Source organism: Rubrivivax rivuli (genome assembly GCF_004016505.1).
In the GTDB taxonomy this organism is placed as follows: Bacteria; Pseudomonadota; Gammaproteobacteria; order Burkholderiales; family Burkholderiaceae_C; genus Rubrivivax; species Rubrivivax rivuli.
The window spans coordinates 566,895-621,793 of record NZ_SACR01000003.1; the positions used below are offsets into that span (position 1 = coordinate 566,895).

A 54,899-nucleotide genomic window follows, 5' to 3' on the forward strand; every position below is an offset into this window, starting at 1 on the left:
GCGCGAGTACGGCAAGGCGCTGCGCGAGGTGATGCTGCTGGCCGACCGCGTGAACGAGTACGTCGACCAGCACAAGCCCTGGGAACTGGCGAAGAAGGAAGGCATGGACGCCGCGCTGCACGACGTGTGCAGCGTCTGCATCGAGGCCTTCCGCATCCTCACGCTCTACCTCAAGCCCGTGCTGCCGGCCCTGGCCGCGAAGGTGGAAGCCTTCCTGCGCATCGAACCGCTGCTGTGGGCCGACGCCCAGCGCTCGCTGGGCGCGCACACCATCGGCGAGTACCAGCACCTGATGCAGCGCGTCGAACCGAAGCAGCTGGAGGCGCTGCTGGAGCCGCCCGCGCCGGCCGTGGCCGCCGCGCCCCTGCCCGGCGGCGAAGCCATCGCCGACGAGATCGCCATCGGCGACTTCACCAAGGTCGACCTGCGCATCGCGAAGATCGTCAAGGCCGAGGCGGTGGAAGGCAGCACCAAGCTGCTGCGCCTGACGCTGGACGTGGGCGAAGGAAAGACGCGCAACGTCTTCAGCGGCATCGCCGCGAACTACACGCCCGAGCAGCTGACGGGCAAGCTCACGGTGATGGTGGCCAACCTCGCGCCGCGCAAGATGAAGTTCGGCGTGAGCGAAGGCATGGTGCTGGCCGCCAGCCATGCCGACGAAAAGGCTCAGCCGGGCGTCTTCGTGCTGGAGCCCTTCCCTGGCGCACAGCCGGGCATGCGGGTGCGCTGATCGGCTGACGGGCACAGACCGGCGCGGCGTCAGCGGGGCAGCAGCTTCACGGGTTGACAATCACCCGGTGTTGCCCGCCCAGCTCCACCCCTTCCGACCGCGCCTGCTCGACGCGCTGAAGGGCTACAACCGCCAGCGCTTCGCCATCGACGCCGGCGCGGGCCTCACGGTGGGCATCGTCGCGCTGCCCCTGGCCCTGGCTTTCGGCATCGCCAGCGGTGTGAAGCCTGAGCAAGGCCTGATCACGGCCATCGTCGCCGGCTTCCTCATCAGCGCCCTGGGCGGCAGCCAGGTGCAGATCGGCGGGCCGGCCGGCGCCTTCATCGTCATCGTCTACGGGATCATCGAGCGCTACGGCTTCACCAACCTGCTCATCAGCACCGCGCTGGCCGGCGTGCTGATGTTCGTGCTGGGGTGGTTCAAGCTGGGCGCGCTGATCCGCTACATCCCGGTGAGCATCGTCATCGGCTTCACCAACGGCATTGCGGTGCTGATCGCGCTGTCGCAGCTGCGCGACCTGCTGGGCCTGGACATCGAGAAGATGCCCGGCGAGTTCTTCGCGCAGCTCGGCACGCTGCACGCACACATCGGCAGCCTGAACCCCCATGCGCTGGCCATCGGGCTGGCCTGCGTGGCGGGGCTGGCGCTGTGGCCGCGGCTCTTCAAGCCCGGCCAGCTGCTGCCGGCCAGCGCCCTGGGCTACCGGCCGCTGCGCATCGCCGGGCGCATGCCGGCGCCCATCGTCGCGCTGGTCACGCTCACGGCGCTGGTGTGGTGGCTGAAGCTGCCGTTGGAGACCATCGGCTCGCGTTTCGGCGAGTTGCCTCGCGGTCTGCCGCAGTTCGAGCTGCCGCCCATCAGCTGGGCCAGTGCGCAGCAGTTGGTCATTCCCACCATCACCATCGCGCTGCTGGGCGCCATCGAGAGCCTGCTCTGCGCCCGCGTGGCCGACAGCATGGCCGACGCCAAGAACCCCTTCAAGCGCCACGACCCCAACCAGGAGCTGATGGCCCAGGGCGTGGCCAACGTGGTGGTGCCCTTCTTCGGCGGCATCCCGGCCACGGGCACCATCGCGCGCACCGTCACCAACGTGCGTGCCGGGGCCACCAGCCCCATCGCCGGCATCGTGCATGCGCTGACGCTGCTGCTCATCCTGCTGGTGGCTGCGCCGCTGGCCAGCCTGGTGCCGCTGGCGGCGCTGGCCGGCATCCTGCTCTTCGTGGCGTGGAACATGTTCGAAGGCCATCAGTTCCTGCGCCTGCGCCAGTTCTCGGGCGGCTACCGGCTGCTGATGGTGGGCACCTTCGTGCTGACCATCGTGTTCGACCTCACCGTGGCCGTGCAGGTGGGCCTGGTGCTGAGCTGCGTGTTCTTCATCTGGCGCATGGGCACGCTGTTCAGCGTGAAGCCGCACCTGCCGGCCGGTGGCAGCACGCTGCCCGAAGGCGTGCAGGCCTTCGAGCTCTACGGCTCGCTCTTCTTCGGTGCCGTGGCCAAGATCGAGGCCCTGCCCGAGCAACTGCCCCCCGGCACGCGCGTGGTGGTGCTGGACATGCAGCGCCTGGTGCTGATGGACAGCACCGGCCTCGACGCCATGGAGCAGATGCACCGCACGCTGCAACGCCAGGGCACGGCGCTGGTGCTGGCCAATGTGAACGAGCAGCCCCTCAGCCTGATCCGGCGCGCCGGCTTCGAGGCCGCGATCGGTGCCGACCACATCGTGCCCAGCGTCGCCGCGGCGCTCGGCCCCTCGCAAGCGCCCTGAGCCGGCGCCAGCCGCGCTACCAGTCGATCTGCCAGCGCCCGCCGCAGCGTTTGCAGCAAACCACCATGTAGCTGCCGTCGGCGGTCTCGGCGCGCGCGCCCGTAGGCTCGCGGCTCGACTCCACGGCCCAGCGGCCATAGGCCTGGCACTGGCCGCACACCGCCTGGTTGGCGATGAACTCGGCCCGCGTCAGCAGGAAGAGGTAGCGCCGCAGCGCCCACAGGCCGATGGCGCAGGCCACCAGCACGCAGACCGCCATCAGCGCCTTGGCACCGCCCGGCGCGGAGAAGGCCTCCATCGCGCCGAACAGTGTCACCACGCACAGCAGCAGCAGCACCAGGTGTGAATGTCCGATCAGCAGTTCCCGCTCGTACCACTTGCGGAAACCTCGGCGCTGGATGGATGCAGGGATGGCCATGCGCATGCCCCTCGATGTGTAGGGGCCATGCTAGCGCGAACGCCGCGCCCATGAAAAAGGCCGCGCCCTGGGGGGGCGCGGCCGGTTTCAGGCCGAAGCCTGCAGCTTGGGGCGCGGGATCAGGCGCGCGTGGTGTTCAGGTTCGGGTAGCGCACATGCTCCACCAGTTCCTGGATCTCTTGCTTCGGCGCCGGGGTGATCAGGCTCACCAGGATGATCACGGCGAAGCCCAGCGGCACGCCGAAGACACCGGCCGAGATCGGCAGGATGCCGAACCAGGTGTAGTCTGCCACCGGGCCCGTCACGCCGAACAGGCCGCGCATCCACACCTGGGTGGTGGCCATGTAGTAGAACGTGATGGACACGCCAGCGATCATGCCCAGCACCGCGCCCCACTTGCTGGCGCGCTTCCAGAAGATGCCGAGCACCAGCGCCGGGAAGAAGCCCGCCGCAGCCAGCGAGAAGGCCGCAGACACCAGGAACAGGATGTCGGCGATCTTCAGCGATGCCACGTAGGCCGCGGCCAGGGCCACCACCAGCAGCAGCGCCTTGGAGATCATCACGCGGCGCGCGGTGGGCGCGTTCGGGTCGATCATCTTGTAGTACAGGTCGTGGCTCAGCGCGTTGGCGATGGTCAGCAGCAGGCCGTCGGCGGTGGACAGCGCAGCGGCCAGGCCGCCGGCAGCCACCAGGCCCGAGATGACATACGGCAGGCCGGCGATCTCAGGCGTGGCCAGCACGATGATGTCGCCACCGATGCGCATCTCACCCAGCTGGAAGATGCCGTCCTTGTTCACGTCCGACACGGCCAGCAGCGTCGGGTCGACCTTGGCCCAAGACCCCACCCAGGCGGGCAGTTGGTCGAAGGGCGTGCCCACCATCACGTTGAAGACCTCGTACTTCACCAGCACGGCCAGGGCCGGGGCCGTGAAGTACAGCAGGAAGATGAAGAACAGCGACCAGGTCACCGACTGACGGGCTTCCTTCACCGACGGGGTGGTGTAGTAGCGCATCAGGATGTGCGGCAGCGCGGCCGTACCCACCATCAGGCAGAACACCAGGGCCAGGAAGTTGCGACGGCTGTCGTTGAAGGCCTTCTGCGCCTTCTCGTCACCGTTCGGGTTGCCGGCGTAGGCCTGCGCGTGGCGCGGCATGCCGGCCAGGTCGCGGGCGCGGCCGTCGGCAGCCGTCTTTGCGGCGGTCCAGGCCTTCTTGGCGGCTTCGGCGTCCTTCGGCAGGGCGGCCAGGGCCTTCTCGGCAGCGGCGATGGCGTCAGGCGCGGCATTGGCAGCCTTCAGCTCGGCCACCTTGGCTTGCGCTGCGGCGGTGTCGGCGGCCAGGGCACCCGGCACGTCCTTCAGCTTGGCAGCCAGCGTGTCCGACTGGGCCTTGAAGAAGGCGATGACTTCCTTCTCCTTCGGGTCGGCGATCAGCTTCTCTTCCTTGGCGGTGACCTTCTCCAGCTGCGCGCCGTAGATGGCTTGCGGGATGGGCACGCCGGTCTGCTTCACGCTCAGCCACACCACCGGGATCAGGTAGGCCACGATCAGGATGATGTACTGGGCCACCTGCGTCCACGTCACGGCGCGCATGCCGCCCATGAACGAGCACACCAGGATGCCAGCCAGGCCCACGAAGATGCCGACCTCGAAGGCCAGGCCCGACAGGCGCGCGGTGATCAGGCCCACGCCGTAGATCTGTGCCACGACGTAGACGAAGGACACCAGGATGGCGATCAGGATGCCGACGAAGCGGGCCGCGTTGCCTTCATAGCGTGCGCCCAGGAAGTCGGGGATCGTGAACTGGCCGAACTTGCGCAGGTAAGGCGCCAGGAACAGCGCCACCAGGCAGTAGCCGCCGGTCCAGCCCATGATGAAGGCCAGGCCGCCGTAGCCGGTGAGGTACAGCGTACCGGCCATGCCGATGAAGGAAGCGGCCGACATCCAGTCAGCGCCCGTGGCCATGCCGTTGTAGATGGCGGGCACGCGGCGGCCGGCCACGTAGTACTCGGCCGCGTCGTTGGTGCGGCTCATGATGCCGATACCGGCATACAGGCCCACCGTGGCCAGCAGGAAGACGATGCCGATGGCACCGCGGGACAAGCCCATCTGCTCGGCGATGGCCAGCACGATCACGAAGGCGATGAAGCCCCCGGTGTACCAGCCATAGATCTTGTTGAGGCCCTTCTTGAAGGCCTCGTTGGCCTCCTTGTTGGAGACCCCGGCATCGGGTTCAAAGCTCAAGCCTGCCATGTCATTCCTCCTCGGCGACGCCGTGCTCGATGTCGAGCTTGTTCATGTAGTGGGCGTAGTAGGCAATGATGGCGACGTAGATCACCAAGGCCCCTTGTGCCCCCATCCAGAAGCTGAAGGGCCAGCCGGCCATGGTGAAGCTCAGGTCGCGGGCGAAGTACGCCACGACATAAGTCACCACGAACCAGATGGCCAACAGGATCGATGTGATCCTGAGGTTTTTCCGCCAGTAAGCCTGGTGGTTCTCACTCACCTTCATCGTTGTCACCTCTCGGTTGTTTTCTGCGGTTGCACGTGCGCCCGGAATGGGCTTCTTCAGGAAACCTGGCCGACGAGCAAGCCCGTCTCGCGTTCAAGCTGCGCCGCCACCTTGGGCTCGAAACCCTTGAGGTGGCGGATGATCTTCTTGGCCTCTTCAGGCTGTTGGCGATCGACATGCACCCGCGCCAGCTGGTACCAGCCGTAGGGCGACATGGGTTGCAGTTCGGTGTTCTTCTTCAGCGCCGCCACGGCTTCGTCATAACGCTGCTGGCGGATGAGCACCAGGCCCAGGCCGTACCAGGCGCGGTCGAGCTTGGGGCTGAGTTGGGTGGCGCGGCGGAAGGCGGCCTCGGCTTCGTCGAAGCGACCGATGTCTTCCAGCATGTAGCCGTGGTTGAACCAGGTGTGCGCGTTGTCGGGGCTCAGGCCCAGCAGGCGGTGCGAGTCGACCAGGGCCGCCTCTTTTTCGCCACGCTGCATCAGCAGGTGGGCACGGCTGGAAAGCACATAGGTGTCATCGGGCCAGCGGGCGGCCATCTCGTTGAAGACCTGCAGCGCCTGGGCCTCGCGGCCGAGCACCAGCATGGCCATCGCCCGCCACTTGGAGAGGTAGAAATCGATCTGCTTCACTGACAGCCCACCATCTTGTTGTTGACGCAGAAACTGATCTTCTCGAAGGTCACGATCACCCAGATCACCGCCAGCAGGAAGAAGGCGACGAAGCCGACCTGGTGGTCGCCCACCTGGCGCGGCGCGATGAAGCGGGCCGCCGCCACGAAGGGACGCGTCAGGATCTTCAGCAGCTGGTAGAAGAAGTTGGTGTCGCGCTTGTCACCGGCCAGCACGGCGAGCAGCCCCTGACCCAGAAGCGCCATCAGGGCGATCTCGCAAACCAGCTTCGCGGCGGAAAGGAAAAGCAGCACAGAAATCCCGATTTCCAGGTGACAGGCGACTCTTGGCGGATGCGCTTACTGATTTCTGACGAAACAGGCCTGACTGCGGGCAAGCACCGCCCGGGCTTACCCTAGGCAGCACCGGCCTAAAATGCGGCGCTCAGCCTCTGAGGAGGCCCCGTTCCCCGACTGCCTGCCCCGCGAGCCCGCCATGCCCCTGTTCTGGAAGCCTTACAAGTCCGAAGTGACGAACTTCATCGAAGAGCTCAAGGCCAAGAAGCCCAGCCTCGAGGCCGAGCAGCGCGCCGGCCGCGCCCTGCTCTGGGACCGCGACCTGAACCGGCAGGAACAGGCCGAGTGGCAAGACGCCAAGGTGCCCCAGCAGCCCTACGTCTACCAGACCAAGGCGTGAGCGTGCTGCCGCGGCCGGCCGAGGCCGGCCCCGAGGCCGCGCACGAACTCCCTCCCGCGCCGGCGGGCGCAGATGCCGCGCCCAGCCCCCAGGTCGTCGACCAGGTGGCCGTGGCCCGCCTGTACGGCGAGCCGCTGTTCCGCATGCCGCAGGACCTGTACATCCCACCGGATGCGCTGGAGGTCTTTCTGGAGGCCTTCGAAGGCCCGCTGGACCTGCTGCTGTACCTGATCCGCAAGCAGAACTTCAACATCCTCGACATCCCGCTGGCCAGCGTGACGCGCCAGTACCTCGATTACGTCGACCAGATCCGCCGCCACAACCTGGAACTCGCCAGCGAGTACCTCCTGATGGCGGCCATGCTCATCGAGATCAAGAGCCGCATGCTCCTGCCGCCGAAGAAGACGGCCGATGGCGCGGAACCCGAAGACCCCCGCGCCGAACTGGTGCGGCGCCTGGTGGAGTACGAACAGATCAAGCTCGGCGCTGCGCAACTCGACGCCCTGCCCCAGCTGGGCCGAGATTTCCTGCGCGCCCAGGTGCACATCGAGCAGAGCCTGGCGCCGCGCTGGCCCGAGGTGAACGCCGACGATCTGCGCCAGGCCTGGCGCGAGATCCTGCAGCGCGCCAAGCTCAACCAGCACCACACCATCAGCCGCGAGCAGCTCAGCGTGCGCGAGCACATGAGCATCGTGCTGCGGCGGCTGCAGGGCCGGCGTTTCGTCGAGTTCGAAGAGCTCTTCGACACCACGCGCGGCGTGCCGGTGCTGGTGGTGACCTTCATCGCGATGCTGGAGCTCTCGAAGGAACGCCTGCTGGAAGTGACGCAGGCCGAGGCCTTCGCGCCCATCTACGTGCGCCTGGCCTACACGCCCACCTGAGGGGCGTGGCCATGCACCCGCGCGGCATCCACCTGCAGTACAGCTTCGAGGCGCGCGGCCAGGGCGGCGCCGAGATCGAGAACCCGCTCTTCGACCTGCTTTCGGCCGTGCAGGCGGCCGGCTCCATCAGCCACGCGGCGCAACAGCTGCAACAGAGCTACCGCCACGTGTGGGGCTCGCTCAAGCGCTGGGAAGGCGTGCTGGGCAACGAACTGGTGGTCTGGGCCAAGGGCCAGCCCGCGCGGCTGACGCCCTTCGCCGAACGCCTGCTCTGGGCCGAACGCCAGGCCCGTGCGCGCATGACGCCGCACGTGGAAGCGCTGCGCGCCGAGTTGAGCCGCGTGTTCGCGCTGGCCGACGACCCCACGCTGCAGCTGCTGGAGGTGTTCGCCAGCCACGATCTGGCGCTGCCGCAATTGCAGCAGCTGGCCGAACAGGCCCACGGCGTGCACATCGGCCTGCGTTTTGCCGGCAGCCAGGAAGCCCTGCGCTGCCTGATGGACGGGCGCTGCACGGTGGCCGGCTTCCACGTGCCGCGCGGCGTGGCCGCGGGCTCCGGTTTTGCCAAGGCGCTGCGGCCCTTGCTGCGGCCGGGCGAGCACAAGCTGATCGGCAGCCACAGCCGCCGCCAGGGGCTGATGCTGCGCGCGCCGCTGGGCCTGCAAGCGCAGCGCGAGGGCTGGGACGGTGCGGCGTTGCTGCGCGCACTGGCCGGCGGGCGCTGGCGTCTCGTGAACCGGCAACCGGGCTCGGGCACGCGCCTGCTGCTCGACGAACTGCTCGTCGCGCAGGGCCTGGGCCCCGCGCAGATCGACGGTTATGCCCATCGCATCGAAGACACCCACGTGGCCGTGGCCGCGGCCGTGGCGGCGGGCGCAGCCGACATCGGCCTGGGCGTGGAAGCGGCGGCGCGGACGAGCGGCCTGCACTTCGTGCCGCTGGTGGACGAGGACTACTACCTCGTGTGCCTGAAGGCCCGTCTGGACACGCCGGCCATGCTGTCGCTGCGCGCCGCATTGGCCAGCCCGGCCTGGGCGCAGGCGCTGGCCACGCTGCCCGGCTACGCGCCGCAGCAGGCCGGGCAGGTGCTCTCGCTCACGCGCGCGCTGCCCTGGTGGCGCTACGCGCGCCCGGCGGGCTGAACACCTCGCCACAAGGCGAAGCACACCGTCACATCCCGGCCGGAACCGCCGCCGCACAGTGGCGCTCCATCGACAAAGCCAGTGCATGCCCGCGCTGGCACAGGACCGAGGAGCCGCCCCATGAACCTGCCTGCCAACATCCTCATCCCCACGCGCCAGCCGCGCCGCTTCAGCCCCGTGCTGCTGCTGCTGGGCGGCGTGGCCCTGGCCGGCGGCGGTGTGGCGGCTGGCCTGGTGCTGGGCCTGCAGAAGGCCGGGCCGCAGGCCGCCACCACCGCCGAGACCGTGGCCGTTGCGCCCTCGGTGTCATCAACAGCCCCGCAGCCGGCTGGCAAGGCGCAGGTGGCCGAGGCCCGCAGCAAGCCGCCCCTCAAGCCGGGCACCGCCACGCCCACGACAGCGGCCGAGGCCTCGCCACTGGCCACACGCCCGGCCAGCATCTGCCGCAATTGCGGCACCGTGGAAGGCGTGCGCGCCGTGCAGCGTGAAGGCGAAGGCAGCGGCCTGGGGGCCGTGGCCGGTGGCGTGGTGGGGGCCGTGGTCGGCAACCAGATGGGCGGTGGCAACGGCAAGAAGGCGATGACCGTCATCGGCGCCATCGGCGGCGGCGTGGCCGGACACGAGATCGAGAAGCGCAGCAAGGCCAGCACCGTCTACCAGGTGCGCGTGCGCATGGACGACGGCAGCCTGCGCAGCTTCACCAGCGCCACCGCGCCCACGCCCGGCGCCGAGGTGCGTGTGGAAGGCGAGAGCTACCGCGTGGTGCAGCGCCAGGCCGACGACGCGCCGCGCACGGTGCAGACCAAGGGCTGATCAAGCCCGAACCCCGATCAAGGCCTGGCGCGGAACCGGCTTCGCCGGGCCGCAGCCAGAGCCCCCTCGGGGGGTGGCGAACGCAGTGAGCCTGGGGGCTCGTTCAGTGGGCCTGGTCCCAGTTGGGGCCTACGCCCACCTCGGCCAGCAGAGGCACCTTCAGCTGCGCCACGCCGGCCATCAGGCGGGGGATCGCCTCCCGGGCCCAGGCCAGTTCGGCCTCGGGCACTTCCAGCACCAGTTCGTCGTGCACCTGCATCACCATGCGCGTGGCCCGGCCCTCGGCATCCAGCGCCTGCTGCACGGCGATCATCGCCAGCTTGATGAGGTCGGCCGCCGTGCCCTGCATGGGCGCGTTGATGGCCTGGCGCTCGGCGCCGGCCTTGCGCGGGCCGTTGCCGCTGTTGATCTCGGGCAGCCACAGGCGGCGGCCGAACACCGTCTCCACATAGCCCTTCGTCTTGGCCGAGATGCGCGTTTCGTCCATGTAGCGCTTCACGCCGGCGAAGCGCGCGAAGTAGCGGTCGATGTAGTCCTTGGCCGCCTTCTGCTCGATGCCCAGGTTGCTGGCCAGGCCGAAGGCGCCCATGCCGTAGATGAGACCGAAGTTGATGACCTTGGCATAACGCCGCTGCTCTGAACTGACCTCGGCCACCGGCACGCCGAAGACCTCGGCCGCGGTGGCGCGGTGCACGTCCAGGCCTTCCGCGAAGGCGCGCAGCAGGGCCGGGTCTTCGGAGATGTGGGCCATGATGCGCAGCTCGATCTGGCTGTAGTCGGCGCTCATCAGCACGTGGCCCGGCGGGGCGATGAAGGCCTCGCGCACACGCCGGCCCTCGGGCGTGCGGATGGGGATGTTCTGCAGGTTGGGGTCGTTGCTGGAGAGGCGCCCCGTCACCGCCACCGCCTGCGCGTAGTTCGTATGCACACGGCCGGTGGCCGGGTTCACCATCAGCGGCAGCTTGTCGGTGTAGGTGCCCTTGAGCTTGGCGAGACTCCGGTGTTCGAGGATCTTCGCCGGCAGCGGGTAATCGGCTGCCAGCTCCTGCAGCACCTCTTCGTCGGTGCTGGGTGCGCCGGTGGCGGTCTTCTTCTTCACCGGGAGGCCCAGCTTGGTGAAGAGGATTTCGCCGATCTGCTTGGGGCTGCCCATGTTGAAGGGCTGTCCGGCGATGTTGTAGGCCTCCTGCTCCAGCGCCAGCAGGCGTTCGCCCAGGGCGTGGCTCTGCGCGGCCAGCACGGTGGGGGCGATCAGCACGCCGTGGCGTTCGATGCGCTCCAGCACCACGCTCACGGGCAGCTCGATCTGCTCGTACACGAAACGCAGGCCGGCGTCTTTCTCCACTTCGGGCCACAGCGTCTGGTGCACGTGCAGCGTCATCTCGCTGTCTTCGCCCGAGTAGGTGGTGGCGCGCGCCACGTCCACCTGCGCGAAGGGAATCTGGTTCACGCCCTTGCCGCACACCTCCTCGTAGCTCAGGCCCTTGCGGCCGAGGTGGCGCTCGGCCAGGCTTTCCAGGCCGTGGGGCTTGTGGGCTTCGAGCACGTAGCTCTGCAGCATGGTGTCGTGCCGGTAGCCGGCCACCGTGATGCCGTGGTTGGCGAAGACGTGCAGGTCGTACTTGATGTTCTGGCCCACCTTGGGGCGCGTGGCGTCTTCCAGCCAGGGCCGCAAGCGCGCAAGCACCTCTTCCAGCGGCAGTTGCTCCGGCGCATCGGCATAGCTGTGCGCCAGCGGGATGTAGGCGGCGCGGCCGGGCTCGGTGGCGAAGCTCAGCCCGACGATGCGGGCGCGCATGCCGTCCAGGCTGTCGGTCTCCGTGTCCAGCGCCACCAGCGGCGCGGCCTGGATCTGTGCCAGCCAGGCTTCGAATTGCGGCCAGGTGCTGACGGTCTCGTACTCGCGTGCGAGGGTAATGGCTAGAGCGGCCGCCGTCGTTTCGGTGGCTTCCGTCGAGGGCGCACCGTCAGCGGCGCCCGCGCCGGCCTTGGCCTCCAACTCGCGCAGCCATGTGCGGAAGCCGTAGCGCTTGTAGAAGCCCAACAGCCCAGCCTCGTCGGCCGGCCGCAAGGCCAGCGCGTCCAGGCCGGGCCAGCCCTCGACGTGCGGCGCCAGCTCGCAATCGGTGACCACGGTGATGAGCTTGCGGCCCATGGGCAGCCAGTCCAGCGCCTTGCGCAGGTTCTCGCCAGCCACGCCCTTGATGCTGTCGGCCGCGGCCACCACGCCATCCAGGCTGCCGTAGTCGGCAATCCACTTCGCGGCCGTCTTGGGGCCCACCTTCTCGACGCCGGGCACGTTGTCCACCGTGTCGCCAATGAGCGTGAGGTAGTCGATGATGCGTTCCGGCGGCACGCCGAACTTGGCCTTCACGCCTTCGATGTCCAGCCGCTCGGGCGGCTTGGCCATGGTGTTCATCAGCGTCACCTTGTCGGTGACCAGCTGCGCCAGGTCTTTGTCGCCCGTGCTGATCAACACCTGGTGGCCGCTTTGCGCCGCCACGCGGGCCAGCGTGCCGATGGCGTCGTCGGCCTCGATACCGGGCACCTCCAGCACGGGCCAGCCGAGCAGGCGCACCACCTCGTGGATGGGCTCGATCTGCTCGCGCAGCGCATCGGGCATGGGTGCGCGCTGGGCCTTGTACTCGGGGTACCAGGCGTCACGAAAGGTGGGGCCCTTGGCGTCGAAGACGCACACCGCATGCTCGGCCGGGAAACGGTCGCGCAGCCAGTTCATCATCGCCACGAAGCCGTGGATGGCGCCCGTGGGAAAGCCCTCCGGCGACCGCAGGTCGGGCATGGCGTGGAAGGCACGGTAGAGGTAGCTCGAACCGTCCACCAGCAGCATCAGCTTGTCACTCATGCCGGCATTGTGGCGCGGCGGTTGGGGCCAGCCCCGGCCCGTAGAATCAATAGCATGCACCCCCGCACCACGCTGGCGGCCCTGGCCTGGGCCCTGTTGACGACCCTGGCCCCGGCACGCCTGCTTGCGCAGCCCGCCGAGGTCCCCCCGCCGCCGCGCCTGACCGACACGCCGACCCGCCCTGCGCCTGCAGCCGCAGCGCCGGCGGCCCCCACCGCCGCCGCCAGCGCCGCGGCCGACAAGCGCAGCGCCCCCCGCGCCACGCCGCCCAGCAACGTGCGCGTGATCGAAGACGACGACGTGCGCATCGAAGAGGTGCGCGGCCCGCGCGGCGACCTGCAGCGCATCACCGTCTACAGCAAGACCACCGGGCTGAAGGCTTACGAAGTGATCGTCGGCCCGGCCGGCCGCGACGCGCTGAACGCCCGCGGCGGAGCCACCGGCCAGCGCGGCTGGTCCATCCTCGATTTCTAGCCGGCGCGGCCGCTGGCCCGCCCCCTCCTTCCAAACCCCTTCTTCCTGTCCCGCCGCGTATGGCCGTCTACACCGAAGTCGGCTTTGCCGAAGCCGATGCCCTGTGCCAGCAGCTGGGCCTGGGCCCGCTGACCGAGTTGCGCGGCATCCAGTCGGGCATCGAGAACACCAACTACTACGCCACCACGGTCAAGGGCCAGTGGGTGCTGACGCTGTTCGAGCGGCTGGACGACACCCAGTTGCCCTACTACCTGAAGCTGATGCAGCACCTGGCCGAGCGCGGCATCCCGGTGCCGGCGCCGCAGCCCGCGCCCGATGGCCGCCTGGTGCACCGCGTCGGCGGCAAGCCCGCCAGCGTGGTGACGCGCCTGCCCGGCAGCCACCGCCTGCGGCCCGAGGCACCGCACTGCGCCCAGGTGGGCGCGATGCTCGCGCGCATGCACCTGGCCGGGGCCAGCTTCCAGATGCAGCAGCCGCACCTGCGCGGCCTGGCCTGGTGGGTCGAGACCGTGCCCGTGGTGCTGCCGCACCTGCAGCCCGCGCAGGCCAAGCTCATCACCGAAGAGCTGGCCTACCAGCAGGCGCTGGCGGCATCGCCGGCCGGCCTGGCCTTGCCCACCGGGCCCATCCACGCCGATCTCTTCCGCGACAACGTGATGTTCGACGACACCGCCGGGCCTGACGCCCTGTGCGGCTTCTTCGACTTCTACTTCGCCGGCACCGACACCTGGCTCTTCGACATCGCCGTCTGCCTGAACGACTGGTGCAGCGACCTGCACAGCGGCGAGCTCGACGAGCCCCGCGCCACCGCCTTCATGCGGGCCTACGAGGCCGAGCGCGAACTGACGCACGGCGAAGTGCGCGCCCTGCCCGCGCTGCTGCGCGCCGCGGCGCTGCGTTTCTGGATCAGCCGCCTGTGGGATTGGCACCTGCCGCGCGCCGCCGCGATGCTGAGCCCCAAGGACCCGAGCTTCTTCGAGCGTGTGCTGCAGCACCGCATCCAGCGCCCCTGGCACCCGCCGCGCTGACACCCCCTCACGCCGCCCCCCTGCCCCATGCCCCTGCTGCTGAAACCCGTTGAAGCCTCGCGCGGCCCGCGCTGGATCGGCGACGCCTTCCGCCTGTTCGGCCGCAAGCCGCTGGCCTTCACGGCGCTGTTCGCCGTGTTCCTGTTCGCCGCGATGGTGGTGTCGCTGGTGCCGCTGCTGGGCGGCGTGGTGCAGATGATGGCGCTGCCGCTGCTGTCGCTGGGTTTCATGGTGGCCGGGCAATCGGCGCTGCTCGACGGCCCCGTGCACCCACGCCAGTTCATCGAACCGCTGCGCGGCGACCCGGCCCGCCGCCGCGCGCTGCTGACGCTGTGCGTGGCCTACGGCGTGCTGGCGCTGTGCATCCTGATGCTGGCCGATGCCGTGTCAGGCAGCGCCTGGGGCCGCCTGCAGGCGCTGATGGCCAAGGGCGAAGCGGCGCAGCCGCAGATCGACGCGCTGCTGGCCGAGCCCGGCGTCAGCACCGCGGTGATGCTGACCCTGGGGCTGGGCACCCTGCTCTCGGTGCCCTTCTGGCACGCGCCGGCGCTGGTGCACTGGGGCGGCCAGGGCGTGCAGCAGGCGCTGTTCAGCAGCACGGTGGCGGTGTGGCGCTGCAAGGGCGCCTTCATCGCCTACATCGCGGGCTGGCTGGGCGTGCTCTTCCTCTTCGGCCTGATCGCGGCGCTGGTGTTCGCGGTGCTGGGCGTGCCGCAGATGGCCGGGGTGCTGGGCGTGCCCGGCGGGCTGGTGTTCTCGGCGGTGTTCTACCTGTCGGTGCTGTTCACCTTCAACGACAGCTTCGGCGGCGCGCCCGCGCGCCCCGCTGACGAGCCGCCACCGCCGGCCGGCTGACCTGCTTGCAGGCATGAAAAAAGGGCCCCCGCGGGGGCCCTTGTTCATGGCGCGAGGAGGCGCGTGTTCAGCCGAAGCCGACCATGCCGCCGTCGTTCTTGGTGATCACGATGGTGGCCGAGCGCGGGCGCTTGCCGGCGCCGTAGCCCTCGTTCGAGGGCCACTGGCTGGTGTACTTCGTCGGGTCGGCCAGGTCGGCGGCCGCCGTGCCATCGCCGGGGTGCTGGATGCACATGAAGAGGGTCTTGCCATCGGGCGTTTCGCACAGGCCGGTGACCTCGCAGTCGGCGGGGCCGACATAGAAGCGCTTCATGGTCTGGGCGGTCTGCTTCTTGCCCATGCGCGTGGTGACGGTGTTGCCGCCGCCGTAGTTCAGCGTCATTTCGGCGCCATCGCCCACGACGCCCGGCACCGCGGCCAGCACCATGCAGTTGGTGACGTCGGTGTAGGCGCCGTCATCGGTCTGGATCCAGCACAGGCCGTTGCTCTTCGTGAAGGCCAGGCCATCGGGGCTGGAGAGGTCGTTGTCATCGGTCAGGCCCGACAGGTTCACCAGGCGCGGGTCGGCGCTGGCTTCGCTGGCGAAGAGATACACGTCCCAGGTGAAGGTGGTGGCTTCGGGCGCTGCGTCCTTGAAGCGCACGATGTGGCCGTTGACGTTGCCGCTCTGCGTGCCGGTGCCGTTGACCACGTCGACGTAGGCGCGCGGGTTGGCCGCATCCACCTTGGTCTGCGTGCCGGTGGGCACGACGCGGCGCGACGAGTTGTTCGTCATCGTCACGTAGATCTCGCCCGTGGTCGGGTGCACGTCCACCCACTCCGGGCGGTCCATCTTCGTGGCACCCACGGCGTCGGCCGCGATGCGGGTGTGGATGTAGATCTCGGCCTGGTTGCTGAAGCCGAAGCTGGCACCGGCGATGGCCGCGTTGCTCACGTTCAGTTCCAGCCACTGGCCGCTGCCGTCGGTGTTGAACCTGGCCACGTAGAGCTTGCCGGCGTCGAGGTACTTGTCACCCACGGCCATGCGGTCGGTGCGGTTGGCGTCGGCGGCGTCCCACAGCGCGGTGCTGACCCACTTGTAGACGTACTCGTTCTGCGAATCGCAGCCCATGTACACGGCCAGAGGCTTGCCCACCACGGGCTTGCCGAAGGCGGCGTTCTCGTGCGCGAAGCGGCCCAGGCCGGTGCGCTTCTTCAGCGTGGAGGTGGGGCTGTAGGGGTCGATCTCGACCATGAAGCCCTGGCAGAACCACTCGTGGCGGTAGTCGTCGCTGCCGTCGGTGCTGGTGCCCACGACGCTGGTGTTCCAGCGCGCGTACTTGTCGTCGGTGCCCGAGGTCTCCCAGCCGTAGCGGCTGGCGGCGGCGGCCGTGGCCGTCACGTTGCGGCCGTAGCGGGCGAAGGAGGCGTTGACCTTGGCGCTGCGCAGCGCCTGGTCGCCGGCGGCGCGGAAGTAGTAGCCGCTCCAGTTCTCTTCCGTGGTCAGCAGCGTGCCCCAGGGGGTCTTGCCGTTGCCGCAGTTGTTCATCGTGCCGCGGGTCTGCGTGCCGGTGGGCGAGAACTTGGTGACGAAGAGCGCGTTGCCGCGGGCCGGGCCCGAGAGTTCGAAGACCGAGGTGCCGGTGATGCGGCGGTTGAAGCTGCTGTTCTGCACGTAGGCGAACTCGCCGTTCGTGCCCTTGGCCACTTCGACGATGCTCACGCCGTGGCAGGCCACCTCGATGTCGGTCTCGCTGGCCGGGCGCGGGCGGGCGCTGGGGCCGTTGGCGTGCAGCACCACGGGGGTGATGTACTCGTGGTTGATGCCCAGCAGCGCGCGGCTGCTGCTGTTGTCGTCACGTGCGCCGGCAGCGTTCAGTCCGAAGTACTGGATGCCGTCGTGGCAGTCGCCGCTGCGCTGGTCGTAGTTGGTGTCGGTGCCGTCGTTCTTGTAGGCCGGCACGCCGGCTGCCATCGGGTCGCCGCAGGCGAAGAGGGTGCGCGCCGTGTAGCCCGCGGGCACGGTGCTCTTGTCGGCGGTGGTGCGGGCCACGGCCGAGAAGCCCAGGGCCTGGGGCGCCGGTGCCGGCGCCACCGGCGAGAGCTGGACATCGTCATCGCCACCGCCGCAGGCGGTCAGCGCGACGGGCGCGAAGATGGCACCGAGGGCGCCGGCCATGCCGCCGCGCAGCAGGCCGCGGCGCTGCAGGCCTTGGTCGAGCACTTCGGTGAAGTGCGCGTTGGCGCTGGGGTTGTTGTCGAGGTCGTCGGGTTCAACGAAGGAGGTCGGGATGTCAACGCGGGAGTTCATGCAGGCCTCGTGCAGAGAGTGAAAGATGTCACTCCCGCTACGCTAGGTCTGCACGATGAAGGTGACGTGACAGTTCCATGTGAGCTTGAAGACAGCCCGCCTCAGGCCTGATTGGCGGCCGTGACAGCACGGCGGCGAGACAGCAGACCCAGCAAGGCCAGCAGCACCAGCGCGGGCAGCAGCGGGTCGGCGCGGCCGGGTTGCAGCGCGGTGGCGCAGCCGCCCCCGGCCGGCGCAACTGGCGCGATGGGCGATGGGGCCGGCGCGGGCGCGGCCACGGGTGGCGCTGGGGCCGGGGCCGGGGCCGGGGCAGGCGGCGGCGTGACAGGCGACGGGGCCGGCGGTGCCGTACCTGCCAAGGCTTGAACGGCCACGCGCAGCGGCACCGGGTGGGTGCCGTCGTTGCGCCACTGCAGTTGTGCGACGGCCTGCCCTTGTGCGGGCGCGCGCGCACTCAAGCGCACGGTGCAGCGTGCAGCCGGCGCCAGCACCAAAGCCGCAGCGCAGCTGCTGCCGCTCAAGGAGAAGAGCGCGGCGCCCGGGCCGGTGAGCGCCGGCATGCCCAGCGTGAGCGCGGCTGTACCGGCATTCACGAGCGAGAACTCGCGCACGGTCGTGGTGTCGGCCGCCGCTTCGAGCTGCAGGCTGCCCTGGGGCACGTCGGCCACCAGCACACCCAGGCCGGCCGGAGGGGCCGCCACCACCTGGCCCGACAGCCCCACCCACTGCGGCGTCACGCTGCCCTCGCCTTCCCACACGACGGCGCCGCGCCGCGGGCCCGGCTCGCCGGTGGCCAGGGCCACGAAGGCGGTGCAGGTGGCGCCGGGCGCCAGTGCAGCGGGGCAATCGTGGCGCAGGCTCAGGCCTTCGGCCACCGCCAGCCGCGGGGCCACCGTGACGGCGCCGCTGCCGAGGTTGGTGTAGGCCACGCGGCTCCCGAACCCCGCAGCGCCCTGGGCCATGGTGCCAAACTCGACCGTGCGCGGCCACACCACGGCACTGGCGCCCTCCAGCACGTTCACGCGGGCCAGGTAGGCCGACAGATCGCTGCGGTCGGTGTCGCTGAGCACGGTTCGCAGGTAGCCCATCGCGGCGGCCTTGTTGATGGCCTCGTTGATGACCGCCGGTCCCCGCGCGGCGTTAAGCAGCCGGTTGCGGTTGCCCAGCGGGTCGGGGCCATGGCATTCCACGCAACTGGCCACGCCACCGGGCAGTTGCAGGTAGAGCTGCGCGCCGCGGGCGGCGTCCTGCGCCAGCACGGGGGCAGAGGCCAGCAAGGCCAGGCCCGCCAGCGGCCAAGGGGAGAAACAGGCACTCGACATGCGGGCACGCTAGACGCCCGGCGGCGACAGCGTGATGACAAGCCCCTGACGCAGCAGGCCCGCCAAGGCGGGCCGCGTGGGTGATTCAGTCGACCGGCGTGAGCTTGGCGATGGCCAGCGAGAGCCACTTGCTGCCGTGCCGCCCGAACTGCACCTGCGCGCGCGCATCGGCGCCGCGGCCTTCCAGCGTGGTGACGATGCCTTCGCCGAACTTGGTGTGGAACACGGTCTGCCCCACGCGCAGGCCTGCGGCCTGCCCCGCCGCCGCGGCCACGAAGGGCGGCGGCGGGGGCGCCGCAGGTTCCACCCGCCCGGCGCCCACGATGCCGCTCAAGCCGCTGCCACGCTGCCAGGCCTGCTGGTACTCACGCGCGTAGCCCGAGCCGAAACCCTGCTGGCGCGGCGTCAGCCACTTCAGCGTGTGCTCGGGAATCTCGTCGAAGAAGCGGCTCTTGACGTTGTAGCGCGTCTGCCCGTGCAGCATGCGTGTCTGGCTGAAGCTCAGGTACAGGCGCTTGCGCGCCCGCGTGATGGCCACGTACATCAGCCGCCGCTCTTCTTCCACGCCGTCGGCATCGCTCAGGCTCTGCTCGTGCGGGAACAGGCCTTCCTCGATGCCGGTGATGAACACCGCGTCGAACTCCAGGCCCTTGGCGCTGTGCACCGTCATCAGCTGGATGGCGTCTTGACCCGCCTGCGCCTGGTTGTCGCCGGCCTCCAGGCTGGCGTGCGTGAGGAAGGCCGCCAGCGGCGACATGATCTCGCCGGTTTCGGCGTCAGGCGCGGCCGGGTCGCCCGTGATCAGCGCCGGGGCGGTGGCCGTGCTGGCGACATCACCACCGCCCTGCTCGTCCACCGGCAGCGCCACAGCGTCCTTGCCGAAGCCTTCCTGCGTGACGAAGCTCTCCGCGGCGTTGACCAGTTCTTCCAGGTTCTCGATGCGGTCCTGGCCTTCCTTGTCGGTGCGGTAGAAGTCGACGAGGCCGGTCTGCGCCAGCATGTGCTCGATGATCTCGCGCAGCGTCAGGCCCTGCGTGGCGGTGCGCATGCCGTCGATGAGATCGACGAAGCCGCGCAGCTTCTCGCCGGCCTTGCCCGGCACCGCGCCCACGCTCTGCGCCAGGCTTCGGCCGCTGGCACGGGCGGCGTCTTGCAACTGCTCGATGCTGCGCGCGCCGATGCCGCGCGTGGGGAAGTTCACCACGCGCAGGAAACTGGTGTCGTCGTTGGCGTTCTCCAGCAGACGCAGGTAGGCCAGCGCGTGCTTGACCTCGGCGCGCTCGAAGAAGCGCAGACCGCCGTACACGCGGTAAGGCACGCCGGCATTGAAGAGCGCACTTTCCAGCACGCGGCTCTGCGCATTGCTGCGGTACAGCAGCGCGATCTCGCTGCGCGGCGTGCCGCTGCGGTGCAGTTGTTGCGCTTCTTCCAGCAGCCACTGCGCCTCGGCGTAGTCGCTGGTGTTCTCGACCACACGCACCGGCTCGCCCACGCCCGCCTCGGTGCGCAGGTTCTTGCCCAGGCGCTGCGCGTTGTGGCTGATGAGGCCGTTGGCGGCGTCGAGGATGTGGCCGAAGCTGCGGTAGTTCTGCTCCAGCTTGATGACCCTTGGCACGCGGTACTCGCGCTCGAAGTCGGCCATGTTGCCCACGCGTGCGCCGCGGAAGGCGTAGATGCTCTGGTCGTCGTCGCCCACGGCCAACACGCTTTGCCCCATCAGCCCCGGCGGCGCGAGCATCTTCAGCCAGGCGTACTGCAGCTTGTTGGTGTCCTGGAACTCGTCCACCAGCACATGCGAGAAGCGGCGGCGGTAGTGCTCGCGCAGGGGCTCGTTGTCGCGCAGCAGTTCGTAGCTGCGCAACATCAGCTCGCCGAAATCGACCACGCCTTCGCGTTCGCACTGGTCCTGGTAGGCCTGGTAGATCTCCACCAGCTTGCGCGACTGCTCGTCGCGCACGTCCACGTCGCGCGGGCGCTCGCCTTCTTCCTTGCAGCCGGCGATGAACCAGCTCACCTGCTTGGGCACGAAGCGTTCTTCGTCGAGGTTCATCGCCTTGATCACGCGCTTGACGGCACTCAGCTGGTCGCTGCTGTCGAGGATCTGGAAACCCTGAGCCAGGCCGGCCAGCTTCCAGTGCGCGCGCAGGAAGCGGTTGCACAGGCCGTGGAAGGTGCCTATCCACATGCCGCGCACGGCCACCGGCAGCATGGCGCCCAGCCGCGTCAGCATTTCCTTCGCGGCCTTGTTCGTGAAGGTGACGGCCAGCACGCCGCCCGGGCTGGCCTGGCCGGTGTTCAGCAACCAGGCGATGCGCGTGGTGAGCACGCGGGTCTTGCCCGAGCCGGCACCGGCCAGCACCAGGGCCGGCACGGCTGGCAAGGTCACCGCGGCGAGCTGCTCGGGGTTCAAGCCCTGCAGCAGGCGGGAAGGGGCAGAACCTGGAGCATCGATCATGCGCAGATTCTAGGAGGCGGCCCTGTCGGCACCCGATACGCGCCAGGCCCCCTGCTTCCGGTCTGAACCGATCGGCAAGGCGCAGCGCCCCCCGCTCCATGGCGGTTCAAGCAGCACCCGGCGCGCACCGCTCATTCCGCCGGCGAGCCCACCTCTTGGCCTGCGTGGTACAGGCTGATCGGCTGGCCGTTGCGCAAGCCCTCGATGTGCATCACGCCCCGGGCGGGCCGCTGCGCGAGCAGGCTCGCCACCTCGGCGGCCTGCGTCACGGCACGGCCGTTGATGCGCACGATGCGGTCGCCCTCGGTCAGATCGAGTTCGCGCCCCAAGCCGGACGCAGGGGCGCTCTGCACCCAGACGCCACTGCCATGGGACACCAGCGTTCCCAGCGCCGATGGTGTCGTGGGGGACGAGGCCGCAGCTCGCGCCGACGCGCCCATGCGCAGGGCCGGTGACGGCAGGTCCGCGCGCAAGGCCCTCGTCGGGTCGTGCAGAGGCGGCACTGCCGGGGTCACCCAGGCCTCATCCGGCGAGGCCCGTGGGCTCTCGGCCGCCGGGGCCTGCAGCGCGTCCGGGGCGGCATGCCACGCCACGCCGGCAGCCAGGCACAGCGCCGCGACCGCCGCGCCGGAGGCCGCAGGCCGACGCTGGCTGCTCAAGGCGTTCCCTTGCCGGCCGGGCCGACCGGGGCGCCGACCTGCAGCCATGGCGTCACGACAGCCGTCCTGCCGTCCTGAAGGCGGGCGACGACCTGCACCGACAGCAGGCTGCCTATCGTCTCCAGTTGCGTCGTGCGGGCGACCATCCCCGCGGCCTTCGGGTTGTCGCCGCGGGCCACCTCCAGGCGCAGGCCGGGCTCGACCACGGCCTTGACCTTGCGGCTGGTGCCCTCAGCCGTCTTGTAGCGGATCTCGTAGTGCTTCGCCCCCGCCGCCGGTGCCCACTGCAGCACCCAGAAGCTCTGCCAGCGCAGGTGCGGCACGCCCGACCGTGCGGCGTAGGCCTGGGTCACATCCTGCAGTTCGGCGCGCAGGCCCGGCAGCTGGGCGACGGCCGGAGCCGCCTCCAGATCCGAAGCCGCGAGCGCCGAGGTGCAAAGCAGCCCGACCGCTGCCGCTGCTTGCAGGGCCTTCATCACCGGGCGACCGTGCTGCAGCCGGGGTTCCACTCCACCGCGTAAGTGCTGGCGTTGGCATGCCCGAAATTCACCACGATCGTGCGGGCCGGCACCACGGTGCCGGCGGGCAGGGTGGAACCGTCGACCAGGCTGCCGCAGCCGATGCTCACGCCGGCGCCCAGGACCGAGCGGAACACCACCGCGTGGTCGCCGATGCGTGTGCCATCGCCGACCACGGTATTGAAGTGCGGGTTGTTCTGCGTGGCTGCCGACTGGCCGCCATGCACCAGGCTGCGGAAACCGTAGCTCACGTGGTCGTGCAGGTGCAGGCCGGTGTGCTCCAGGGCATGGAAGGTGGTGCGGTCGAGCATGCGCGCGATGTGCCCGACGTGGAAGGGCTCGCCCTCGTCGGCGCGCAGCGAGATGAAGCTGCCGACGACCACCTCGTCGTCGTCGGCGTTCAGCACGTCGCGCGCGTCGGCCAGGCTCACGTCGCCGATGATGCGGTTGCGATGGCTCGGGTCGCGTGTGGCCACACCGGCCAAGGTCGGCAGGTCTCGCAGGGGGTTGAAGTCGGAGCGGCCCGGGTCGTAGTTGATGCCGCGCACGTTGCTGGCGTTGTCGCGGAAGAGCTGCGTGTACTCGCGGGCAAAGGTCTCGTTGACATGCAGCACGCCTTCCATGAACTCGCGCAGTGCCTCCGTGATCGGCACCACCTTGCCCAGGGCCACGTTGTCGGCCTCGGCCTGCGTCGTGATGTTCTTGCCTGAAAGCACGACCTTGCCATGCTTGACCACGATGCCGGGGGCCACGCGCGCCAGGTGCAGCACCATCGCGTCGTGCTCGACGGTGGCGCGGTCGATCAGGCTGTTGAAGCCGACGAAGGCGGCGTTGTGCTCGCCCACGACCGCCTTGCGGCCCACCTTGGCCGGCGCCCTGACCTGCGCGCCATGCGCCAGGATCACCTCGTCACCGAGCGTCACCGCGCCGCTGCCCGTCACGCCGACGCTGTCCTGCAGGTTGGTCTTCTTGCCGATCGACACGGTGCCGGATGCCGAGATGGTGGCAAACGGTCCGATGTAGACCTGCTTGTCGAGCGTGACGCGCTGTGCACTGGCGATCGATGCCGTCGGATCGATGAAGCTGGCCGTCTCGGCCACGGCAGCGGCCGGGCACACCGGTCGGTTGCTGGCGCTCGGCGAACACAGGGCCAGGGCCGCGCCGGACGCCAACAGGCCCAGTGCGCCCAGCAGCCATTGCCGGATGCGTGACGGTGTGCCGGCGTCGCGGGCCAGGGGAGAGAGACAAGGTGTCATGGCGAGGTCCTCGGTGGTTGCGGGGGCGGGCCAAGCGGGGCCTGGCACTCGATGCGCAGGCTACGAACCCGGCCCCCCGGGCGCTTGGGTGAATGGCGCGCCGGCTCTAGGAAATCGGAGCGGTCCGCGTTCCCCGAGGTCAAACATGCAACCATGTGTAACAGACATGTACGTCGATCGCGCAGCCGGCCTCGGTGCGCAATGCCAGACGCCCTCGAGAACTGTGGGGGCCCCGCCCGTCCCATGCCTCGCGCAAAGCGTTCATGACCGGCGCCGAGCCGCCACCCAAGAACCATCCCATGAACGACCGCGGCCCCAGCCACACCTCGCCAGCGGGCCACTGGCCCGTCAGCTCGCCCCCCCTCACGAAGCGGTGCGACGGGCGGGTCCGACCATGACAACGGTGCAGCCGCGTTCCGCGCCCCGGCGGTGGCGCCCGGTTCGCTGGCGTCGGCTGGGCGCCACCGCCTGCGTGCTCGCCCTCGTGGGCAGCGAGGTCGCCGAGATCCTGCACGAGTACGGCGAATGGAAGGGCCACACGGTCGAAGCCGTGGCCAATCATTTGGTGGTGTGGGACGCCGCCGTGGACGGTTTCCTTGCGCCGACCATCGCCGGCCTGCGCGCGGTCTCGGTGGCCGCACAGCTCGCGCAGGGCGAGGAACTGGCGCGCCGCACCGAGGAGTTCGACAACTGGCTGGATCGCCTGGGCCGCTCGGGGGCGGTGCATGCCACCTGGCTGGTGATGGACAGCGAAGGGCAGGTCCTTGCCAGCGCCGGCATCAGCCCGGTGACCTTGCAGCCACAGGAACGGGCGGCACTTTGGGCCGCTGCGCAGACAGCCGGCCCCGACGGGCCGCCGGTGTACAGCCTCTCCCACACGCCGGCCAGAACCTTGAACATCGGCGCCCGCTTGCGCCGGGTGGATGGGGCCGTCGTCGGCCTGGTGGTGGCACAGATCCCCTACGCGCGCCTGGACGAACTGGCCAAGCGGCACGGCGCCGAGCCCGGCGTGGCGCTGATGCTGCGCGACCACGCCCAGGGCCTGGTCGCGCACGCCACGGCACCAGACCTGTCCGCTGCCGATCTGGCGCGCATGGCCACGGCCGCGAAGCGGCGCGACGTCTCCGGCAGCGAGCTGGGCCTGCAGATGGAAGCAGACGCGGGCCAGCGCTACCTGGTGCGCGGCCGCGAACGCGGCGATTGGGGCCTGCAGACCGTGGTGGCCATGAACACCGACCAGTTCATGCGGCATTACCGCGAGGAGTGGTTGCTTCGGGGCCTGTTCCTGCTGGCCCTGTGTGGCCTGCTCGCCTTGATCGGCCTGCAGCAACGACACCAGCGCGTGCTGGGCGAGGCGGCGCGCGCGCAGGCCACCCGCTTGCGCAAGGGCGCCGTGCAGTGGCTGGAACTGCTGCCCGAGCCCACCTGGCTGGCCAGCGCCGACGGCACCCGCACGCGCTTCAACGGCGCGTTCGCCAGCTGCTTCGGGCTCGACGCCGACCAGGGTGGCGCGATGCCATGGCAATGGGACCGCGTCATCGAGGAACCGGCCCTGGGCGCCTGGCACCAGGTCGTCAAGCGCGTGCAGCGCACCGGCGCGACGCAGTGGTGCCACGTCAGCCTGCCGGCCGCGGGGGGCCGGCGGCGCGTGGTGCTGGCGCGTGTGTCAGCCTTGCGCGACCCGATCTTCGGTACCGACGAGCGCGTGATCCTGGTGATCCTGCAGTTGGGGCGCGACGGCTTGAACATGGACGAGGACGCCGCGCGCGCCCGTGAACTGCTGCAACTGGCCGAAGCCGAGCAATGGCGCCTGGGCCAAGCCCTTCACGACGAACTCGGGCAGCAGCTCACCGGCATCGCTTTCCTGGCCAACGTGCTTGAACGCAAGTTGCGCGCCGCCCACCGCGGCGAGGCCGACGATGCGCGTTGGCTCACGACGCTGGCCAACGAGACGATCGAAAAGGCACGCCAGCTGGCGCGCGGGCTGGTCCCCGTCAACAGCGCCGACCCCGGCGCGCTGGCCGCCGCTCTGGGCGAACTGGGCCGACGCACAGGCGAGGTGTTCGACATCGCCTGCAGCGTGCAGGCCGACCCGGGCTTCGACCCCGGGGGCACCGAGCGCGCCAACCACCTGTACCGCATCGTGCAGGAGTTGATCACCAACGCCGTGCGGCACGGCGCCGCGCGCCAGGTGTCCATCGACCTCCTGGAAGCCGGGTCCGGCGGCTTGCAGCGCATGCGCGTGGTCAGCGACGGCGTGCGCGTTCCTGCGGACGTGCTCCAGGCGGGCCGCGGACTGGGGCTTGCCGGCATCCGCAGCCGGGCCGCCTACCTGGGGGCCACGGTCGCCTTCGACGCTCTCGAGCCGGGTGGTCTGGCCGTCACGGTGGATCTGCCACCGGCAGCAGCGCAGTGCATCGACCGCGAGCCCGGGCCCAGCCAGGGGGCCGGGCACCGCGTGCCTGCGCCAGGCGATGCTGCGGCGGGGCTGACCGGCCGAAGGCAGGGACCCGATGGCCCGGCCCCTTCGATGCAGGAAACCTGATGTCCGAACCGCACGACCCCATCGCCCTGCTGGTGCTGGACGACCACGCCATCGTGCGCCACGGCCTGCTGCAACTGGCCGCGCAAGTGCCGTGGATCAAGGCCTGCCGCGCGGCAGCCAGCCTGGACGAGGCCTTGGCGCTGATGAACGAACGGACCTTCGATGTCGCTGTCGTCGACCTGTCGCTGGGCGGGGCCAGCGGCATGGACGCGATCGGCGAGCTGCAGGAGCGCTGGCCCGCCCTGCGCGTGGTGGTGCTCAGCATGCACAGCGACCCGATGTACTGGGAGCGCGCCTTCGAGCGCGGCGTCCACGCCTTCGTGGCCAAGGACGACGCCACCGAGCAGCTGGTCGAGGCGATCGCGCGCGTCGCGCAGGGTGGCATCTACATGGGCGCACGCATCCAGAGCGCGCTGGCGGGCCGGTTCGGCGCCGCTGGTCGCGCTTGCGCACCGCGCCCCGAGGCGCTGGTGGCACGCCTGACCCCGCGCGAGCGCGAGATCCTCGAGTTCATCGGCAAGGGGCTGTCTGCGGCCGAAGTGGCCTTCGAACTGGAGCGCAGCGTGAAGACGGTGGAGGCGCACAAGGCGAAGCTGCGCGAGAAGCTCGGCCTGCGCAGCAACCAGCTGCTGCTGCAGTTCGCCGCCCGTTGGGTGCAGTTCGACAGCCGGCTCTGAGGGCGGCGCTCCTAAGATGCGCAGTCCGGTGCGCGAGCGCCGGGTCCAGCCCGCACCCCACCCCAAGAGTCCCGTCATGGAAATCTTCGACTACGACAACATCCTGCTGCTGCCGCGCCTGTGCCGGGTGGAAAGCCGCAGCGAATGCGACACCAGCATCCAGTTCGGCCCCCGTCGCTTCACGCTGCCGGTGGTGCCCAGCAACATGAAGACGGTGGTCGACGAGCCGATCAGCCAGATGCTGGCCAAGAGCGGCCACTTCTACGTGATGCACCGCTTCGACCTCGACAACGTGGCCTACGCGCGCCGCATGCGCGAACTGGGCCTGTTCGTGAGCCTGAGCTCGGGCGTGAAACCGGCCGACTTCGACGTGATCGACCGCCTGGCGGCCGAGGGCGTGGGCGCCGACTACATCACCATCGACATCGCGCACGGCCATGCCGAGAGCGTGAAGAAGACCATCGCGCACATCAAGCAGCGGCTGCCCGAGGCCTTCGTCATCGCCGGCAACGTGGCCACGCCCGAGGCCGTGATCGACCTGGAGAACTGGGGCGCCGACGCCACCAAGGTGGGCGTGGGGCCGGGCAAGGTGTGCATCACCAAGCTCAAGACCGGCTTCGGCACCGGCGGTTGGCAGCTCAGCGCGTTGAAGTGGTGCGCCCGCGTGGCCACCAAGCCCATCATTGCCGACGGCGGCATCCGCCACCATGGCGACATCGCCAAGAGCATCCGCTTCGGCGCCAGCATGGTGATGGTGGGCTCGCTCTTCGCGGGCCATGAAGAGAGCCCGGGGGCCACCGTGGAGGTCGACGGCAAGCGCTACAAGGAGTACTACGGCTCGGCCTCTGATTTCAACAAGGGCGAATACAAGCACGTCGAGGGCAAGCGCATCCTCGAGCCCATCAAGGGCCATCTCGCCGACACGCTGCGCGAAATGCGCGAAGACCTGCAGAGCAGCATCAGCTACGCCGGGGGGCGCGTGCTGCAAGACTTGAAGAAGGTGAACTACGTGGTGCTCGGCGGCGAGAACGCCGGCGAGCACCTGTTCATGTAGCCCGCGTCAGCGCGGGATCATCCCGCGGTTCTCGCCCGGCTCCACCGCCAGGCGCGCGCGGGCCGCGGGGCGCCGCGCGGCCAGCGGCACGGCGCGCTCGCCTTCGGCCGTGGTGAAGCACGCGCCGATGTCGGCGTGGCGCAGCGCGGTGCTCATCAGCGGGTCGGCGGCGCTGCCCTGGGGGGCGCTGAAGTCTTCGGCCACCGGGCAGCTGGCCTGGAAGCCGTCGAAGTAGCGGCCTTCGTTGCGCTGGTTCACGCTCTCGAAGTTGACGACGCTGTAGGTGCGCCCGCAGCTGCTGCTGGGCAGGAAGCCCACCGGCTTGCCGCAGGTGGTGTCACCGACGGTGATCACCTCCACCCCGGCACCCCGCAAGCCGTTGACCACCTGCTCGCTGGCCGAGCAGGTGCGCGGGCCCGTCAGCACGTAGACGCGCGGCAGGCCGAGGGCCGCGGCGGGCTGGCTGAAGCCATAGCTCTGGTTGTTGGCGGCCGCGCGCTTGTCGTTGTAGAGCAGCGAAGCGTAGGTCAGCCCTGCGCCCCTCGCGCCTGCGATGTAGCTGGCCAAGGTGCCGCCCGTGCTGACGAGGCCGCCGCCGTTGTAGCGCAGGTCCAGCACCAGGTCTTGCACCCCCGCGGCCCTGAACTGCGAGAAAGCCGCGTCCAGCGGCGTGAGTGCCTGGCCGATCATGTCCTTGACCTGCAGGTAGCCCACGCGGCGGCCGCGCGGGCTGGTCTGCACCGTCACGCCCTGCACCGGGTTGAGGTTGTAGACCGCCGCGTTCAGGGCCACGCTGCGGTCGTTGCCGGCACGGCGCAGCACGAGGCTGAGCGTGTCGCCGGCCTGGGCTGGGCTCAGCACGCTGTAGTCGTCGGCCGCCACCACGCTGGCGGCGCTGCGGCCGTTCAGGCTGAGGATCTGGTCGCCGCGCTGCACGCCTTGCACGGCGGCGGGTGAACCGGGCTCGACGTAACGCACATAGAGCGCCCGCGTGCTGACGCCGTCGACCTCGATGCCGTTGACGGCCACGCCGTAGCCGAGCGTGGCGCCATCGCCGTAGAAGCGGTTGAAGCTCTCGGTGCTCTGGCTGCCGCTCCAGCGGTCGGCCGGAAAGCTGGCGCTGGTGCCGGTGTAGAGCAGCGCGTCGAAGTAGGCCTCCACGCTGTTGAAGCCGCTGGCCGCGGGCCGTGGCGAGAGGCGGTACCAGAAGTACCAGTCGTTCATGTAGTTGCCCAGCCAGGCCTGCTGGTCGGGCACCGAGCAGCTGGCGGCCGGGGCGGTGGGGTTGTCATCGCCACCGCCACCGCAGGCGACCAGGGCCAGGGCGGCACAGGCCGTTGCCGCCGGACGCAGCAGATGGATGAACAAAGGGCGACAGATCATCGAAAAGCTCCTGGGCGGGCCGGAGGGCCCGTGGGCGCGGCGCTCAGGGTCGCCACCTAGAATCGACAACCCTTCGCGGTGCCTTCACGTTGACAGACTTTCACGTGCCAGGCGCCCCGGCCTGTATCGCTTTGTCTCACGCCATCATGACCGAACTCGCCAAGTCCTTCGAGCCCGCCCCCATCGAGGGCCGCTGGGGCCCGGTGTGGGCCAGCAGCCCGGCGCACGCCCCGACACTCGACCCGGCCAAGCCTTCGTTCTGCATCCAGCTGCCGCCGCCCAACGTGACGGGCACGCTGCACATGGGCCACGCGTTCAACCAGACCATCATGGATGCGTTGACGCGCTACCACCGCATGCGCGGCCACAACACGCTGTGGGTGCCGGGCACCGACCACGCCGGCATCGCCACGCAGATCGTCGTGGAACGCCAGCTGCAGGAAAACGGCCTCAGTCGCCACGACCTGGGCCGCAAGAACTTCGTGGCGCAGGTGTGGGACTGGAAAGCCACCTCGGGCGCCACCATCACGAACCAGATGCGCCGCCTGGGCGACAGCGTGGACTGGGGCCGCGAGTACTTCACGATGGACGAGAAGCTGTCCACCGTGGTGACCGAGACCTTCGTGCGCCTCTTCGACGAGGGCCTGATCTACCGCGGCCAGCGCCTGGTGAGCTGGGACCCGCAGCTGAAATCGGCCGTCTCCGACCTGGAGGTGGAAAGCGAGGAGGAAGACGGCTTCCTGTGGCACATCGCCTACCCCCTGGCCGATGGTTCGGGCCAGCTGGTGGTGGCCACCACGCGCCCCGAAACGTTGCTGGGCGACACCGCGGTGATGGTGCACCCGGAAGACGAGCGCTACACCGCACTCATCGGCAAGCAAGTCAAGCTGCCGCTGACCGAGCGCGTGATCCCGGTGATCGCCGATGCCTATGTCGACCGCGAGTTCGGCACCGGCGTGGTGAAGGTGACGCCGGCGCACGACGCCAACGACTACGCGGTGGGCCAGCGCCACGGCCTGCCGATGATCAGCGTGCTGGACCTGGAGGCCCGGCTCAACGCCAACGCGCCCGAGGCCTACCGCGGGCTCGACCGCTTCGTGGCGCGCAAGAAGATCGTGGCCGACCTGGAGGCTCAGGGCCTGCTGGTGGAGACCAAGAAGCACAAGCTGCAGGTGCCGCGCTGCGCGCGCACCGGCCAGGTGGTGGAGCCCATGCTCACCGACCAGTGGTTCGTGGCCGTGAACAAGCCCGCGAAGGACGGCACCAGCATCGCCGAGAAGGCCCGCCGCGCGGTGAGCAGCGGCGAGGTGCGCTTCGTGCCCGAGCAATGGGTCAACACCTACAACCACTGGATGGACAACATCCAGGACTGGTGCATCAGCCGCCAGCTCTGGTGGGGCCACCAGATCCCGGCCTGGTACGGCACGGGCGGCGAACTCTTCGTCGCGCGCAGCGAAGAAGAAGCGCGCCAGCGTGCCGCGGCCGCCGGCTACGCGGGTGAACTGAGGCGCGACGAAGACGTGCTCGACACCTGGTACAGCAGCGCGCTGGTGCCCTTCTCTTCACTCGGCTGGCCCGAGAAAACCAAGGAGCTCGATCTCTTCTTGCCCAGCACCGTGCTCGTGACGGGCTTCGACATCATCTTCTTCTGGGTCGCCCGGATGATCATGATGACGACACATTTCACCGGCAAAGTGCCCTTCCGCGACGTCTACATCCACGGTCTGGTGCGTGACGCGCAAGGCCAGAAGATGAGCAAGAGCGAGGGCAACGTGCTCGACCCGGTGGACCTGATCGACGGCATCGAGCTCGCCCCGCTGCTGGACAAGCGCAGCACCGGCCTGCGCAAGCCCGAGACCGCACCGCGCGTGCGCAAGCAGACGGAGAAGGAATTCCCGCAAGGCATCCCGGCCTTCGGTGCCGACGCGCTGCGTTTCACCATGGCCAGCTACGCCAGCCTGGGCCGCAACATCAACTTCGACAGCAAGCGCTGCGAGGGCTACCGCAACTTCTGCAACAAGCTCTGGAACGCGACGAAGTTCGTGTTGATGAACACAGAAGGCCAGGACTGCGGGCTGAAGGAGCACACCAAGGCCGAGTGCCAACCCGGCGGCCCCTTCCACGGCTACATGCGCTTCAGCCAGGCCGACCGCTGGATCGCCGGCGAACTGCAGCGCGTGGAAGCCGCTGTGGCCCAGGGCTTTGCCGACTACCGGCTGGACAACGTGGCCAACGCCATCTATGCCTTCGTCTGGGACGAGTACTGCGACTGGTACCTGGAAATCGCCAAGGTGCAGATCGCCCAGGGTTCCGAGGGCGAACAGCGAGCCACGCGCCGCACGCTGATCCGCACGCTGGAAGCGGTGCTGCGCCTGCTGCACCCGCTGGCGCCGTTCATCACCGCCGAGCTCTGGGAAGTGGTGGCGCCGGTGGCCGGCGTGAAGCAGACCGAGAGCATCGTGACCGCGCGCTACCCCGAGGCGCAGCTGGCCAAGGTCGACCCGCAGGCCGATGCCTGGGTGGCGCGGCTGAAGGCCGTGGCCGCCGAGGTGCGCCGCCTGCGCAGCGAGATGGGCCTGCAGCCCGGCGAACGCGTGCCGCTGCTGTGCCTGGGCGATGAAGCCTTCGTGCAGAGCGCCGCGCCCGTGCTGAAGGCGCTGGCACGACTGGCCGAGATCCAGCCGCTGGCCGACGAGGCCGCCTTTGCTGCGGCGACGCAGGCCGCGCCGGTGGCCGTCAACGGTGAGCTTCGCCTGGCGCTGCACGTGCAGATCGATGTCGAGGCAGAGATCGCACGGCAGGAGAAGGAAGTCGCACGCCTGCGCGGCGAAATCTCCAAGGCCGATGCGAAACTCGGCAACGAAAGCTTCGTCGCGCGCGCCCCGGCCGCGGTGGTGGAGCAAGAGCGCGCCCGGCTGGCCGACTTCCGGCAAGCGCTGGCAAGGCTGGAAGAACAACTCGCCCGTCTGCAGAAAGCCCCCCAATGAGCGTCGTCTCCAAGGCCATCTTCCCCGTCGCCGGCCTCGGCACGCGTTTCCTGCCGGCCACCAAGGCGCAGCCCAAGGAGATGCTGCCCGTCGTCGACAAGCCCCTGATCCAGTACGCCGTGGAAGAGGCCTATGCCGCCGGTGTGCGCGAGATGATCTTCGTCACCGGCCGCCACAAGCGGCCCATCGAAGACCACTTCGACATGACCTACGAACTGGAAGTGGCGCTGGAGAAGGCCGGCAAGGAAGAACTGCTGTCGGTGGTGCGCAGCGTCAAGCCCGACGACATGGAGTGCATCTACGTGCGTCAGCCGCAGGCCCTGGGCCTGGGCCATGCCGTGCTGTGCGGCCAGCGCCTGGTGGGCAACCAGCCCTTTGCCGTGTTGCTGGCCGACGACCTCATGGTCGGCGCACCGCCGGTGCTGGCGCAGATGGTCGAGCAGTTCAAGGAGTGGCGCGCCTCCATCCTGGCGGTGCAGGAAGTGCCGGCCGAGCACACCAGGCGCTACGGCATCGTGGCGGGCACGCCGGTGAACGAGCGCGTGATGGACGTGACCCGCATCGTCGAGAAGCCCGCGCCTGAAGTGGCACCCTCGCGCCTGGGGGTGGCGGGCCGCTACATCCTCACGCCCGGGGTCTTCCACGAGATCGCCACGCAGCCGCGCGGCGTGGGTGGCGAGATCCAGCTCACCGACGGCATTGCCAGCCTGCTGCGGCGCGAAAAGGTGTTCGCCTACCGCTACGAAGGCAAGCGCTACGACTGCGGCAGCAAGGAAGGTTTCCTGGAAGCCAACGTCGAACTGGCGCTGGCGCACCCGGTGCTGGGGCCAGGGTTCCGCAGCTACCTGCAGAACCTGGATCTCTGAATCAGCGCCGCCGCAGGACGTGCACGAACTCGTTGCCGTTCTGTGTCTGCTCCACCAACTCGTTGCCGGTCTGGCGCGCGAAGGCCTGGAAGTCGCGCGTGGAGCCCGGGTCGGTGCTCAGCACGCGCAGCACCTCGCCCGTCACCATGTCGGCCAGAGCCTTCTTGGTTTTGAGGATGGGCAGCGGGCAGTTCAGACCGCGGGTGTCGAGTTCTTTGGCGTTGTCCATGGTGTTCGGGTGCAAAGCAGCACAGCTCAGGTCTTGGGCGGCAGTTCGATGAACTGCGGTTCGATGCCACGGCCACGCAGCCAGTCGGCCAGCGCATAGCCGGTGCCGGCGCGCCAGCAGCGCAGGTCTTGCGGCGCGAACAGCTTGTACTCGGCGAGTTCGGGCGAGAGGCTGATCTCGCCTTCGGCCTGCACGTGGTAGGCGATGATGATCTGGTTCATGCGCTGGAAGTCGTAGACGCCCACCAGGCGCGTCTGCGTGACCCGCAACGCCGTTTCTTCCAGCACCTCGCGCGCGATGCCGGCCTCGGGCGTCTCGCCGGCCTCCATGAAGCCGGTGATCAGCGCGAACATGCGGCCGCTCCACGCGGCATTGCGCGCCAGCAGCACCCGGCCCTCGCGGTCGGTGCATTCGACGATGGCCGCCAGCACCGGCGTCGGGTTGTTCCAGTGCGTCCAGCCGCAGGCCGGACAGCGCAGCCGGGCCTTGGGGCCGCCGTCCTCCTCCTGGCTGATCCAGGCCAACCCAGTGCCGCACTGCAGGCAGAACTTGGCGTCCATGCTCAGACCACCGTCATGCCGGGAAGACGCCAGTGGAAAGGTAGCGGTCGCCGCGGTCGCAGACGATGAAGACGATGGTGGCGTTCTCCAGGCGTTGCGCGAGTTGCAGCGCAGCCCAGCAGGCACCGGCGGCGCTGATGCCTGCGAAGAGGCCCTCTTCGCGCGCCATGCGGCGGGCCATCTCCTCGGCGTCGGCCTGGCTCACGTAGACCAGTTCGTCGACATTCGCCGGGTCGTAGATCTTGGGCAGGTAGGCCTCGGGCCACTTGCGGATGCCGGGAATGCGGCTGCCCTCGCTGGGCTGGGCGCCGACGATGCGCACGGCCGGGTTTTGCTGCTTCAGGAAACGCGAGACGCCCGTGATGGTGCCGGTGGTGCCCATGGCGCTGACGAAGTGCGTCACCCGGCCGGCGGTGTCGGCCCAGATCTCGGGGCCGGTGGTCTCGAAGTGCACGCGCGGATTGTCGGCGTTGGCAAACTGATCGAGCACGCGGCCCTTGCCGTCCTTCTGCATCTGCTCGGCCAGATCGCGCGCGTACTCCATGCCGCCACTGCGCGGCGTGAGGATGAGTTCGGCGCCGAAGGCCTTCATGGTCTGCGCCCGCTCGATGGACAGGTCCTCCGGCATGATCAGAACCATCTTGTAGCCGCGGATGGCTGCAGCCATCGCCAGCGCGATGCCGGTGTTGCCGCTGGTGGCCTCGATCAGCGTGTCGCCGGGGCGGATGTCGCCGCGCTCTTCGGCCCGCTTGATCATGCTGATGGCCGGGCGGTCTTTCACGCTGCCGGCCGGGTTGTTGCCTTCCAGCTTGCCCAGGATGACATTGCCGCGCGCAGCACCAGCCGCGCCGAGCAGGCGTTGCAGCCGCACCAGCGGCGTGTGGCCGATGGCGTCTTCGAGGGTCTTGTAGACCGGGGGGGCCGGGTGGCTCATGAAGGGGCTCCTGCTGCGGGGCCATGATTGTCGCAGCGCGGCGCCGGCATGGCATGGCGTGCCAGGCGCCCACCCCGCCGCACCCAGGGGCGGCAAGGCTGCATGTGATAATCGCGCTCGCTTCGGGCCCGGCCCAGGCGTGCCGCCCCCGTGACGAAATCGGTAGACGTAGCGGATTCAAAATCCGCCGCCGCAAGGCGTGCCAGTTCGAGTCTGGCCGGGGGCACCAGGTCGGCCACCACCGCACCGTTCATCGCCTGCCCCCCATGCCGCCGATCCCGCCGCTGATCAAGAACCTGATGCTGGCCTGCCTGGCCGTGTTCTGCGTGCAGCAACTGCTGCCACTGGAGAACTGGCTGGCGCTCTACCCGGTGGGCAGCGGCGGCTTCATGCCCTGGCAGCTGGTGACTTATGCCTTCCTGCATTTCGACCTGCTGCACCTGACCTTCAACATGCTGGGCCTGTGGATCTTCGGCGCCGAGCTGGAGAACCTCTGGGGCCGCAAGCGCATGCTGCAGCTGCTGCTGGTGTCGGTGGTCACGGCGGCGGTGTCGCAGCTGGCCGTGACGGCGCTGATGGGCACGCGTGCCGTGACGCTGGGTGCCTCGGGCGCGCTCTACGGCCTGCTGCTGGCCTATGCGCTGACCTTCCCGCGCCGGCGTTTCGACCTCGTCGGTTTCCTGCCGATGGCGCTGCTGATGACGCCCTACGCCGCGCTGCACATCGTCGGCCTGGTGCTCTTCGTGCTGATGTTCACCAACCGCCAGGCCCTGCCCATCCCACCCGTGCCGGTGCCGGCGCTGGTGATGGTGGGCATCTTCGGCGTCGTCGAGCTGCTGCTGGGCATGTTCGTGCGCAGCAACCTGGCGCACTTCGCCCATCTGGGTGGCATGGTGGGCGGCTGGCTGGTGATGCGGTTCTGGCGCGGGCAGATGCCCTTCGGCCGCCGCCGCTGAAGAAACCCCTGGCTGGCGCAGCGGCGCCGCCGGCCCCATGCTTGGGGTCCTTCAAGGCCCGAGGGTGAGGCATGGCGCAAGCAGCGACAACAGGTGGCAAGCTGAAGCGGCGTCGTGCCCTGGCCTGCGGGCTGGCCCTTGGCCTGGGCGCCATGGCGCTCACCGCGCGCGCCGCGCCCAGCGCCCTGGAAACACGCTCCCGCGCGCTGGAACGCGCCCACGCTGCGGTCTTCGCCCTCGAGGTGCAGGTGGTGGAAGGGGCCCGCTCCGCCAAGACGCTGGGGCAAGAGCGTGAGGGCTCGGCCGTGCTCATCAGCGACGACGGCGTGCTGCTCACCGCGGGCTATCTGGTGCTGGAAGCCGAGACCGTCACGGTCGTCACCGAGGCCGGCGCGCGCCTGCCGGCCCGCGTGCTGGCCTACGACGTGGCCACCGGTTTCGGCCTCGTGCAGGCGCTGGCTCCGCTGGGCCGCGCGCCCGTGCCCCTGGCCCGCAACGCACCCAGCCCCGGCCCCGAGCCGCTGACGGCCATCAGCGCCGGCGACGAGGCCGAAGTGCTGCCGGTGACGCTGGTCTCGCGCCGCGCCTTCTCGGGCAACTGGGAGTACCACGTCGAGACCGCGCTCTACACCAGCCCACCGCTCGACCAGCACAGCGGCGCCGCGCTGTTCAACGCCGAAGGTGAACTGCTGGGCATCGGCTCGCTGGCCCTGCCCGACGTGCAGCCCGGCCCTGCGCGGCAGCGCATGCCGGGCAACCTGTTCGTGCCGGTGGACCTGCTGCGCCCGGTGCTGGCCGAGCTGCGCAGCCAGGGCCGCTCGGCCGCCAGCGTGCGGCCCTGGCTGGGCTTGAACTGCGCCGAACAGGCCGGCGAACTGCGTGTGCTGCGCGTGGCCGAAGACAGCCCGGCCGACGTGGCGGGCCTGCAGACTGGCGACCGCATCACGCGCATCGACGGCCGGCGCGTGGCGGCGCTGGCCCAGCTGTGGCTGGGCCTGTGGGCCGACCCCCGCCCACAACGCGCCGTGGAGTTGGAGATCGAGCGCGGCGGCCGGCTGATGACCGTCACCGTGCACGCCGTGGACCGGGCCGCGACGCTGGCCCGCGCCACCGGCATCTGAGCGGCCCCTGCCGCGCCATCAACCGCGCCGCAGGCCCTCTCCCACGGTCGGGTAGCGCAGCTTCAGCCTCAGCTCATCCTTGAGCCGGCGGTTGTCCAGCCGGCGTGATTCGCTCATGAAGCTCATCAGCATGGGGCTCAGCGTCTGCGCCGCCACGGCCCGCGTGATGCGGGGCGGGCGCGGCAGGCCGCAGAGGTCGGCCGCGAGGTCGAAGTAATCGCCCATCGTGAGCTGCGTGTCGTCGCTGGCGTGCAGCACGCGCTGCGGGCGGCCGCGGTAGAGCGCGGCCACGCACGCGCGCGCCAAGTCGTCGGCGTGGATGTGGTTGGTGTAGACGTCATCCTCGCGGGCCAGCACGGCGGTGCCGCGCTGCAGACGTTCACGGGGGTGGCCGCCGAGGCGGTTGCTGGCGTAGATGCCGGGGATGCGCAGCACCGTCACGCGCGCGCCGGTGCGGCGGCCGAACCAGCGCAGCTGCGCTTCGGCATCGACACGGCGCTGCGCACGCTCGGTACCGGGGGCCACGGCCCGGGTCTCGTCGAAGAAGGCGCCGCCAGCATCGCCATACACGCCGCTGGTGCTGCCGTAGACGAGGCGCTGCACACGCCCGCCGCGCGCCAGCGCACGCAGCAGCGCCTGCGTGCGCGGGTCGCGCCGGCCCTGCAGCGGCGGTGGCGCCAGGTGCAGCACGGCATCGGCCAGGCCGCCCAGGCGGCCGAGCGTGACGGGCTCGTCGAGGTTGCCGATGAGGGGGATGGCACCCAGCGCGCGCAACTCGGGCGCACGCGCGGGGCTGGAGGTCAGCGCCAGCACGCGCCAGGCCGGCTGCACCAGCGGCAGCACCCGCAGGCCGACATCGCCGCAGCCCACGATCAAGAGCGTGGGGCGGCGCGCAGCGGCCAGGGGTGTGAAGGCGGGCAAGGACATGGCAGGCGGCAAGGCAGGCGGCACCCGGGGCCCGGGCACAATTCGCGCTTGAGTTTACGAGCGCGCCCCAGGCGCACAGACCGGCCACCATGAGCTTCCAGATCACCCTGCAACCCTCCGAGCGCAGCTTCAGCGTCGACGCCGACGAAGCCATCCTGCCCGCCGCCATCCGCCAGGGCGTGGGCCTGCCTTACGGCTGCCGCGACGGCGCCTGCGGCTCGTGCAAGAGCCGGCTGCTCGAAGGCCGTGTGATGCACGGGCCGCACCAGTTGAAGGCGCTGACGGCCGAAGAGGAAGAGAAGGGCTACATCCTCACTTGCTGCGCCCACCCGCAGACCGACTGCGTGGTCGAAGCGCGCAGCGTGCCCGGCGCGGGCGAGTTCCCGGTGCTCAAGCTGCCCTCTCGCGTGCTCAGCCTCAGCAAACCCAGCGCCGACGTGGCGGTGGTGAAGCTGCAACTGCCCGCCAACCAGAACCTGCAGTACCGCGCCGGCCAGTACGTGGAGTTCATCCTGCGCGACGGTGCGCGCCGCAGCTACAGCATGGCCAACGCGCCGCACCTGCTGGGCAGCCCGCCGGCCATCGAACTGCACATCCGCCACATGCCCGGCGGCAAGTTCACCGACCACGTCTTCGGCGCGATGAAGGAGAAAGACATCCTGCGCATGGAAGGCCCTTTCGGCAGCTTTTTCCTGCGTGAAGAGTCGAACAAGCCCATGGTGCTGCTGGCCAGCGGCACGGGCTTCGCGCCCATCAAGGCGCTGATCCAGCAACTGCAGCACAAGGCCCTCACGCGCCCGGCCGTGCTGTACTGGGGCGGCCGCCGCCCGGCAGATCTCTACGAGAACGCATGGTGCGAACAGGCCGCGGCCGAACTGCCCTGGCTGCGCTACGTGCCCGTGGTGAGCAACGCCCTGCCCGAAGACGGCTGGGCGGGCCGCACGGGCTTCGTGCACCGCGCGGTGATGGAAGACTTCCCCAGCCTCGCCGGGCACCAGGTCTACGCCTGCGGCGCCCCCATCGTCGTCGAATCGGCACAGCGCGATTTCGTGGCGTTGTGTGGCCTGCCAGAAGACGAGTTCTACGCCGACAGCTTCACGTCGGAAGCCGACAAACAAGGCCAGGAGTGACCCCGCCATGAACCGCAAGCGCTTCACCCGGGTGCTGGCCCTCGCGGCCATCGCCGCCGCCCTGCCCCTGGCCGCCACCGCCCAGGCCCCCGACTGGAAGAAGGTGCGCATTGGCGTCGAAGGCGCCTACCCGCCCTTCAGCGAGATGGGCCCCGACGGCAAGATCAAGGGCTTCGACATCGACATCGCCAACGCGCTGTGCGCGCAGATGAAGGCCGAGTGCACGCTGGTGCCGCAAGAGTGGGACGGCATGATCCCGGCGCTGCAGGCGCGCAAGTTCGACGCCATCATCGCCTCGATGGCGGCCACTGACGAGCGCCGCAAGGTGGTGGCCTTCACCGACAAGTACTACAACACCCCGGCGCGCCTGGTGGCCAAGGCCGGCGCCCAGCTGCAAGCCACGCCGGAAGGCCTGAAAGGCAAGCGCATCGGCGTGCAGCGCAGCACCATCCACGACCGCTTCGTCACCGACACCTTCAAGGGCAGCGAGATCGTGCGCTACGGCAAGGCCGACGAGGTCTACCTCGATCTGGTGGCCGGCCGCATCGACGTGGCCATGGGCGATTCGGTGGCCATCGACGGCGGCCTGCTCAAGAAGCCGCAGGGCAAGGCCTTCGACTTCTTCGGCCCCAACTACACCGACGAGAAGTACTTCGGCACCGGCTCCAGCATCGCCGTGCGCAAGGCCGACACCGCGCTGGCCGCGCGCTTCAACGCGGCCATCAAGGCCATCCGCGCCGACGGCACCTACAAGAAGATCCAGGATCGCTATTTCAGCTTCGACGTCTACGGCGACACGAAGTAAACCGCGCCGACGATGTTCCTGCACGGTTACGGACCCAGCCTGCTGCAGGGTGCGCTGCTGACGCTGGGGGTGGCCGCGGCCTCGCTCGCGCTGGCCGTCGTGCTGGGGCTGGTGGGGGCCAGCGCGCGGCTTTCTCGCTCGCGCTGGGCCAGCCGCACGGCGCTGGCCTACACCACGCTCGTGCGCGGCGTGCCCGACCTGGTGCTGATGCTGCTGATCTTCTACGGCGGCCAGATGGCCATCAACGCCCTGGGCGACCGCCTGGGCTGGGGCTACATCGACATCGACCCCTTCGTCGCGGGCGTGCTGACGATGGGCTTCATCTTCGGCGCCTACATCGCCGAGGTGCTGCGCGGCGCCATGCTCGCGGTGCCGGCCGGCCAGCGTGAAGCGGCGCTGGCCTACGGCTTCACGCGCTGGCAGGTGCTGCGGCGCATCGTCGGGCCGCAGATGCTGCGGCATGCCCTGCCGGGGCTGTCGAACAACTGGCTGGTGATGCTGAAGAGCACGGCCATCGTCTCGGTGATCGGCTTGTCGGACCTGACCAACCGCGGCGCGATGGCCGCGGGCAACACGCGCGAGCCCTTCCTGTTCTATGGCGCGGTGGCACTGGCCTACCTCGCCTTCACGGCCTTGTCGGAACTGGGTTTCGCCTGGGCGCAGAAGAAGCTGTCGGTGGGCCAGGCTCCGCGGTCCACACGAGAGGCGCACTGATGCAGTGGGCCACCATCGCCGAGGCCTTGCCGCAATACGCGGCAGGCGCCTGGCTCACCTTGCAACTGCTGGTGGCCGCCTTGCTGCTCGGTGGCCTGATGGCGGTGCCGCTGGCAGTGGCACGCGGCGCGCGTTCGCGCTGGGTGCGCGGGCCGGTGTGGTGCTTCACCTATGCCGTGCGCGGCACGCCACTGCTGGTGCAACTCTTCCTGCTGTACTACGGCCTGGCGCAGTTCGAGGCGGTGCGCGAAAGCATCTTTTGGCCCTGGCTGCGCTCGGCCTCGTTCTGCGCTGTCCTGGCGTTTGCCATCAACACCTGCGCCTACACCACCGAGATCTTCCACGGCGCGCTGCGCGCGGTGCCGGCCGGCGAGATCGAAGCCGGGCGGGCCCTGGGCATGTCGCGCTGGGTGCTGCTGCGCCGCATCGTGCTGCCCTCGGCGCTGCGCCGCGCGCTGCCGGCCTATGGCAACGAGGTGGTGCTGATGCTGCACGGCACCGCGCTGGCCAGCGTGGTGACGCTGGCCGAGCTGACCGGCGCCGCGCGCGAGTTCAACAACGTGCACTACCTGCCCTTCGAGGCCTTCCTCACCGCCGCCGTGTTCTACCTGCTGATCACGGGCGTGCTGGTGGCCCTGTTCCACGCCGCCGAGAGGCGCTGGCTGCACCCGATGCAGCGCAACGCTTGAACCGCACCCGCTGCCCCTGCCGCCCTGCGCATGACGATCCGACACCACGAACTTCTCAGCCCCACGCCGGGCACCACGCAATCGCTCGTCAGCCTGCACTACGGCCAGCCGGGCCGCGGCCCCAAGGTGCTGGTGCAAGCCTCGCTGCACGCCGACGAAACCCCGGGCATGCTGGTGGCCCAACACCTGCGCCAGCGCCTGGACGCGCTGCAGGCCGAAGGCCGCGTGCGCGGCGAGGTGGTGCTGCTGCCCGCGGCGAATCCCATCGGCCTGCACCAGTGGCTGCATGGCCAGCACCATGGCCGGTTTGAACTCGCCGGCGGCGAGAACTTCAACCGCGGCTACACCGACCTCACCGACACCGTCATCGCGGCCGTGCAGGGCCGGCTGGGCAGCGATGCCACCGCCAACCTGGCCACCGTGCGCGCCGCGCTGCGTGAAGCCGTGGCCGCGCTGCCCGTGGCCACCACGCTGGACAGCCTGCGCCGCCTGTTGCTGGGCCTGGCCTGCGATGCCGATCTCGTGCTCGACCTGCACTGCGACGGCGAAGCCGCCCTGCACCTCTACACCACGCCCGCCTGCTGGCCGGCGCTGCAGCCGCTGGCCGGCTACCTGGGTGCGCGGGCCGTGCTGCTGGCCGAGCGATCGGGCGGCGACCCCTTCGACGAAGCCTGCTCCATGCTCTGGCCGGCGCTGTCAGAACGCCTGGGGCCCGTGAGCCCGCTGCCACCCCAACCCAGCCTGGCCGTGACGGTGGAACTGCGCGGGCAGAACGATGTGGCCCACGCCGTCGCAGCCGACGATGCGCAGGCCATCCTGCATTACCTGGCCTTGCGCGAGGTGCTCGATCTGCCTGCCGCCCCCGTGCCACCGCTGCAATGCGCGGCCACGCCGCTGGCCGGCTCCATGCCCATCGTCGCGCCGCACGGCGGCGTCGTGGTCTTCGCGCGCGAGCCGGGCGAAACCGTGCAGGCCGGCGATCTGATGGCGGAGCTGATCGACCCCATCACCGGGCACACCACGCCGCTGCACGCACCCACCAGCGGCGTGTTCTATGCGCGCAGCAACAGCCGCTACACACGCGCCGGCGGCCGCCTGGGCAAGGTGGCCGGCGCCGAGGCGCTGCGCCACGGCCGGCTGCTGTCGCCATGACCGCAGCCATGGCGGGCGGCGGCCTGCGTGTCTCCGACCTGCACCACCGCTACGGCACGCGCGAGGTGCTGCAGGGCATCACGCTGCACGCACCCAAGGGCGCCGTGCTGGCCCTCATCGGCGCCAGCGGCTCGGGCAAGAGCACGCTGCTGCGCTGCCTGAACCTGCTGGAGACGCCCACGCGCGGCACGCTGCAGCTGGGCGACGAAACCTTGGCGCTGCGCCCGGGCGCCGACGGCGCCCTGCACTGCCCCGATGCGAAGCAACTGCAGCGCTGGCGCACGCGGCTGGCCATGGTCTTCCAGGGCTTCAACCTCTGGGCCCACCGCACCGTGACGCAGAACATCACCGAAGCGCCGATCCACGTGCTGGGCCGCCCGCGTGACGAGGCCGTGGCCCGCGCCCATGCCTTGCTGGAGCGCGTGGGCCTCACGCACCGGCGCGACGCCTACCCGGCGCAACTCAGCGGGGGCGAGCAGCAGCGCGTGGCCATCGCCCGCGCGCTGGCCATGGACCCGGAGATCCTGCTCTTCGATGAACCCACCTCGGCGCTGGACCCGGAACTGGTGGGCGAGGTGCTGGCCGTGATGCGCGGCCTGGCCGCCGAGGGCCGTACGATGCTGGTGGTGACGCACGAGATGGGGTTCGCGCGCGAGGTGGCCAGCGAGGTGGTCTACCTGCACCAGGGCCGCATCGAGGAACAGGGCCCGCCGGGCCAGGTGCTGGTGCAGCCGCGCAGCGAGCGCCTGCGCCAGTTTCTCTCGGGCAGCCTCGGCCGCTGAGTTGGCCGCTGCGTCAGCCGCTGAGGGCGTCGAAGACGTGCACCTCGGTCTTGCCGCTGCCGCCGCCCTGGGTGAGCACGGCGTAGACCTCGCCGTTGTTGCGCAAGGCGAATTGCCAGGCCTTGGTGACCGGCGGCAGCGGCGTCGGCGCCTGGCGGCGGAAGGCGCCGTAGCGGCGCGAGGCGTCGAGCACATGCACTTCGCTGCGCGCCGAGCTGCCGCCACGGTTGAAGGCCACGACATCGCCGCTGGGCAGCACGCCGAAATCCCAGGTGGTGTCGGTGGCGTGCAGCGCGGTGTCGGCCTGCAGGGCCACGCGCTGGTAGCGGCTCTTGGCATCGAGCACCAGCACCTCGGTCTGCCCCGTCACCGACAGGCGGTTGATGCAGACGAGGTCGCCGTTCGAATTGGCCCCGAAGGCCCAGCGGCGGTCGGTGGCGGGCAGCACCGTGGGCGTCTGCAGCTTGTAGGCGCGGTAGTCGGCGCTGCCGTCGAGCACATGCACCTCGGTCTTGCCCGAGGCGCCACTGCGGCGCACCGCCATCACATCGCGGTTGGCCAGGGCCACGAAGTCCCAGCCGGCGTCGGCGGCCTCCAGCGCGGTTTCGGTCTGCTGCGCAAAACGCTTGAAGCCACTGCTGGCCGAGACGATGTGCAACTCGGTGCGGCCGCGCGTGCCCTGGCGTTGCACCCCCACCAGATCGCCGTTGTCGAAGACCTGGAAGGACCACGTGTCGGGCGTGGGTGGCAGCGCCGTGCCCGTCTGCAGGCGGAAGCCCGCCGCGAGCGCCGGGCGCACACCGGTGGCTGCCAGCAGCAGCGCCGCGCCGGCCGGAACCAGGATGTCGCGCCGCCGCATCGTCATTCGCCGAGGTAGGCGGCGCGCACCTTGGGATCGTTCAGCAGCGCCTTGGCCTCGCCACTCATCGTGATCTCGCCCGAGTCCATCACGTAGCCGCGGTTGGCCAGGCCCAGGGCGCGGCTGGCGTTCTGCTCCACCAGCAGCACCGTGGTGCCGCGGCTGTGGATGTCGGCCACCACCTCGAAGATCTTGTCCACCATGATGGGGCTCAGGCCCATGCTCGGCTCGTCGAGCAGCAGCACCTTGGGCCGGGCCATCAGCGCACGGCCCATCGCCAGCATCTGCTGTTCACCGCCGCTCATGGTGCCGGCCAGCTGGTTGCGGCGTTCCTTCAGGCGCGGAAAGATGGCGAAGACCTTCTCGATGTCGGCGTCGATCTCCTTGTCCTTGCGCACGAAGGCGCCCATCTGCAGGTTCTCGGTGATGGTCATGCGCGTGAAGGTGCCGCGGCCCTCGGGCACCATCACGAGGCCCTGCTTGACCAGGTCCCAGGGACCCTGGCCCTTGATGTTGCGGCCCAGGTACTCGATGCTGCCTTCGGCAGCGGCCTGCGTGCCCGTGACGGCCTTCAGCGTGGTGGTCTTGCCGGCACCGTTGGCGCCGATCAGGCTGACGAGCTCGCCTTCGTGCACCTCGAAGTTCACGCCCTTGACGGCCTGGATGCCGCCGTAGGCCACCTTCAGGCCGCTGACTTTCAACATGGTCTGACTCATCGCGTGCCGCCCCTCAATGCGCACCGGCGCCGAGGTAAGCCTCGATCACCTTCTCGTTCTTCTGCACCTCGGCGGGGTGGCCTTCGGCGATCTGCTTGCCATAGTCGAGCACGGTCACCCGGTCGCACAGGCCCATCACGAGCTTCACGTCGTGCTCGATCAGCAGGATGGTGCGGCCGTCGTTGCGGATGCGGTCGATCAGCTCTCGCAACACCACCTTCTCGGTGGCATTCATGCCGGCAGCCGGTTCGTCCAGCGCGATGAGCTTGGGGTCGGTGGCCAGCGCGCGCGCAATCTCCAGCCGCCGCTGGTCGCCGTAGCTGAGCGTGCGCGCCTTGAAGTCGGCGTACTTGCCGATGCCCACGTAGTCGAGCAGTTCCTGGGCGCGCTTCGCGATGGCGGCCTCCTCGGCCTTGAAGCCCGCGGTGCGGAAGATGGCGCCACCCAGGCCCGAGGTGGTGCGCACATGGCGGCCCACCATCACGTTCTCCAGCGCCGTCATCTCGGCGAAGAGGCGGATGTTCTGGAAGGTGCGCGCGATGCCGGCCTTGGCCACTTCATGCACGGCACTGGGCTTGTAGGGCGCGCCGCCGAGCTCGAAGCTGCCGCTGTCGGGGATGTAGAGGCCGGTGATGACGTTGAAGAAGGTCGTCTTGCCGGCGCCGTTGGGGCCGATGAGGCCGTAGACCTGCCCGGGCAGGATGGTGATGCCGACATCAGACAGCGCCTGCAGGCCGCCGAAGCGCTTGCTGACGCCCTGCACTTTCAGCACGGGTGCGGTGTTCGTGTTCATGTGGTTTCCGCCCCGCCGCCTCAGTTCGACACCGGCTGGGGTGCCGCCTTGCCGTGTTCACGTGCCGGCCACAGGCCGCGCGGCCGCGCCAGCATGATGCCGATCATCGCCAGCGCGATCAGCAGCTGGCGCAGGATGGAGGCGTCGAGCCGCCCGCCCGTCAGCTGCTGCAGCGGCCCGGCCACGTAGCGGAGCACCTCGGGCAGCGCGGCCAGCATCACCGCGCCCAGGATCACGCCGGGCAGGTGGCCCATGCCGCCCAGCACCACCATGGCCACGATGAGCACGCTCTCCTGCAGGCTGAAGCTCTCGGGCGAAACGAAGCCCTGGAAAGACGCGAACATCGCCCCCGAGACGCCGCCGAAGGTGGCGCCCATGCCGAAGGCCAGCAGCTTCATGTTGCGCGTGTTGATGCCCATGGCCTTGGCAGCGATCTCGTCTTCGCGGATGGCCATCCAGGCGCGGCCGATGCGGCTGGTCTCCAGGCGGTGGCAGATGATCACGCTGACCACCACCAGCAGCAGGAAGAGGTAGTAGTACAGCACCACCGAGCTGATGCGGTAGCCGCCGATCTCGATGGCCTTGCCGAAGCTGAAGCCGAAGAGGTTCATCGAGTCGATGCGGTCCAGCCCGCGCGGCCCGTTGGTGATGTTCACCGGGTGCTCGAGGTTGTTCATGAACACACGGATGATCTCGCCGAAGCCCAAGGTGACGATGGCGAGGTAGTCGCCTCTGAGCTTGAGCACCGGTGTGCCCAGCAGCACGCCCGCGATGGCCGCCAGGCCCGCAGCCAGCGGGATCACCACCCAGATCGGCGTGTGCAGGCCGTCGGGGAAGGCCTGCGCGATCCACTCGAAGTTCTCCCACAGGTGCGGGCTGGCCAGCAGCGCGTACATGTAGGCGCCGACGGCATAGAAGGCCACGTAGCCCAGGTCGAGCAGGCCGGCGTAGCCCACCACGATGTTCAGGCCCAGGGCCAACAAAACGTAGAGCAGCGACAGCGCGATGATGCGCACCCAGCCCTGGCCGAAGTGCTGGGCCACCAAGGGCAGCGCCAGCAGGGCCAGCGCCGCCAGCACGAAGACGAGGATCTTGTTCTTCATCGGTGAAGCTCCCTCAGGCGCGGTCGGCCACGCGTTCACCCAGCAGGCCCTGAGGCCGCAGCGTGAGCACCAGGATCAGCGCCACGAAGGCGAAGATGTCGGCGTAGTGGCTGCCGAGCAGGCCGCCCGTCAGGGCGCCCAGATAGCCGGCGCCCAGCGCCTCCACCAGGCCCAGCACCAGCCCGCCCACCACGGCACCGGCCAGGTTGCCGATGCCGCCCAGCACAGCGGCCGTGAAGGCCTTCAAGCCGGGCAGGAAGCCCATGCTGTGCTGCACGGTGCCGTAGTTGGCGGCCCACATCACACCCGCCACGGCGGCCAGCGCCGCGCCGATGATGAAGGTGGCGCTGATGATGACGTCGGGCTTCACGCCCATCAGCGCCGCCACGCGCGGGTTCTCGGCGGTGGCGCGCATCGCGCGGCCCAGCTTGGTGCGGTTCACCAGGTACATCAGGCCGGCCAGCATCACCGTGGTGACGCCCAGGATCAGGCACTGCGTGACGGTGATGACCGGCCCGCCCAGGTTGATGGGCTCGGTGGGCAGCAGCAGCGGGTAGGGCTTGGGGTTGGGCTTCCAGATGATCATGGCCAGGGTCTGCAGCAACAGGCTCATGCCCATGGCGGTGATGAGCGGCGCCAACCGTGGGGCGTTGCGCAAGGGCCGGTACGCGGCCTTTTCGATCGTGAAGTTCAGGGCCGCACAGATCGCTATGGAGCAGATCAGTGACAAGCCCATGATCACGTAGCCGGGCATGCCGGAATCGGCCAGCGCCGACACCACGGTCCAACTGACGAGGGCACCCACCATCAGCACTTCGCCGTGCGCGAAGTTGATGAGGTTGATGATGCCGTAGACCATGGTGTAGCCCAGGGCCACGAGCGCGTACATCGCGCCCAGCACCAGACCGTTGATGATCTGCTGGAAGAAAGTTTCCATCGAAAAGGAGCTCCGGTTGCCGCGGCCCATGGCCGGCTCGCCAGGGCACATGCAAGAAACCGGCCTCGCTGTGCCCGGCAGGCCGGTGCAGCCTGCAGTGCCGCGGCATTCTAGGTGCGGCGCTTCGGGTGGCCGGGCGCGGGCTTACCCCCTCGACACCGAGCTTGGAAACGGTTGCACAACCTGCGAAGTGTGCGGCGTGGCCGCAGGCTCAGCCCCCTTCGCGGGCGGCCTCGTCGCGCGCACGCAATTCGGCCAGCCGTTCGCCGATGCGGACTTCCAGGCCGCGCAGCGCAGGCTCGTAGAAACGCTCGGCCGGCAGCCCTTCGGGCAGGTAGCGTTCGCCGGCCGCATAGGCGCCCTCTTCATCGTGCGCGTAGCGGTAGCCGGCGCCGTGGCCCAGGCCCTTCATCAACTTCGTCGGCGCGTTGCGCAGGTGCATCGGCACGGGGCGGGTGCCGTCGTTGCGCACGAGTTCGCGCACCGCGTTCCAGCCCTTGTAGACCGCATTCGACTTGGGCGCCACGGCGAGGTAGACGACCGCCTGTGCCAGGGCCAACTCGCCTTCGGGCGAGCCCAGGCGCTCGTAGACCTCGGCCGCATCCAGCGCCAGCCGCAGCGCCCGGGGGTCGGCCAGGCCCACCTCTTCCGAAGCCATGCGGACGATGCGGCGCGCCGCGTAGCGCGGGTCCATGCCGGCGTCGAGCAGGCGCGCCAGCCAGTACAGCGCGGCATCGGGATGGCTGCCACGCACGCTCTTGTGCAGGGCCGAGATGGTGTCGTAGAAGACGTCGCCACCCTTGTCGCCGCGGCGCAGCAGTTCGCCGAGCGTGGCTTCGAGCTGGGCTTCGCCCAGTTCGGCCGCCCCCCGGTGGGCGGCCACGAGGTTGTCGTAGGCGTTGAGCAGGCGCCGCGCATCGCCGTCCGCATGCGCCACCAACAGTTGGTGCGCCGCGGCGCTCAGCGGCGGTGCGGCCAGCACCGCGGCGGCGCGTGCGATCAGCTCGCCCAGTTCGGCTTCGTCCAGCGCCTTGAGCACGTGCACGGTGGCGCGCGAGAGCAGAGCCGAGTTGACCTCGAAAGACGGGTTCTCGGTGGTCGCGCCGATGAAGCTGAAGAGCCCGGCCTCCACGTGCGGCAGGAAGGCGTCTTGCTGCGCCTTGTTGAAGCGGTGCACTTCATCGACGAAGACGACCGTGGCCTTGCCGCTGCGGCGCACGCTGGTGGCTTGCTCCACGGCCTCGCGGATGTCCTTCACGCCGGCCAGCACGGCCGACAGCACGATGAAGTGCGCCCCCGTGGCGCCCGCCAGCAGCCGGGCCAGGGTCGTCTTGCCCACGCCCGGCGGGCCCCAGAGGATGGTGGACGGCAGCCGGCCCGATTCGAAGGCCACGCGCAGCGGCCGGCCGGGCGCCAGCAGGTGGCGCTGGCCCACCACTTCATCGAGCGTGCGCGGGCGCAGGCGCTCGGCCAGGGGTACGGTGGCAGCGGGCGCGGCTTCGGCCGCCGCGCCGGGGCTCAGTTCAGGGAATAGCGCGTCCTGCGGCAGCATGCCGGCATTGTCGCAGCGCGCCCCGGGCGGCCCCCTGCTGCGCGCGGAACTGGGCTGCCTTCCACCCCTTGCTCGGCGCTTTGCCGCCGGGCCCGCTGGCCGACACTGCCACGGCGAAGCGCCCTGCGTCGACGGACCGACCGGGCCCAACGAGATGGAGCAACCGCGATGACCACCGCCCTGAACCCCACCACGAGCAGCAACCCCAACCCAGCCCTGGCGCTGGGCGCCGCGGCGGCCCCGGCCACCCCGCGCGAGGTGCTGTCCTTCAAGCTCGGCGCCGAGGAGTACGGCATCGACATCCTGCGCGTGCAGGAGATCCGCGGCTATGAGCCGCCCACGCGCATCGCCAACGCACCGCACTTCATCAAGGGTGTGGTCAACCTGCGCGGCGTGATCGTGCCCATCGTCGACATGCGCCTGCGCTTCGGCCTGGCTGACGTCTCGTACAACGACTTCACCGTCGTCATCGTGCTCAACGTGGCCAACCGCACCGTGGGGGTGGTGGTCGATTCGGTGAGCGACGTGCTCGAACTCCCGCCGGGCCAGGTGAAGCCGGCGCCGGAATTCAATGCCGCCATCGATGCCAGCTACATCATCGGCATCGGCACGCTGAAGCAAGGCGACGCCGAGCGCATGCTCATCCTCATGGACATCGAGAGCCTGATGCGCAGCCCCGAGATGGGCCTGTCGGACGACGGCTTCTCGCACTGAAGCAGCGGCGCCGCCGAGGCGCCTGCCCTGCCCTACTGGCGGATGACGTCGGCGCCGGGCGGCGGCGTGAAGCGGAAGGCCTCGGGCTGCAGGCTCACGTTCGCCTCGAAGCGCGTGAACTGCAGCAGCGAGCGCTGGCCGAAAGCATCGACGATGTCCACCGCGGCCAGGTCACGGCCCCGGAAGCCCAGCTTGAGGCTCTGGAAAGGGCCGTCCTTGGTGCGCGGCGTGGCCTGCACCCACACCAGGCCTTCGGCCGAGGGCAAGGCGCTCAGCACGAAGTCGCGGTCGATGTCGCCACCCGTCAGCAGCGCGGCGGGCGTGGCACCCAGCGCCTGCGCCACCGGACGCGAGCTGACCTGGTTGAGGTCGGTGTCGTGGATCCACACCAGGCTGCCATCGGCCACGATGAGCTGCTCGAAGGGCTTGGCATAGCTGAAGCGGAAGCGGTTGGGCCGCAGGAACTCGAACTGCCCCGAACTCGACTTCTTGCGCGCCCCATCGGCCGAAGTGACCGTCTGCGTGAAGCTGGCGCGGCCACTCTTCACCTCGCGCACGAAGTCGCGCAGCGTGTCCACCGCGTCGGCCCACGCGGGGGCCAGCACCCCCAGCGCCAGCAAGAGGCCCAGGCCCGTCAGAGCACGCCGCTTCATTCGTCGCGCTTCGGGACGATGATGTCCCGGTTGCCGTTGTGTCCCATGGCGGATACGAGCCCCGATTGCTCCATTTGTTCCAGCAACCGGGCGGCGCGGTTGTAGCCGATGCGCAGGTGGCGCTGCACCAGCGAGATGCTGGCGCGCTTGTGCTGCAGCACCACGGCCACGGCCTGGTCGTACATCGCGTCGCTCTCGGTGCCCCCCGTGGGCCCGGCGCCGCCCAAGGCGGCATCGCCCTCGCCTTCCAGCACGCCGCCTTCGAGAATGCCCTCGATGTAGTTCGGCTCGCCCTGGCTCTTGAGGTATTCCACGACCCGGTGCACCTCGTCGTCGCTGACGAAGGCGCCGTGCACGCGCACCGGCAGGCCGGTGCCGCTGGCCATGTAGAGCATGTCGCCCATGCCCAGCAGCGCCTCGGCACCCATCTGGTCGAGGATGGTCCGGCTGTCGATCTTGCTGCTGACCTGGAAGCTGATGCGCGTGGGGATGTTGGCCTTGATCAGACCCGTGATCACGTCGACGCTCGGCCGCTGCGTGGCCAGGATCAGATGCATGCCCGAAGCGCGCGCCTTCTGCGCCAGCCGCGCGATCAGTTCCTCGATCTTCTTGCCCACCACCATCATCAGGTCGGCGAGTTCGTCGATCACCACCACCACGTGCGGCAGGCGTTCCAGCGGCTCGGGGGCTTCCGGCGTCAGGCTGAAGGGGTTGGGCAGTTTCTCCCCACGCTCGGCGGCCTCATGGATCTTCTTGTTGTAGCCCGAGAGGTTGCGCACGCCCAGCTTGCTCATGAGCTTGTAGCGACGCTCCATCTCGCCCACGCACCAGTTCAGCGCGTTGGCGGCCTGCTTCATGTCGGTGACCACGGGCGCCAGCAGGTGCGGGATGCCCTCGTAGACGCTCATCTCCAGCATCTTCGGGTCGATGAGGATGAGCCGCACGTCGCGTGCCTCGGCCTTGTAGAGCAGGCTGAGGATCATCGCGTTGATGCCCACGCTCTTGCCCGAGCCCGTGGTGCCAGCCACCAGGCAGTGCGGCATCTTGGCCAGGTCGGCCACGATGGGCTTGCCGACGATGTCCTTGCCCAGGCCCATGGTCAGCAGGCTGCTCGAGTCGTTGTAGACCTCGCTGCCGAGAATCTCGCTGAGCTTGATGGTCTGGCGCCGCGCGTTGGGCAGTTCCAGCGCCATGTAGTTCTTGCCGGGGATGACTTCCACGACGCGGATGCTCACCAGCGAGAGGCTGCGCGCCAGGTCCTTGGCGAGGTTGACGATCTGCGCGCCCTTCACGCCCGTGGCCGGCTCGATCTCGTAGCGCGTGATCACCGGGCCGGGGCTGGCCGCCACCACGCGCACCTCCACGCCGAAGTCCTTGAGCTTCTTCTCGATGAGCCGCGAGGTCATCTCGATGCTCTCGGGCGTGACGAGTTCCTGGCGCACGCCGGCCGCGTCCAGCAGGTCGACCTGCGGCAGCTTGGTGTCCATGAGCTCCTTGAACAACGGCTGCTGGCGTTCCTTGGCCACACGCGGCGAAGGCGGCAGGTCCACCAGCACCGGCTCGATGACGACGGGCACGTGCTCCTGGACTTCCAGGCGCTGCTCGGCGACCACGGCCTCGCGCTCGCGGGCGGCCTGCTCGCCCAGCAGACGGTCTTTCTCGGCTTCCTTCTTGTCCTGCCGGCTCTCACGCAGGCGGTCGAAAGCCGCGCCCAGGGCCTCGGCCAGCTGCAGCCATGAGAAGCGCAGCGCCAGCGACGTGCCCAGCACCAGCAGCGCGATCCACAGCACGCCCGAGCCCGCGAAGCCCAGCCACTGCATCGACAGCGGCCCGAGCGTGTAGCCCAGCACCCCGCCCGCGTGGCCGGGCAGCAGTGCTTCCCAGCGGTACAGGCGTGTCCACTCCAGCGCCGAACTGGCGGCCAGCAGCAGCACGAGCCCCAGCCAGAACATCCACCGCGGGGCCGCCGGTGTGTCAGCAGGGCCGCGCAGCAGACGTGCCAGCGCCGAGAGCCAGGCGCGCAAGGCCACGGGCACCAGCCACCAGGCCGAGAAACCGAAGAGGAAGAGCGCCATGTCCGAGACACGCGCGCCGAGCAAGCCGGCCTTGTTGCGCAGCGCCTCGCCGGTGCCGGAAGTGGTGAAGGCGGTGTCGCCTGCGTGGTGCGTGACCATGGCCAGCACGAAAAGCAGCCAGGCCAGCGCGCCAGCGATCAGCAGCGCCTGCTGGCGCCAGCGCGGCGCCTCTGCCTCACCCTGCGAACGCAAGGCCGCGGTGCCATCACCTTGCAAGGAACCGAGGGGAAAACTCATGCCACCCATTGTGGCGGATGCCGCCCTCGGCCCCGGTCAGTCGTTCGGCAGACGCTCTTTGATGACGACCGAGCCGTTCTCCTGCGTCTCGATGACGCCGCGCTCTTCCAGGTCTTTCATCACGCGGCTGACCATCTCGCGCGAGGCGCCCACCACCTTGGCCATGTCCTGGCGGCTGACCTTGTGGCGGATGATCTTGATGCCGTCGGCCTCTTCGGCCATGTCCAGCAGCGTGCGCGCCACGCGGCCGTACACGTCCAGCAGCGCCAGGCTTTCGATCTGCCGGTCGGCGTTGCGCAGGCGCTTGACCAGCCCGCGCAGGATGCCGTAGCTCAGCGTGCTGTTTTCGGGCAGGCAGCGTGCGAAGTCGGCGCGGGCCAGCACGAGCATGTCGGTCTGGATCTCGGCGCGCACGGTGGCGCTGTGCGGTTCGTTGTCGATGAGGCTCATCTCACCCACGTAGTCGCCGGCTTCCAGCACCGCCAGGATGACCTCGCGGCCGCGCGTGTCGGCCGTCAGCACGCGGGCGCGGCCGTTGAGCAGGATGAACAGGCTGTTGCTCTTGCGGCCCTGCTCCACCACCAGCTCACCGCGGCGGAAGCGCCGTTTCACCACGCTGTCGGCGATGGCCTGCGCCTGTTCGGCGGTGAGCATCGAGAACAGCGGTACGCGACGAATCAGGTCCAGGTTCGACAGCATCGACATCGGCAGGGCTCCTCTTGTTGTCTTCTCTCGCCTGGCAGCGCGGCGGGGCCGGCGTCTGCAAGAATCTGCCTATTGTGCCCATTGCTGCACTTGCATTTGCCGGCTTCGGCGCCGATGTAAGTTCACCGCGTCGGTTCGGCGCGACGTCGCCCCTCTTCCGAGACAGCTTCCATGACCACCCCCAGCACCCATGCCCGTGTCCTGATCCTTGGTTCGGGCCCCGCCGGCTACACCGCCGCGCTGTACGCGGCCCGCGCCAACCTGGAACCCATGCTCATCACCGGCATCGCGCAAGGCGGCCAGCTGATGACCACCACCGAGGTCGACAACTGGCCCGCCGACGTGGCCGGCGTGCAAGGCCCCGAGCTGATGGAACGCTTTCTCAAGCATGCCGAGCGCTTCAACACCAAGATCGTCTTCGACCACATCAACGCGGTCGACTTCAGCCAGCGCCCCTTCAAGCTCACCGGCGACTCCGGCACCTACACCTGCGACGCCCTCGTCATCGCCACCGGCGCCAGCGCCAAGTACCTGGGGCTGGAGAGCGAGAGCGCCTTCATGGGCAAGGGCGTGAGCGGCTGCGCCACCTGCGACGGCTTCTTCTACCGCGGTGACACGGTCTGCGTGGTCGGCGGCGGTAACACGGCGGTGGAAGAAGCGCTTTATCTCAGCAACATCGCTGACAAGGTGCACCTCATCCACCGCCGCGACAAGTTCCGCGCCGAGGCCATCATGGTCGACAAGGTCATGGCCAAGGTGGCCGCCGGCAAGATCGAGCTGCACCTGTGGAACACGCTCGACGCCGTGCTGGGCGACGACAGCGGCGTGACCGGCGTGCGCCTGAAGAGCACCCAGGACGGCAGCACGAAGGAGGTGGCCGTCAAGGGCTGCTTCATCGCCATCGGCCACCAGCCCAACACCGACATCTTCAAGGGCCAGCTGGAGATGAAGGACGGCTACATCGTCACCAAGACGGGCCTGGACGGCATGGCCACGATGACCAGCGTGCCCGGCGTCTTCGCGGCCGGCGACGTGCAGGATCACATCTACCGCCAGGCCATCACCAGCGCCGGCACGGGCTGCATGGCGGCCCTGGACGCGCAGCGCTTCCTGGAAGCCCAGGAGTAAGCCACCCCGGCGCGGCCGGGGTTTGCGGCTATACTCGCGGGCTTCGCTGACGACGGCGGGCTTCCACGCCTGCTGGCCCCAGGCAGCGCTGAACCGGGAAACCGCCACCCGCATCTGGCGAGGTCAAGCCGTCTCCCACCGCCCGCTCCCCTTGCAGGGGTAGGCCCGCGGTGCCGGCTGTTCTAGAAAGTGTTTCTTATGGCACGCAAGTGCGAAGTAACGGGCAAAGGCCCGATGGTGGGGAACCATGTCTCCCACGCCAACAACAAGACCAAGCGTCGTTTCCTGCCCAACCTGCAGTACCGCCGTTTCTGGGTCGAGAGCGAGAACCGCTGGGTGCGCCTGCGCATCACCAACGCGGCCCTGCGCCTGATCGACAAGAAGGGCATCGACGTGGTCCTGGCGGACCTTCGCGCCCGCGGCGCAATCTAAGGAGCACACACCATGGCAAGCAAAGGCGGCCGCGAGAAGATCAAGCTGGAAAGCACGGCAGGCACCGGGCACTTCTACACCACCAGCAAGAACAAGAAGACCACGCCCGAGAAGCTCGAATTCCTGAAGTTCGACCCGAAGGCGCGCAAGCACGTGCTCTACAAGGAAGTGAAGCTGAAGTAATTCAGCGCTTCTTG

52 protein-coding genes and 1 tRNA gene (1 of these 53 only partly in view) are annotated in these 54,899 nt (G+C 69.5%); 27 read left to right on the forward strand and 26 right to left on the reverse strand.

Features of this window, described 5'->3' with window-relative positions:
• Both metG and EOE66_RS11070 read left to right on the forward strand, forming a co-directional pair.
• Positions 1–730, forward strand: partial view of a methionine--tRNA ligase gene (gene metG / locus EOE66_RS11065; protein ID WP_128228735.1) — the final stretch only. Its footprint begins 1,319 nt before the window's first position; only the last 730 of its 2,049 coding nucleotides appear in the window; the start codon falls outside the window, past its left edge; it ends in the stop codon at positions 728–730.
• A gap of 67 nt (positions 731–797) precedes the next feature.
• Entirely contained in the window at positions 798–2,495 is a 1,698-nt protein-coding gene (locus tag EOE66_RS11070; RefSeq protein ID WP_128228736.1) for a SulP family inorganic anion transporter, read from the forward strand.
• A gap of 16 nt (positions 2,496–2,511) precedes the next feature.
• On the opposite strand, the gene EOE66_RS11075 is transcribed toward EOE66_RS11070, so the two are convergent.
• The 5 genes from EOE66_RS11075 to EOE66_RS11095 all read right to left on the reverse strand — a co-directional run bounded on the left by EOE66_RS11075 (position 2,512) and on the right by EOE66_RS11095 (position 6,301).
• Entirely contained in the window at positions 2,512–2,913 is a 402-nt protein-coding gene (locus EOE66_RS11075; RefSeq protein ID WP_128228737.1) for a hypothetical protein, read from the reverse strand.
• A gap of 119 nt (positions 2,914–3,032) precedes the next feature.
• Entirely contained in the window at positions 3,033–5,165 is a 2,133-nt protein-coding gene (locus EOE66_RS11080; RefSeq protein ID WP_128228738.1) for a sodium:solute symporter family protein, read from the reverse strand.
• Position 5,166: 1 nt separating this feature from the next.
• Entirely contained in the window at positions 5,167–5,424 is a 258-nt protein-coding gene (locus EOE66_RS11085; RefSeq protein WP_128228739.1) for a DUF4212 domain-containing protein, read from the reverse strand.
• A gap of 56 nt (positions 5,425–5,480) precedes the next feature.
• Positions 5,481–6,056 carry a tetratricopeptide repeat protein gene (locus EOE66_RS11090; protein WP_245478997.1) on the reverse strand — a complete coding sequence of 192 codons (576 nt, stop codon included), beginning with the start codon at positions 6,054–6,056 and terminating at the stop codon, positions 5,481–5,483.
• Positions 6,053–6,301 carry a hypothetical protein gene (locus EOE66_RS11095; protein ID WP_245478998.1) on the reverse strand — a complete coding sequence of 83 codons (249 nt, stop codon included), beginning with the start codon at positions 6,299–6,301 and terminating at the stop codon, positions 6,053–6,055. The genes EOE66_RS11090 and EOE66_RS11095 overlap by 4 nt, the downstream gene beginning before the upstream one ends.
• 229 nt (positions 6,302–6,530) lie before the next feature.
• Between EOE66_RS11095 and EOE66_RS11100 the strand changes: the two genes are divergently transcribed.
• The 4 genes from EOE66_RS11100 (at position 6,531) to EOE66_RS11115 (ending at position 9,567) form a co-directional block, all read left to right on the forward strand.
• Positions 6,531–6,731 carry a DUF3460 family protein gene (locus tag EOE66_RS11100; RefSeq protein ID WP_128228741.1) on the forward strand — a complete coding sequence of 67 codons (201 nt, stop codon included), beginning with the start codon at positions 6,531–6,533 and terminating at the stop codon, positions 6,729–6,731.
• A complete protein-coding gene (locus tag EOE66_RS11105) occupies positions 6,728–7,612 on the forward strand; it encodes a segregation and condensation protein A (RefSeq protein ID WP_245478999.1) in 885 nt (294 codons plus the stop codon). The genes EOE66_RS11100 and EOE66_RS11105 overlap by 4 nt, the downstream gene beginning before the upstream one ends.
• 11 nt (positions 7,613–7,623) lie before the next feature.
• Complete coding sequence (locus EOE66_RS11110; RefSeq protein WP_128229003.1) at positions 7,624–8,754, forward strand: substrate-binding domain-containing protein; 1,131 nt, start codon at positions 7,624–7,626, stop codon at positions 8,752–8,754.
• A 120-nt stretch (positions 8,755–8,874) separates the two neighbouring features.
• Entirely contained in the window at positions 8,875–9,567 is a 693-nt protein-coding gene (locus EOE66_RS11115) for a glycine zipper 2TM domain-containing protein (protein ID WP_205702675.1), read from the forward strand.
• Positions 9,568–9,670: 103 nt separating this feature from the next.
• Here the strand turns inward: EOE66_RS11115 and polA are convergent, their stop codons facing one another.
• The gene (gene polA, locus EOE66_RS11120; protein WP_128228742.1) at positions 9,671–12,430 is read right to left on the reverse strand and encodes a DNA polymerase I; all 2,760 of its coding nucleotides are present in this window, start codon (positions 12,428–12,430) and stop codon (positions 9,671–9,673) included.
• 54 nt (positions 12,431–12,484) lie between these two features.
• On the opposite strand from polA, the gene EOE66_RS11125 reads away from it, so the two are divergent.
• The 3 genes from EOE66_RS11125 to EOE66_RS21795 are packed head-to-tail and all read left to right on the forward strand — an operon-like array spanning position 12,485 to position 14,787.
• Complete coding sequence (locus EOE66_RS11125) at positions 12,485–12,904, forward strand: hypothetical protein (protein ID WP_128228743.1); 420 nt, start codon at positions 12,485–12,487, stop codon at positions 12,902–12,904.
• Between the two features lie 59 nt (positions 12,905–12,963).
• On the forward strand, positions 12,964–13,932 hold the full coding sequence (locus EOE66_RS11130) for a homoserine kinase (protein WP_128228744.1): 969 nt from the start codon (positions 12,964–12,966) through the stop codon (positions 13,930–13,932).
• A gap of 27 nt (positions 13,933–13,959) precedes the next feature.
• Positions 13,960–14,787: a BPSS1780 family membrane protein gene (locus tag EOE66_RS21795; RefSeq protein WP_164885074.1), complete on the forward strand. Its 828-nt coding sequence runs from the start codon at positions 13,960–13,962 to the stop codon at positions 14,785–14,787.
• Positions 14,788–14,854: 67 nt separating this feature from the next.
• Here the strand turns inward: EOE66_RS21795 and EOE66_RS11140 are convergent, their stop codons facing one another.
• The 6 genes from EOE66_RS11140 to EOE66_RS11165 all read right to left on the reverse strand — a co-directional run bounded on the left by EOE66_RS11140 (position 14,855) and on the right by EOE66_RS11165 (position 23,287).
• Complete coding sequence (locus tag EOE66_RS11140; protein ID WP_128228745.1) at positions 14,855–17,077, reverse strand: PhoX family protein; 2,223 nt, start codon at positions 17,075–17,077, stop codon at positions 14,855–14,857.
• Positions 17,078–17,178: 101 nt separating this feature from the next.
• Positions 17,179–18,399, reverse strand: coding sequence for a choice-of-anchor D domain-containing protein (locus EOE66_RS11145; protein WP_128228746.1), 1,221 nt, complete (start codon positions 18,397–18,399; stop codon positions 17,179–17,181).
• A gap of 85 nt (positions 18,400–18,484) precedes the next feature.
• The gene (locus EOE66_RS11150; RefSeq protein WP_128228747.1) at positions 18,485–20,854 is read right to left on the reverse strand and encodes a UvrD-helicase domain-containing protein; all 2,370 of its coding nucleotides are present in this window, start codon (positions 20,852–20,854) and stop codon (positions 18,485–18,487) included.
• Positions 20,855–20,985: 131 nt separating this feature from the next.
• On the reverse strand, positions 20,986–21,513 hold the full coding sequence (locus EOE66_RS11155; protein ID WP_128228748.1) for a PDZ domain-containing protein: 528 nt from the start codon (positions 21,511–21,513) through the stop codon (positions 20,986–20,988).
• The gene (locus EOE66_RS11160; protein WP_128228749.1) at positions 21,510–21,989 is read right to left on the reverse strand and encodes a hypothetical protein; all 480 of its coding nucleotides are present in this window, start codon (positions 21,987–21,989) and stop codon (positions 21,510–21,512) included. Before EOE66_RS11160 ends, EOE66_RS11155 begins: the two co-directional genes overlap by 4 nt.
• Positions 21,989–23,287 (reverse strand): LbetaH domain-containing protein, encoded by a 1,299-nt coding sequence (locus EOE66_RS11165; protein WP_128228750.1) that lies wholly within the window; start codon positions 23,285–23,287, stop codon positions 21,989–21,991. Before EOE66_RS11165 ends, EOE66_RS11160 begins: the two co-directional genes overlap by 1 nt.
• Before the next feature lie 472 nt (positions 23,288–23,759).
• On the opposite strand from EOE66_RS11165, the gene EOE66_RS11170 reads away from it, so the two are divergent.
• The 3 genes from EOE66_RS11170 to EOE66_RS11180 all read left to right on the forward strand — a co-directional run bounded on the left by EOE66_RS11170 (position 23,760) and on the right by EOE66_RS11180 (position 27,563).
• Positions 23,760–25,832, forward strand: coding sequence for a sensor histidine kinase (locus EOE66_RS11170; protein WP_128228751.1), 2,073 nt, complete (start codon positions 23,760–23,762; stop codon positions 25,830–25,832).
• Positions 25,832–26,509 (forward strand): response regulator transcription factor, encoded by a 678-nt coding sequence (locus EOE66_RS11175; RefSeq protein WP_128228752.1) that lies wholly within the window; start codon positions 25,832–25,834, stop codon positions 26,507–26,509. Before EOE66_RS11170 ends, EOE66_RS11175 begins: the two co-directional genes overlap by 1 nt.
• Before the next feature lie 76 nt (positions 26,510–26,585).
• Positions 26,586–27,563 (forward strand): GMP reductase, encoded by a 978-nt coding sequence (locus EOE66_RS11180; RefSeq protein ID WP_128228753.1) that lies wholly within the window; start codon positions 26,586–26,588, stop codon positions 27,561–27,563.
• A 6-nt stretch (positions 27,564–27,569) separates the two neighbouring features.
• Here EOE66_RS11180 and EOE66_RS11185 read toward each other — a convergent pair whose 3' ends face one another.
• Positions 27,570–28,946, reverse strand: a complete 1,377-nt coding sequence (locus tag EOE66_RS11185; protein WP_128228754.1) for a S41 family peptidase — start codon at positions 28,944–28,946, stop codon at positions 27,570–27,572.
• Between the two features lie 146 nt (positions 28,947–29,092).
• Here EOE66_RS11185 and EOE66_RS11190 point away from each other — a divergent pair, with 146 nt between their 5' ends.
• Positions 29,093–31,933: a valine--tRNA ligase gene (locus EOE66_RS11190; RefSeq protein ID WP_128228755.1), complete on the forward strand. Its 2,841-nt coding sequence runs from the start codon at positions 29,093–29,095 to the stop codon at positions 31,931–31,933.
• Positions 31,930–32,799, forward strand: coding sequence for a UTP--glucose-1-phosphate uridylyltransferase GalU (gene galU, locus EOE66_RS11195; protein WP_128228756.1), 870 nt, complete (start codon positions 31,930–31,932; stop codon positions 32,797–32,799). The genes EOE66_RS11190 and galU overlap by 4 nt, the downstream gene beginning before the upstream one ends.
• Before the next feature lies 1 nt (position 32,800).
• Here the strand turns inward: galU and EOE66_RS11200 are convergent, their stop codons facing one another.
• The 3 genes from EOE66_RS11200 to cysM are packed head-to-tail and all read right to left on the reverse strand — an operon-like array spanning position 32,801 to position 34,522.
• Positions 32,801–33,028, reverse strand: a complete 228-nt coding sequence (locus EOE66_RS11200) for a sulfurtransferase TusA family protein (RefSeq protein ID WP_128228757.1) — start codon at positions 33,026–33,028, stop codon at positions 32,801–32,803.
• A 26-nt stretch (positions 33,029–33,054) separates the two neighbouring features.
• Entirely contained in the window at positions 33,055–33,588 is a 534-nt protein-coding gene (locus EOE66_RS11205) for an NUDIX hydrolase (RefSeq protein ID WP_128228758.1), read from the reverse strand.
• Between the two features lie 13 nt (positions 33,589–33,601).
• The gene (gene cysM / locus EOE66_RS11210) at positions 33,602–34,522 is read right to left on the reverse strand and encodes a cysteine synthase CysM (RefSeq protein WP_128228759.1); all 921 of its coding nucleotides are present in this window, start codon (positions 34,520–34,522) and stop codon (positions 33,602–33,604) included.
• Positions 34,523–34,666: 144 nt separating this feature from the next.
• On the opposite strand from cysM, the gene EOE66_RS11215 reads away from it, so the two are divergent.
• The 3 genes from EOE66_RS11215 (at position 34,667) to EOE66_RS11225 (ending at position 36,599) form a co-directional block, all read left to right on the forward strand.
• Positions 34,667–34,751 (forward strand) — tRNA-Leu (locus tag EOE66_RS11215).
• A 37-nt stretch (positions 34,752–34,788) separates the two neighbouring features.
• A complete protein-coding gene (locus EOE66_RS11220; RefSeq protein ID WP_128228760.1) occupies positions 34,789–35,478 on the forward strand; it encodes a rhomboid family intramembrane serine protease in 690 nt (229 codons plus the stop codon).
• A 152-nt stretch (positions 35,479–35,630) separates the two neighbouring features.
• Positions 35,631–36,599, forward strand: a complete 969-nt coding sequence (locus EOE66_RS11225) for a S1C family serine protease (protein ID WP_205702676.1) — start codon at positions 35,631–35,633, stop codon at positions 36,597–36,599.
• Positions 36,600–36,617: 18 nt separating this feature from the next.
• On the opposite strand, the gene EOE66_RS11230 is transcribed toward EOE66_RS11225, so the two are convergent.
• Entirely contained in the window at positions 36,618–37,526 is a 909-nt protein-coding gene (locus tag EOE66_RS11230) for an SDR family oxidoreductase (protein WP_128228762.1), read from the reverse strand.
• Between the two features lie 89 nt (positions 37,527–37,615).
• Here EOE66_RS11230 and EOE66_RS11235 point away from each other — a divergent pair, with 89 nt between their 5' ends.
• From EOE66_RS11235 to EOE66_RS11260, 6 genes are read left to right on the forward strand one after another with little or no spacing between them, the layout of a single operon-like run.
• The gene (locus EOE66_RS11235; RefSeq protein WP_128228763.1) at positions 37,616–38,656 is read left to right on the forward strand and encodes a CDP-6-deoxy-delta-3,4-glucoseen reductase; all 1,041 of its coding nucleotides are present in this window, start codon (positions 37,616–37,618) and stop codon (positions 38,654–38,656) included.
• 7 nt (positions 38,657–38,663) lie between these two features.
• On the forward strand, positions 38,664–39,461 hold the full coding sequence (aotJ, locus tag EOE66_RS11240; RefSeq protein ID WP_128228764.1) for an L-arginine-binding protein AotJ: 798 nt from the start codon (positions 38,664–38,666) through the stop codon (positions 39,459–39,461).
• 12 nt (positions 39,462–39,473) lie between these two features.
• Positions 39,474–40,175: an ABC transporter permease gene (locus EOE66_RS11245; protein WP_128228765.1), complete on the forward strand. Its 702-nt coding sequence runs from the start codon at positions 39,474–39,476 to the stop codon at positions 40,173–40,175.
• The gene (locus EOE66_RS11250) at positions 40,175–40,864 is read left to right on the forward strand and encodes an ABC transporter permease (RefSeq protein WP_128228766.1); all 690 of its coding nucleotides are present in this window, start codon (positions 40,175–40,177) and stop codon (positions 40,862–40,864) included. The genes EOE66_RS11245 and EOE66_RS11250 overlap by 1 nt, the downstream gene beginning before the upstream one ends.
• A gap of 30 nt (positions 40,865–40,894) precedes the next feature.
• Entirely contained in the window at positions 40,895–42,016 is a 1,122-nt protein-coding gene (locus tag EOE66_RS11255; protein WP_128228767.1) for a succinylglutamate desuccinylase/aspartoacylase family protein, read from the forward strand.
• Complete coding sequence (locus EOE66_RS11260; protein ID WP_310733107.1) at positions 42,013–42,798, forward strand: ABC transporter ATP-binding protein; 786 nt, start codon at positions 42,013–42,015, stop codon at positions 42,796–42,798. The genes EOE66_RS11255 and EOE66_RS11260 overlap by 4 nt, the downstream gene beginning before the upstream one ends.
• 13 nt (positions 42,799–42,811) lie before the next feature.
• Here the strand turns inward: EOE66_RS11260 and EOE66_RS11265 are convergent, their stop codons facing one another.
• The 6 genes from EOE66_RS11265 to EOE66_RS11290 form a co-directional block, all read right to left on the reverse strand.
• Positions 42,812–43,663, reverse strand: a complete 852-nt coding sequence (locus EOE66_RS11265; protein ID WP_128228768.1) for a hypothetical protein — start codon at positions 43,661–43,663, stop codon at positions 42,812–42,814.
• Positions 43,660–44,361 (reverse strand): ABC transporter ATP-binding protein, encoded by a 702-nt coding sequence (locus EOE66_RS11270; RefSeq protein WP_128228769.1) that lies wholly within the window; start codon positions 44,359–44,361, stop codon positions 43,660–43,662. The genes EOE66_RS11265 and EOE66_RS11270 overlap by 4 nt, the downstream gene beginning before the upstream one ends.
• A 25-nt stretch (positions 44,362–44,386) precedes the next feature.
• Positions 44,387–45,166 (reverse strand): ABC transporter ATP-binding protein, encoded by a 780-nt coding sequence (locus tag EOE66_RS11275; protein WP_128228770.1) that lies wholly within the window; start codon positions 45,164–45,166, stop codon positions 44,387–44,389.
• Positions 45,167–45,186: 20 nt separating this feature from the next.
• Complete coding sequence (locus tag EOE66_RS11280) at positions 45,187–46,269, reverse strand: branched-chain amino acid ABC transporter permease (protein ID WP_128228771.1); 1,083 nt, start codon at positions 46,267–46,269, stop codon at positions 45,187–45,189.
• A gap of 13 nt (positions 46,270–46,282) precedes the next feature.
• Complete coding sequence (locus EOE66_RS11285) at positions 46,283–47,206, reverse strand: branched-chain amino acid ABC transporter permease (protein WP_128228772.1); 924 nt, start codon at positions 47,204–47,206, stop codon at positions 46,283–46,285.
• Positions 47,207–47,417: 211 nt separating this feature from the next.
• Positions 47,418–48,758, reverse strand: coding sequence for a replication-associated recombination protein A (locus tag EOE66_RS11290; RefSeq protein ID WP_128228773.1), 1,341 nt, complete (start codon positions 48,756–48,758; stop codon positions 47,418–47,420).
• A 168-nt stretch (positions 48,759–48,926) separates the two neighbouring features.
• On the opposite strand from EOE66_RS11290, the gene EOE66_RS11295 reads away from it, so the two are divergent.
• Positions 48,927–49,472 (forward strand): chemotaxis protein CheW, encoded by a 546-nt coding sequence (locus EOE66_RS11295; protein ID WP_128228774.1) that lies wholly within the window; start codon positions 48,927–48,929, stop codon positions 49,470–49,472.
• Between the two features lie 32 nt (positions 49,473–49,504).
• Here the strand turns inward: EOE66_RS11295 and lolA are convergent, their stop codons facing one another.
• Genes lolA through EOE66_RS11310 form a run of 3 tightly spaced genes read right to left on the reverse strand, consistent with a single transcriptional unit; the run spans position 49,505 to position 53,142 of the window.
• Positions 49,505–50,125, reverse strand: a complete 621-nt coding sequence (lolA, locus tag EOE66_RS11300; protein WP_128228775.1) for an outer membrane lipoprotein periplasmic chaperone LolA — start codon at positions 50,123–50,125, stop codon at positions 49,505–49,507.
• Positions 50,122–52,437 (reverse strand): DNA translocase FtsK, encoded by a 2,316-nt coding sequence (locus EOE66_RS11305; protein ID WP_128228776.1) that lies wholly within the window; start codon positions 52,435–52,437, stop codon positions 50,122–50,124. The genes lolA and EOE66_RS11305 overlap by 4 nt, the downstream gene beginning before the upstream one ends.
• 36 nt (positions 52,438–52,473) lie before the next feature.
• On the reverse strand, positions 52,474–53,142 hold the full coding sequence (locus EOE66_RS11310; RefSeq protein WP_054137072.1) for a Crp/Fnr family transcriptional regulator: 669 nt from the start codon (positions 53,140–53,142) through the stop codon (positions 52,474–52,476).
• A gap of 171 nt (positions 53,143–53,313) precedes the next feature.
• Between EOE66_RS11310 and trxB the strand changes: the two genes are divergently transcribed.
• From trxB to rpmG, 3 genes are all read left to right on the forward strand, one after another.
• Positions 53,314–54,270 (forward strand): thioredoxin-disulfide reductase, encoded by a 957-nt coding sequence (gene trxB / locus EOE66_RS11315; protein ID WP_128228777.1) that lies wholly within the window; start codon positions 53,314–53,316, stop codon positions 54,268–54,270.
• A gap of 198 nt (positions 54,271–54,468) precedes the next feature.
• On the forward strand, positions 54,469–54,702 hold the full coding sequence (gene rpmB / locus EOE66_RS11320; RefSeq protein WP_054154894.1) for a 50S ribosomal protein L28: 234 nt from the start codon (positions 54,469–54,471) through the stop codon (positions 54,700–54,702).
• A gap of 12 nt (positions 54,703–54,714) precedes the next feature.
• On the forward strand, positions 54,715–54,885 hold the full coding sequence (gene rpmG, locus EOE66_RS11325) for a 50S ribosomal protein L33 (protein ID WP_009857054.1): 171 nt from the start codon (positions 54,715–54,717) through the stop codon (positions 54,883–54,885).
• Positions 54,886–54,899 lie beyond the last annotated feature (14 nt).

Coding starts and splice junctions, on each gene's coding strand:
- EOE66_RS11075 (WP_128228737.1), bottom strand. CDS start 2,913: ATGGCCATCCCTGCATCCATCCAGCGCCGAGGTTTCCGCAAGTGGTAC.
- EOE66_RS11080 (WP_128228738.1), bottom strand. CDS start 5,165: ATGGCAGGCTTGAGCTTTGAACCCGATGCCGGGGTCTCCAACAAGGAG.
- EOE66_RS11085 (WP_128228739.1), bottom strand. CDS start 5,424: ATGAAGGTGAGTGAGAACCACCAGGCTTACTGGCGGAAAAACCTCAGG.
- EOE66_RS11095 (WP_245478998.1), bottom strand. CDS start 6,301: ATGGCGCTTCTGGGTCAGGGGCTGCTCGCCGTGCTGGCCGGTGACAAG.
- EOE66_RS11100 (WP_128228741.1), top strand. CDS start 6,531: ATGCCCCTGTTCTGGAAGCCTTACAAGTCCGAAGTGACGAACTTCATC.
- EOE66_RS11110 (WP_128229003.1), top strand. CDS start 7,624: ATGCACCCGCGCGGCATCCACCTGCAGTACAGCTTCGAGGCGCGCGGC.
- EOE66_RS11115 (WP_205702675.1), top strand. CDS start 8,875: ATGAACCTGCCTGCCAACATCCTCATCCCCACGCGCCAGCCGCGCCGC.
- polA (WP_128228742.1), bottom strand. CDS start 12,430: ATGAGTGACAAGCTGATGCTGCTGGTGGACGGTTCGAGCTACCTCTAC.
- EOE66_RS11125 (WP_128228743.1), top strand. CDS start 12,485: ATGCACCCCCGCACCACGCTGGCGGCCCTGGCCTGGGCCCTGTTGACG.
- EOE66_RS11130 (WP_128228744.1), top strand. CDS start 12,964: ATGGCCGTCTACACCGAAGTCGGCTTTGCCGAAGCCGATGCCCTGTGC.
- EOE66_RS21795 (WP_164885074.1), top strand. CDS start 13,960: ATGCCCCTGCTGCTGAAACCCGTTGAAGCCTCGCGCGGCCCGCGCTGG.
- EOE66_RS11140 (WP_128228745.1), bottom strand. CDS start 17,077: ATGAACTCCCGCGTTGACATCCCGACCTCCTTCGTTGAACCCGACGAC.
- EOE66_RS11145 (WP_128228746.1), bottom strand. CDS start 18,399: ATGTCGAGTGCCTGTTTCTCCCCTTGGCCGCTGGCGGGCCTGGCCTTG.
- EOE66_RS11150 (WP_128228747.1), bottom strand. CDS start 20,854: ATGATCGATGCTCCAGGTTCTGCCCCTTCCCGCCTGCTGCAGGGCTTG.
- EOE66_RS11160 (WP_128228749.1), bottom strand. CDS start 21,989: ATGAAGGCCCTGCAAGCAGCGGCAGCGGTCGGGCTGCTTTGCACCTCG.
- EOE66_RS11165 (WP_128228750.1), bottom strand. CDS start 23,287: ATGACACCTTGTCTCTCTCCCCTGGCCCGCGACGCCGGCACACCGTCA.
- EOE66_RS11175 (WP_128228752.1), top strand. CDS start 25,832: ATGTCCGAACCGCACGACCCCATCGCCCTGCTGGTGCTGGACGACCAC.
- EOE66_RS11180 (WP_128228753.1), top strand. CDS start 26,586: ATGGAAATCTTCGACTACGACAACATCCTGCTGCTGCCGCGCCTGTGC.
- EOE66_RS11185 (WP_128228754.1), bottom strand. CDS start 28,946: ATGATCTGTCGCCCTTTGTTCATCCATCTGCTGCGTCCGGCGGCAACG.
- EOE66_RS11190 (WP_128228755.1), top strand. CDS start 29,093: ATGACCGAACTCGCCAAGTCCTTCGAGCCCGCCCCCATCGAGGGCCGC.
- galU (WP_128228756.1), top strand. CDS start 31,930: ATGAGCGTCGTCTCCAAGGCCATCTTCCCCGTCGCCGGCCTCGGCACG.
- EOE66_RS11200 (WP_128228757.1), bottom strand. CDS start 33,028: ATGGACAACGCCAAAGAACTCGACACCCGCGGTCTGAACTGCCCGCTG.
- EOE66_RS11205 (WP_128228758.1), bottom strand. CDS start 33,588: ATGGACGCCAAGTTCTGCCTGCAGTGCGGCACTGGGTTGGCCTGGATC.
- cysM (WP_128228759.1), bottom strand. CDS start 34,522: ATGAGCCACCCGGCCCCCCCGGTCTACAAGACCCTCGAAGACGCCATC.
- EOE66_RS11220 (WP_128228760.1), top strand. CDS start 34,789: ATGCCGCCGATCCCGCCGCTGATCAAGAACCTGATGCTGGCCTGCCTG.
- EOE66_RS11225 (WP_205702676.1), top strand. CDS start 35,631: ATGGCGCTCACCGCGCGCGCCGCGCCCAGCGCCCTGGAAACACGCTCC.
- EOE66_RS11230 (WP_128228762.1), bottom strand. CDS start 37,526: ATGTCCTTGCCCGCCTTCACACCCCTGGCCGCTGCGCGCCGCCCCACG.
- EOE66_RS11235 (WP_128228763.1), top strand. CDS start 37,616: ATGAGCTTCCAGATCACCCTGCAACCCTCCGAGCGCAGCTTCAGCGTC.
- aotJ (WP_128228764.1), top strand. CDS start 38,664: ATGAACCGCAAGCGCTTCACCCGGGTGCTGGCCCTCGCGGCCATCGCC.
- EOE66_RS11245 (WP_128228765.1), top strand. CDS start 39,474: ATGTTCCTGCACGGTTACGGACCCAGCCTGCTGCAGGGTGCGCTGCTG.
- EOE66_RS11250 (WP_128228766.1), top strand. CDS start 40,175: ATGCAGTGGGCCACCATCGCCGAGGCCTTGCCGCAATACGCGGCAGGC.
- EOE66_RS11255 (WP_128228767.1), top strand. CDS start 40,895: ATGACGATCCGACACCACGAACTTCTCAGCCCCACGCCGGGCACCACG.
- EOE66_RS11260 (WP_310733107.1), top strand. CDS start 42,013: ATGACCGCAGCCATGGCGGGCGGCGGCCTGCGTGTCTCCGACCTGCAC.
- EOE66_RS11265 (WP_128228768.1), bottom strand. CDS start 43,663: ATGACGATGCGGCGGCGCGACATCCTGGTTCCGGCCGGCGCGGCGCTG.
- EOE66_RS11270 (WP_128228769.1), bottom strand. CDS start 44,361: ATGTTGAAAGTCAGCGGCCTGAAGGTGGCCTACGGCGGCATCCAGGCC.
- EOE66_RS11275 (WP_128228770.1), bottom strand. CDS start 45,166: ATGAACACGAACACCGCACCCGTGCTGAAAGTGCAGGGCGTCAGCAAG.
- EOE66_RS11280 (WP_128228771.1), bottom strand. CDS start 46,269: ATGAAGAACAAGATCCTCGTCTTCGTGCTGGCGGCGCTGGCCCTGCTG.
- EOE66_RS11285 (WP_128228772.1), bottom strand. CDS start 47,206: ATGGAAACTTTCTTCCAGCAGATCATCAACGGTCTGGTGCTGGGCGCG.
- EOE66_RS11290 (WP_128228773.1), bottom strand. CDS start 48,758: ATGCTGCCGCAGGACGCGCTATTCCCTGAACTGAGCCCCGGCGCGGCG.
- EOE66_RS11295 (WP_128228774.1), top strand. CDS start 48,927: ATGACCACCGCCCTGAACCCCACCACGAGCAGCAACCCCAACCCAGCC.
- lolA (WP_128228775.1), bottom strand. CDS start 50,125: ATGAAGCGGCGTGCTCTGACGGGCCTGGGCCTCTTGCTGGCGCTGGGG.
- EOE66_RS11305 (WP_128228776.1), bottom strand. CDS start 52,437: ATGAGTTTTCCCCTCGGTTCCTTGCAAGGTGATGGCACCGCGGCCTTG.
- EOE66_RS11310 (WP_054137072.1), bottom strand. CDS start 53,142: ATGTCGATGCTGTCGAACCTGGACCTGATTCGTCGCGTACCGCTGTTC.
- trxB (WP_128228777.1), top strand. CDS start 53,314: ATGACCACCCCCAGCACCCATGCCCGTGTCCTGATCCTTGGTTCGGGC.
- rpmB (WP_054154894.1), top strand. CDS start 54,469: ATGGCACGCAAGTGCGAAGTAACGGGCAAAGGCCCGATGGTGGGGAAC.
- rpmG (WP_009857054.1), top strand. CDS start 54,715: ATGGCAAGCAAAGGCGGCCGCGAGAAGATCAAGCTGGAAAGCACGGCA.